At 70.1% G+C, this 56,035-nt stretch carries 57 protein-coding genes and 1 pseudogene (2 of these 58 only partly in view); 30 read left to right on the top strand and 28 right to left on the bottom strand.

Annotated elements, in window-relative coordinates:
- A protein-coding gene (locus tag ACUZ2Y_RS29095; RefSeq protein ID WP_476324863.1) for an alpha/beta hydrolase crosses the window boundary here: on the top strand, positions 1-751 show its 3' end. Its footprint begins 779 nt before the window's first position; only the last 751 of its 1,530 coding nucleotides appear in the window; the start codon falls outside the window, past its left edge; the stop codon is at positions 749-751.
- A gap of 83 nt (positions 752-834) precedes the next feature.
- Here the strand turns inward: ACUZ2Y_RS29095 and ACUZ2Y_RS29090 are convergent, their stop codons facing one another.
- A complete protein-coding gene (locus tag ACUZ2Y_RS29090) occupies positions 835-1,449 on the bottom strand; it encodes a DUF6319 family protein (protein ID WP_476324861.1) in 615 nt (204 codons plus the stop codon).
- Positions 1,450-1,577: 128 nt separating this feature from the next.
- Here ACUZ2Y_RS29090 and ACUZ2Y_RS29085 point away from each other — a divergent pair, with 128 nt between their 5' ends.
- Positions 1,578-1,781: a hypothetical protein gene (locus ACUZ2Y_RS29085; RefSeq protein WP_476324859.1), complete on the top strand. Its 204-nt coding sequence runs from the start codon at positions 1,578-1,580 to the stop codon at positions 1,779-1,781.
- 3 nt (positions 1,782-1,784) lie between these two features.
- Here the strand turns inward: ACUZ2Y_RS29085 and ACUZ2Y_RS29080 are convergent, their stop codons facing one another.
- The 4 genes from ACUZ2Y_RS29080 to ACUZ2Y_RS29065 are packed head-to-tail and all read right to left on the bottom strand — an operon-like array spanning position 1,785 to position 5,525.
- Entirely contained in the window at positions 1,785-1,979 is a 195-nt protein-coding gene (locus ACUZ2Y_RS29080) for a hypothetical protein (protein ID WP_187222294.1), read from the bottom strand.
- A gap of 56 nt (positions 1,980-2,035) precedes the next feature.
- A complete protein-coding gene (locus tag ACUZ2Y_RS29075; RefSeq protein WP_476324857.1) occupies positions 2,036-3,313 on the bottom strand; it encodes a HEAT repeat domain-containing protein in 1,278 nt (425 codons plus the stop codon).
- Positions 3,300-4,349, bottom strand: a complete 1,050-nt coding sequence (locus tag ACUZ2Y_RS29070) for a DNA polymerase domain-containing protein (protein WP_476324855.1) — start codon at positions 4,347-4,349, stop codon at positions 3,300-3,302. Before ACUZ2Y_RS29070 ends, ACUZ2Y_RS29075 begins: the two co-directional genes overlap by 14 nt.
- A gap of 39 nt (positions 4,350-4,388) precedes the next feature.
- Positions 4,389-5,525, bottom strand: a complete 1,137-nt coding sequence (locus ACUZ2Y_RS29065; RefSeq protein ID WP_476332132.1) for an RNA-guided endonuclease TnpB family protein — start codon at positions 5,523-5,525, stop codon at positions 4,389-4,391.
- 131 nt (positions 5,526-5,656) lie between these two features.
- On the opposite strand from ACUZ2Y_RS29065, the gene hisS reads away from it, so the two are divergent.
- The 7 genes from hisS to ACUZ2Y_RS29030 all read left to right on the top strand — a co-directional run bounded on the left by hisS (position 5,657) and on the right by ACUZ2Y_RS29030 (position 13,324).
- A complete protein-coding gene (gene hisS, locus ACUZ2Y_RS29060; RefSeq protein ID WP_476332130.1) occupies positions 5,657-6,919 on the top strand; it encodes a histidine--tRNA ligase in 1,263 nt (420 codons plus the stop codon).
- A 24-nt stretch (positions 6,920-6,943) separates the two neighbouring features.
- Positions 6,944-7,270 carry a hypothetical protein gene (locus ACUZ2Y_RS29055; RefSeq protein WP_476324853.1) on the top strand — a complete coding sequence of 109 codons (327 nt, stop codon included), beginning with the start codon at positions 6,944-6,946 and terminating at the stop codon, positions 7,268-7,270.
- Positions 7,271-7,298: 28 nt separating this feature from the next.
- On the top strand, positions 7,299-7,742 hold the full coding sequence (msrB, locus tag ACUZ2Y_RS29050) for a peptide-methionine (R)-S-oxide reductase MsrB (RefSeq protein ID WP_476324851.1): 444 nt from the start codon (positions 7,299-7,301) through the stop codon (positions 7,740-7,742).
- A 108-nt stretch (positions 7,743-7,850) separates the two neighbouring features.
- On the top strand, positions 7,851-8,777 hold the full coding sequence (locus tag ACUZ2Y_RS29045; protein ID WP_476324849.1) for a TIGR04222 domain-containing membrane protein: 927 nt from the start codon (positions 7,851-7,853) through the stop codon (positions 8,775-8,777).
- A 17-nt stretch (positions 8,778-8,794) separates the two neighbouring features.
- Positions 8,795-9,601 carry an MbnB/TglH/ChrH family RiPP precursor modification enzyme gene (locus ACUZ2Y_RS29040; RefSeq protein WP_476324847.1) on the top strand — a complete coding sequence of 269 codons (807 nt, stop codon included), beginning with the start codon at positions 8,795-8,797 and terminating at the stop codon, positions 9,599-9,601.
- The gene (locus ACUZ2Y_RS29035; protein ID WP_476324845.1) at positions 9,598-9,933 is read left to right on the top strand and encodes an SCO6045 C-terminal-like domain-containing protein; all 336 of its coding nucleotides are present in this window, start codon (positions 9,598-9,600) and stop codon (positions 9,931-9,933) included. The genes ACUZ2Y_RS29040 and ACUZ2Y_RS29035 overlap by 4 nt, the downstream gene beginning before the upstream one ends.
- 256 nt (positions 9,934-10,189) lie before the next feature.
- Positions 10,190-13,324, top strand: a complete 3,135-nt coding sequence (locus ACUZ2Y_RS29030) for a S8 family peptidase (protein ID WP_476324843.1) — start codon at positions 10,190-10,192, stop codon at positions 13,322-13,324.
- Between the two features lie 2 nt (positions 13,325-13,326).
- On the opposite strand, the gene ACUZ2Y_RS29025 is transcribed toward ACUZ2Y_RS29030, so the two are convergent.
- From ACUZ2Y_RS29025 to hemE, 4 genes are all read right to left on the bottom strand, one after another.
- Positions 13,327-14,574, bottom strand: coding sequence for a CoA transferase (locus ACUZ2Y_RS29025; protein ID WP_476324841.1), 1,248 nt, complete (start codon positions 14,572-14,574; stop codon positions 13,327-13,329).
- A gap of 182 nt (positions 14,575-14,756) precedes the next feature.
- Positions 14,757-15,449, bottom strand: coding sequence for a hydrogen peroxide-dependent heme synthase (gene hemQ / locus ACUZ2Y_RS29020; RefSeq protein WP_476324839.1), 693 nt, complete (start codon positions 15,447-15,449; stop codon positions 14,757-14,759).
- A 12-nt stretch (positions 15,450-15,461) separates the two neighbouring features.
- Positions 15,462-16,982: a protoporphyrinogen oxidase gene (hemG, locus tag ACUZ2Y_RS29015; RefSeq protein ID WP_476324837.1), complete on the bottom strand. Its 1,521-nt coding sequence runs from the start codon at positions 16,980-16,982 to the stop codon at positions 15,462-15,464.
- The gene (hemE, locus tag ACUZ2Y_RS29010) at positions 16,979-18,073 is read right to left on the bottom strand and encodes a uroporphyrinogen decarboxylase (protein WP_476324835.1); all 1,095 of its coding nucleotides are present in this window, start codon (positions 18,071-18,073) and stop codon (positions 16,979-16,981) included. Before hemE ends, hemG begins: the two co-directional genes overlap by 4 nt.
- Positions 18,074-18,222: 149 nt before the next feature.
- Between hemE and ACUZ2Y_RS29005 the strand changes: the two genes are divergently transcribed.
- The 3 genes from ACUZ2Y_RS29005 (at position 18,223) to ACUZ2Y_RS28995 (ending at position 19,536) form a co-directional block, all read left to right on the top strand.
- Positions 18,223-18,786: a DUF3000 domain-containing protein gene (locus tag ACUZ2Y_RS29005; RefSeq protein ID WP_476324833.1), complete on the top strand. Its 564-nt coding sequence runs from the start codon at positions 18,223-18,225 to the stop codon at positions 18,784-18,786.
- Between the two features lie 27 nt (positions 18,787-18,813).
- Entirely contained in the window at positions 18,814-19,125 is a 312-nt protein-coding gene (locus tag ACUZ2Y_RS29000; protein WP_476324831.1) for a hypothetical protein, read from the top strand.
- A 72-nt stretch (positions 19,126-19,197) separates the two neighbouring features.
- Positions 19,198-19,536 (top strand): hypothetical protein, encoded by a 339-nt coding sequence (locus tag ACUZ2Y_RS28995; RefSeq protein ID WP_476324830.1) that lies wholly within the window; start codon positions 19,198-19,200, stop codon positions 19,534-19,536.
- Positions 19,537-19,614: 78 nt separating this feature from the next.
- On the opposite strand, the gene ACUZ2Y_RS28990 is transcribed toward ACUZ2Y_RS28995, so the two are convergent.
- A complete protein-coding gene (locus ACUZ2Y_RS28990; RefSeq protein ID WP_476324828.1) occupies positions 19,615-22,101 on the bottom strand; it encodes a M14 family zinc carboxypeptidase in 2,487 nt (828 codons plus the stop codon).
- 196 nt (positions 22,102-22,297) lie between these two features.
- On the bottom strand, positions 22,298-23,449 hold the full coding sequence (locus tag ACUZ2Y_RS28985; RefSeq protein ID WP_476324826.1) for a dipeptidase: 1,152 nt from the start codon (positions 23,447-23,449) through the stop codon (positions 22,298-22,300).
- A 257-nt stretch (positions 23,450-23,706) separates the two neighbouring features.
- Here ACUZ2Y_RS28985 and ACUZ2Y_RS28980 point away from each other — a divergent pair.
- Together ACUZ2Y_RS28980 and ACUZ2Y_RS28975 are read left to right on the top strand one after the other, a co-directional pair.
- Positions 23,707-24,423, top strand: a pseudogene (locus ACUZ2Y_RS28980) (response regulator).
- A gap of 140 nt (positions 24,424-24,563) precedes the next feature.
- Positions 24,564-25,799, top strand: coding sequence for a ribonuclease D (locus ACUZ2Y_RS28975; protein WP_476332128.1), 1,236 nt, complete (start codon positions 24,564-24,566; stop codon positions 25,797-25,799).
- A 36-nt stretch (positions 25,800-25,835) separates the two neighbouring features.
- Here ACUZ2Y_RS28975 and ACUZ2Y_RS28970 read toward each other — a convergent pair whose 3' ends face one another.
- Positions 25,836-26,282, bottom strand: coding sequence for a nitroreductase family deazaflavin-dependent oxidoreductase (locus tag ACUZ2Y_RS28970; RefSeq protein WP_476324824.1), 447 nt, complete (start codon positions 26,280-26,282; stop codon positions 25,836-25,838).
- Positions 26,283-26,435: 153 nt separating this feature from the next.
- Between ACUZ2Y_RS28970 and ACUZ2Y_RS28965 the strand changes: the two genes are divergently transcribed.
- The 3 genes from ACUZ2Y_RS28965 (at position 26,436) to ACUZ2Y_RS28955 (ending at position 30,686) form a co-directional block, all read left to right on the top strand.
- Entirely contained in the window at positions 26,436-27,248 is an 813-nt protein-coding gene (locus ACUZ2Y_RS28965; protein WP_476324822.1) for a TetR/AcrR family transcriptional regulator, read from the top strand.
- A 100-nt stretch (positions 27,249-27,348) separates the two neighbouring features.
- The gene (locus ACUZ2Y_RS28960; protein ID WP_476324820.1) at positions 27,349-28,578 is read left to right on the top strand and encodes a thiolase family protein; all 1,230 of its coding nucleotides are present in this window, start codon (positions 27,349-27,351) and stop codon (positions 28,576-28,578) included.
- Positions 28,578-30,686, top strand: a complete 2,109-nt coding sequence (locus ACUZ2Y_RS28955) for a 3-hydroxyacyl-CoA dehydrogenase NAD-binding domain-containing protein (protein WP_476324818.1) — start codon at positions 28,578-28,580, stop codon at positions 30,684-30,686. Before ACUZ2Y_RS28960 ends, ACUZ2Y_RS28955 begins: the two co-directional genes overlap by 1 nt.
- Before the next feature lie 8 nt (positions 30,687-30,694).
- On the opposite strand, the gene ACUZ2Y_RS28950 is transcribed toward ACUZ2Y_RS28955, so the two are convergent.
- Together ACUZ2Y_RS28950 and ACUZ2Y_RS28945 are read right to left on the bottom strand one after the other, a co-directional pair.
- Positions 30,695-31,177: a methyltransferase family protein gene (locus tag ACUZ2Y_RS28950; protein WP_476324816.1), complete on the bottom strand. Its 483-nt coding sequence runs from the start codon at positions 31,175-31,177 to the stop codon at positions 30,695-30,697.
- 18 nt (positions 31,178-31,195) lie between these two features.
- Positions 31,196-31,864 carry a VldE C-terminal domain-containing protein gene (locus ACUZ2Y_RS28945; protein WP_476324814.1) on the bottom strand — a complete coding sequence of 223 codons (669 nt, stop codon included), beginning with the start codon at positions 31,862-31,864 and terminating at the stop codon, positions 31,196-31,198.
- A gap of 170 nt (positions 31,865-32,034) precedes the next feature.
- Between ACUZ2Y_RS28945 and ACUZ2Y_RS28940 the strand changes: the two genes are divergently transcribed.
- Entirely contained in the window at positions 32,035-32,841 is an 807-nt protein-coding gene (locus ACUZ2Y_RS28940; protein WP_476324812.1) for a DUF72 domain-containing protein, read from the top strand.
- Between the two features lie 213 nt (positions 32,842-33,054).
- Here ACUZ2Y_RS28940 and ACUZ2Y_RS28935 read toward each other — a convergent pair whose 3' ends face one another.
- From ACUZ2Y_RS28935 to dxs, 3 genes are read right to left on the bottom strand one after another with little or no spacing between them, the layout of a single operon-like run.
- Entirely contained in the window at positions 33,055-34,185 is a 1,131-nt protein-coding gene (locus tag ACUZ2Y_RS28935) for a sensor histidine kinase (protein WP_476324810.1), read from the bottom strand.
- Positions 34,182-34,856 (bottom strand): response regulator transcription factor, encoded by a 675-nt coding sequence (locus ACUZ2Y_RS28930; RefSeq protein ID WP_476324808.1) that lies wholly within the window; start codon positions 34,854-34,856, stop codon positions 34,182-34,184. The genes ACUZ2Y_RS28935 and ACUZ2Y_RS28930 overlap by 4 nt, the downstream gene beginning before the upstream one ends.
- Positions 34,857-34,912: 56 nt before the next feature.
- A complete protein-coding gene (gene dxs, locus ACUZ2Y_RS28925; protein WP_476324806.1) occupies positions 34,913-36,832 on the bottom strand; it encodes a 1-deoxy-D-xylulose-5-phosphate synthase in 1,920 nt (639 codons plus the stop codon).
- A 181-nt stretch (positions 36,833-37,013) separates the two neighbouring features.
- On the opposite strand from dxs, the gene ACUZ2Y_RS28920 reads away from it, so the two are divergent.
- Entirely contained in the window at positions 37,014-37,838 is an 825-nt protein-coding gene (locus ACUZ2Y_RS28920) for a hypothetical protein (RefSeq protein WP_476324804.1), read from the top strand.
- Between the two features lie 163 nt (positions 37,839-38,001).
- On the opposite strand, the gene ACUZ2Y_RS28915 is transcribed toward ACUZ2Y_RS28920, so the two are convergent.
- Positions 38,002-38,631 (bottom strand): TetR/AcrR family transcriptional regulator, encoded by a 630-nt coding sequence (locus ACUZ2Y_RS28915; protein ID WP_476324802.1) that lies wholly within the window; start codon positions 38,629-38,631, stop codon positions 38,002-38,004.
- 154 nt (positions 38,632-38,785) lie between these two features.
- Between ACUZ2Y_RS28915 and ACUZ2Y_RS28910 the strand changes: the two genes are divergently transcribed.
- The 3 genes from ACUZ2Y_RS28910 to ACUZ2Y_RS28900 are packed head-to-tail and all read left to right on the top strand — an operon-like array spanning position 38,786 to position 41,155.
- Positions 38,786-39,211, top strand: coding sequence for a type VII secretion target (locus tag ACUZ2Y_RS28910; RefSeq protein WP_476324800.1), 426 nt, complete (start codon positions 38,786-38,788; stop codon positions 39,209-39,211).
- Positions 39,208-40,386: a PPE domain-containing protein gene (locus ACUZ2Y_RS28905; RefSeq protein WP_476324798.1), complete on the top strand. Its 1,179-nt coding sequence runs from the start codon at positions 39,208-39,210 to the stop codon at positions 40,384-40,386. Before ACUZ2Y_RS28910 ends, ACUZ2Y_RS28905 begins: the two co-directional genes overlap by 4 nt.
- Positions 40,379-41,155: an ESX secretion-associated protein EspG gene (locus ACUZ2Y_RS28900; RefSeq protein ID WP_476324796.1), complete on the top strand. Its 777-nt coding sequence runs from the start codon at positions 40,379-40,381 to the stop codon at positions 41,153-41,155. Before ACUZ2Y_RS28905 ends, ACUZ2Y_RS28900 begins: the two co-directional genes overlap by 8 nt.
- 145 nt (positions 41,156-41,300) lie before the next feature.
- Here ACUZ2Y_RS28900 and ACUZ2Y_RS28895 read toward each other — a convergent pair whose 3' ends face one another.
- On the bottom strand, positions 41,301-42,497 hold the full coding sequence (locus ACUZ2Y_RS28895) for a class I SAM-dependent RNA methyltransferase (protein WP_476324794.1): 1,197 nt from the start codon (positions 42,495-42,497) through the stop codon (positions 41,301-41,303).
- Entirely contained in the window at positions 42,494-44,500 is a 2,007-nt protein-coding gene (locus ACUZ2Y_RS28890; protein WP_476324792.1) for an APC family permease, read from the bottom strand. The genes ACUZ2Y_RS28895 and ACUZ2Y_RS28890 overlap by 4 nt, the downstream gene beginning before the upstream one ends.
- Before the next feature lie 123 nt (positions 44,501-44,623).
- On the opposite strand from ACUZ2Y_RS28890, the gene ACUZ2Y_RS28885 reads away from it, so the two are divergent.
- Together ACUZ2Y_RS28885 and ACUZ2Y_RS28880 are read left to right on the top strand one after the other, a co-directional pair.
- Positions 44,624-45,289, top strand: coding sequence for a potassium channel family protein (locus ACUZ2Y_RS28885; protein ID WP_187222225.1), 666 nt, complete (start codon positions 44,624-44,626; stop codon positions 45,287-45,289).
- Positions 45,289-45,945, top strand: coding sequence for a potassium channel family protein (locus tag ACUZ2Y_RS28880; protein ID WP_476324789.1), 657 nt, complete (start codon positions 45,289-45,291; stop codon positions 45,943-45,945). The genes ACUZ2Y_RS28885 and ACUZ2Y_RS28880 overlap by 1 nt, the downstream gene beginning before the upstream one ends.
- A gap of 53 nt (positions 45,946-45,998) precedes the next feature.
- Here the strand turns inward: ACUZ2Y_RS28880 and ACUZ2Y_RS28875 are convergent, their stop codons facing one another.
- The 3 genes from ACUZ2Y_RS28875 to ACUZ2Y_RS28865 all read right to left on the bottom strand — a co-directional run bounded on the left by ACUZ2Y_RS28875 (position 45,999) and on the right by ACUZ2Y_RS28865 (position 48,200).
- Positions 45,999-46,949, bottom strand: a complete 951-nt coding sequence (locus ACUZ2Y_RS28875) for an acyl-CoA desaturase (protein WP_476324787.1) — start codon at positions 46,947-46,949, stop codon at positions 45,999-46,001.
- A gap of 166 nt (positions 46,950-47,115) precedes the next feature.
- Complete coding sequence (locus ACUZ2Y_RS28870) at positions 47,116-47,826, bottom strand: DUF3159 domain-containing protein (protein WP_476324785.1); 711 nt, start codon at positions 47,824-47,826, stop codon at positions 47,116-47,118.
- Positions 47,823-48,200, bottom strand: coding sequence for an OB-fold nucleic acid binding domain-containing protein (locus ACUZ2Y_RS28865; RefSeq protein WP_476324783.1), 378 nt, complete (start codon positions 48,198-48,200; stop codon positions 47,823-47,825). The genes ACUZ2Y_RS28870 and ACUZ2Y_RS28865 overlap by 4 nt, the downstream gene beginning before the upstream one ends.
- A gap of 64 nt (positions 48,201-48,264) precedes the next feature.
- Between ACUZ2Y_RS28865 and ACUZ2Y_RS28860 the strand changes: the two genes are divergently transcribed.
- Both ACUZ2Y_RS28860 and ACUZ2Y_RS28855 read left to right on the top strand, forming a co-directional pair.
- On the top strand, positions 48,265-49,014 hold the full coding sequence (locus ACUZ2Y_RS28860; RefSeq protein WP_476324781.1) for an alpha/beta fold hydrolase: 750 nt from the start codon (positions 48,265-48,267) through the stop codon (positions 49,012-49,014).
- Positions 48,990-49,301 (top strand): hypothetical protein, encoded by a 312-nt coding sequence (locus ACUZ2Y_RS28855; RefSeq protein ID WP_476324779.1) that lies wholly within the window; start codon positions 48,990-48,992, stop codon positions 49,299-49,301. The genes ACUZ2Y_RS28860 and ACUZ2Y_RS28855 overlap by 25 nt, the downstream gene beginning before the upstream one ends.
- 276 nt (positions 49,302-49,577) lie before the next feature.
- Here the strand turns inward: ACUZ2Y_RS28855 and ACUZ2Y_RS28850 are convergent, their stop codons facing one another.
- From ACUZ2Y_RS28850 to dut, 3 genes are all read right to left on the bottom strand, one after another.
- The gene (locus ACUZ2Y_RS28850) at positions 49,578-49,949 is read right to left on the bottom strand and encodes a single-stranded DNA-binding protein (RefSeq protein ID WP_476324777.1); all 372 of its coding nucleotides are present in this window, start codon (positions 49,947-49,949) and stop codon (positions 49,578-49,580) included.
- Between the two features lie 146 nt (positions 49,950-50,095).
- Positions 50,096-50,731 carry a DUF3710 domain-containing protein gene (locus tag ACUZ2Y_RS28845; RefSeq protein WP_476324775.1) on the bottom strand — a complete coding sequence of 212 codons (636 nt, stop codon included), beginning with the start codon at positions 50,729-50,731 and terminating at the stop codon, positions 50,096-50,098.
- Positions 50,732-51,208 (bottom strand): dUTP diphosphatase, encoded by a 477-nt coding sequence (dut, locus tag ACUZ2Y_RS28840; RefSeq protein ID WP_176926727.1) that lies wholly within the window; start codon positions 51,206-51,208, stop codon positions 50,732-50,734.
- 24 nt (positions 51,209-51,232) lie between these two features.
- Here dut and ACUZ2Y_RS28835 point away from each other — a divergent pair, with 24 nt between their 5' ends.
- Entirely contained in the window at positions 51,233-51,727 is a 495-nt protein-coding gene (locus tag ACUZ2Y_RS28835) for a DUF3093 domain-containing protein (RefSeq protein ID WP_476324773.1), read from the top strand.
- Between the two features lie 73 nt (positions 51,728-51,800).
- On the opposite strand, the gene ACUZ2Y_RS28830 is transcribed toward ACUZ2Y_RS28835, so the two are convergent.
- A complete protein-coding gene (locus tag ACUZ2Y_RS28830; protein ID WP_091371191.1) occupies positions 51,801-52,109 on the bottom strand; it encodes a DUF4193 domain-containing protein in 309 nt (102 codons plus the stop codon).
- Positions 52,110-52,607: 498 nt separating this feature from the next.
- On the opposite strand from ACUZ2Y_RS28830, the gene cei reads away from it, so the two are divergent.
- Positions 52,608-53,306 (top strand): envelope integrity protein Cei, encoded by a 699-nt coding sequence (cei, locus tag ACUZ2Y_RS28825; RefSeq protein WP_476324770.1) that lies wholly within the window; start codon positions 52,608-52,610, stop codon positions 53,304-53,306.
- A gap of 18 nt (positions 53,307-53,324) precedes the next feature.
- Here the strand turns inward: cei and ACUZ2Y_RS28820 are convergent, their stop codons facing one another.
- On the bottom strand, positions 53,325-54,125 hold the full coding sequence (locus ACUZ2Y_RS28820) for an inositol monophosphatase family protein (RefSeq protein WP_476324768.1): 801 nt from the start codon (positions 54,123-54,125) through the stop codon (positions 53,325-53,327).
- A gap of 81 nt (positions 54,126-54,206) precedes the next feature.
- On the opposite strand from ACUZ2Y_RS28820, the gene ppgK reads away from it, so the two are divergent.
- Together ppgK and ACUZ2Y_RS28810 are read left to right on the top strand one after the other, a co-directional pair.
- Positions 54,207-54,956: a polyphosphate--glucose phosphotransferase gene (gene ppgK / locus ACUZ2Y_RS28815; protein WP_476324766.1), complete on the top strand. Its 750-nt coding sequence runs from the start codon at positions 54,207-54,209 to the stop codon at positions 54,954-54,956.
- Between the two features lie 175 nt (positions 54,957-55,131).
- Positions 55,132-56,035, top strand: partial view of an RNA polymerase sigma factor gene (locus ACUZ2Y_RS28810; protein WP_476324764.1) — the 5' portion only. It continues 410 nt past the right edge of the window; the window shows 904 of its 1,314 coding nt (coding positions 1-904); it begins with the start codon at positions 55,132-55,134; its stop codon lies off the right edge, out of view.

Below are 56,035 nucleotides of genomic sequence, written 5' to 3'. Positions count from 1 at the left end.
CGTCCCCGACCCGAACGAAGACGCCGCGGTCACCCTCGCCGGCGTCGCCGAGGGCGCCGACGCCCTGTTCAGTGCGTTCGCCGAAGAGTGCGCCCGCCGCGGCTGCGAATTGGGCGCCAACGCCCGGCAAGCGCTGACCGAGGTGCTGTCCGCTGAGCCCCTGGTCACCGACGACTTCGACCTCACCCCCGGGATCGTCCTGCGAGGAGTCCTCGCCGCCCTGCCCGACCGGCAGGCGTGGCCCGCCCTGTCGAAAGCCATCGCCGACGCCCGAAGCGGCGTGCCGGACGGCCTCGCCGCGTTCGCCGCACCGGTGGTCCAGGAAACCGACGAACTCCCCGCGATGTTCGACGGCACCCTCGTGACCAGGTGCAACGACACCCGGGGCCGCCTGTCGACGGCACAGCTGGAGGCGACGGCGAAAGACTGGAACACCCGGTACCCCGTCTTCGGCGGCCTGACCGCGCAGTGGCTGGCCCTGTGCAGCCCGTGGCCGGTGGCGAGCCACCCGGTGACCCAGCCGCACGCCCAGTCAGCACCCCCGATCGTCGTCCTCTCCACGGCCACGGACGGGGTCACCCCACACTCGGGCACCCAACACGCCGCCCAGCAGTTGACATCGGCGGTGCTGGTGTCCTGGCAGGGAACGGGCCATGGCGCTCTCGGCATCTCACCGTGCGCCACCGACACGGTTTACACGTTCTTCAGTGACGGCAAAATCCCTCGCGACGGGACCGTCTGCCCGCCCTGATCATCTGATTGCCTCTGGACCCACCCAAACAGCACCCGCGCGCCAAGTCGGCAAACCACCAACGGGCACCGTCAGACCCAGCTTTACCCCAAGTCTCGGAGCGCTCGCTGAGCCGCGTCCAACTCCGCCTTCAGCTGCTCCACCCGAGCCAACTGCCTGCGCTTCGCCGCCTCGAGAGCCGTCCCGATCGCCTCCCCCACCCCCGCAGGCAGCGACTTGGCCGCCCGAGCGACATCGCCCGCGGGCACCGGTTCCCACCGGACCACCCGTTTCTTCCCCACCAGCACATCCACGGTCCACTCGCCCTCAAGCGTCGAGTGCAGCGTGACCGTCACCTCCGCGGGCTTGTGCGGCGGCGGCTTCCGCACCACCGGCGCGGGCTCGATGCCGACCACCACCTCCGGCACAGCTGCGACCGGCTCGACCACGACCAGCGCCGGTGCCTGCTTCGGCTTCGGCGGCGGCTTGACCAGCGTCAACTCCGCCGGTGAGAAGGTGAGTTCGTCGCGGGAGCCGGTGGGGCGCACCTGGATGAAATCGCCTTCCGCTGGTTCGGTGAACCCGACGACCTTGCCCGACTGGCCTGCCGTCACCCCCACGGCCGCCGCCGTGAACCACACGCCCGCGGGTTTGCCCGCCGTCACGTCACCCCTGAGTCGCTCGACCTCTTCGGTCGACAGCGACGCCACCCTCGCCATTCGTTTCCTCCCGGTGCACTGATCCGCGCGTAGTGTGCCCGGTGGGTCCGACAGTCCGACAGGCCGACAGCCACCCGTTCGGACGGCACCGGATGCCGTCGGCGGGCGGCGGGCTTACATTGCCAAAGATGACGGTGCGGTATCTCTGGTGGCGCAGCTGCTACGACGGCGAGCTGCACGCGTTCCCCATGGCGCCGGGCACCCGTTTGGGCCACCAGCACTACCGGGCGTCATGCACCCACGCCGCGCCGCCCGACCTGGAGCCGGAGGGCAGTGACGGCCCGCGGTGCGGACTCTGCGTGATGATCCTCGAAACCAATCGGTCCACTTAGGACTCAGTGTTCGCGGAGCCGGTACTCGCAACCGTATTCGACCGCGTAGTGCAGGTCGTAGTGGTGCACGATCTTCGGCCCGCCGTGCAGATGGACATGGGTCACCGTCGAGCGGGGACTCTCCGGCGACGCCGCCAGCGTGTCCACCCGGCCGTCCAATGGACCGCCGACGTAGCGCACAAGGTACGAATCCGTCATGGCGGTCTCCTTCCCTTCCTTGCAGTGTAAAGGAAGGGAACGACAAATTCGCGTCTCTACCGGTGCAGACCCATGTGGAACCGCAGTAGCGACACAGTGTGTTCGCCCAGCGTCGTCGACGCGCGGAGCAGTGCGTCCACCCGGGTGACGCGCTCGGCGGTGGGCGCCAAGTAGGAAGTCACGGCGCTGTTTCTGAGCCAGGCGGCGATATCCGCGTGTGCCCGGCCACCCAGAAAGGCATCGTCGAGGAGTGCCAGATTCGTCTCGATCCGGGTCCACGTGTCGCGTGCCACTGACAATCGGTAGGCGGCGAAACGATTGTGGGGTGGCTGGTCGACACCCAAGTGGCGCAACAGGAACGACATGTCGAGTTCACGCCCGCGCAGTGACAGCACCACCTGCCGCGTCACCGAGGGCGACGGGTCGGCGAGCATGGGCGCGAGCAGGTCGACCGGCATGTCACCCAATCGCCGCAACCCGCGGACGGTCTCGACGCGGACCCGGGCGATGGGATGGCTGAGGTAGGGACGCAACAACTCGGTATCACCGCCGGTCTCACCCATGCCTGCGAGGATGGCCTGCGCTGTCGCGCGAACCATCCCATTGCGGTCGGTGAGCGCGGCTTCAGCCGGGTCGGTATCACCCGCCAGCCCCAGCGCGTGCACGGCTTCCGCGCGAACCCCCGCCGTTCCGCTGGACAACAGCAGGCGGGTGACGTCCGCATCGCCGATACGAATCACAGCCTCCGCGCAGCGCACCCGGATGGCGATGTCACCATCGAAACGCACCGCGTGCAGCAGCCGGTCGAGGGGCAGCCGCGCAAAGGCGATCCGAAACGCGGCACGACGGACCACCCGGTGCCGCGAGTCGAGTGCCGACGCCAGGACCTCAGCAGGCCCGTCCCGCAGGTGCCCGTCCATCACACCGGCCAGCCAACCCCCTTCGACCCGCCTGGCCAGGACGAAAGCCGTCGGCGCGAGCGCCTCGAACGCGGCCCTCGGCGACTCCGCCAGACACCGCAGCGCCACCTCCCGGGCGCGGGAGCGGACCTGCGGCACCCAATCGGCGCAGCGCAGGGCGAGCACGGGCCACACCGCGGGGTCGCCGAGTTCGGCGATCTCTGCGACGGCGGTCTCACGCACCCATCCGGACCGATCACAGGCCGCGATGGCGACGGCGAGCGGGTGCGCGGGTGCGCGATCACGGGGGCGCTGCCAGAAATGCCGGATTTCGGCGTCGAAGGCGATCCACAGCCGAGGGTCTTCACCCCCCAGCGTGCGGCGTGCGGCGGCGGTCGCCCAGCTTTCGGCGGGCCCCAAGTCAGGTGTCGTCACGGGCCTTCGATGGCTGGACCCGCTTGGGCTCCCCCGGCATCTTCGGATAATCCGGCGGATAAGGCAGGTCACCCAGCCCTTGATCGCGCTCGTCACGGTCCGCCAGCTCGATCAGCGGCTCCAGCGAGAACGCCTTCTCCGCCACCGGTGCGTGCAGGTCGCCCACCTGCGCGAACCGGGCGGGCATCGTGAGCACCGAGAAGTCCTCCGGGTGCACGTCCCCCAGTTCGTCCCAGGTGACGGGGGCGGAGACAAGCGCGCGCCGCGTCGGGCGGATCGAGTACGCGGAGGCGATCGTGCGGTCGCGGGCCATCTGGTTGTAGTCGATGAAGATGCGCGAGCCGCGCTCTTCCTTCCACCAGTTGATCGTGACCTCGTCGGGCATCCGCTTCTCCACCGAGCGGCCGAACGCGATCAGCGCCCGGCGGACCTCGACGAAGGTCCAGCGTGGCTCGATCGGGACATAGAGGTGCACGCCCCGGCCGCCGGAGGTCTTGGGGAACGCCTCGATGCCGTGTTCGGCGAGCAGCTCACGCACGGTGAACGCGACCTTGGCCGCGTCGGAGAAGTCGGTGCCCGGCTGCGGGTCGAGGTCGATCCGCATCTGGTCGGGCCGGTCGACGTCGGCCCGGCTGACCGGCCACGGGTGGAACGTCAGGGTGCCCAGGTTCACCGCCCACGCCACCACCGCCAGCTCCGTCGGGCAGACCTCGTCGGCGGAACGGCCACTGGGGAAGGCGATGCGCGCGGTCTCGACGTAATCGGGCGCGCCCTTCGGGATGCGCTTCTGATAGAACGCGTCACCCCGGTTGTCGGCCCTGGTGGACAGCTTCGCGCCCTCGAAGACGCCACCAGGCCAGCGTTCCAGCGTCGTCGGGCGCTCGCGCAGCGCGCCGAGGATGCCGTCGCCCACGGACAGGAAGTACTCGACGATCTGACGTTTGGTCAGGCCCAACTCGGGAAAGTACGGCTTGTCCGGATTGGACACTCGCACCGCCCGGTCGCCGACGGCGATCTCCACAGCCTCTGTTGCCACCGCCCCAGCCTACGGCGACGAGGCAATGCACGCGCGGATCTATCCACAGCCGTTCAAGACGGGCAAAGCCGTGTCGTGAGCCGTCATCCTGCGGCGCGGCGTTGACCTCGTGGGTCTTCCCGTGGCGGTACCAGCCGCCCGCGCAATGCGGGTCTGACATGGGTTTCCATCGGGCTCGTTTCGTGTCGCCCCGCAACTCGAAGAGGACATACCACCCGTCACCTCGTCCACCAGTTGGGCGAGGTTGCGGGCGGCGTTGACACCACGATCCAGAACGAATCCGCACTGGTCGCAGCTGAACGTCCACTCGGACAGGCGTAGTTTGGCTTTCACCACGCCACAAGTCGAACAGGTCTTCGATGACGGGAACCAGCGGTCCGCCAGGTAAACACGGCCACCGGCCCACCCGGATTTGTAGATGATCTGCCGCCGCAATTCGCCCATGCCAACCCCGGCGATGTGCCGGGCCAAGCGGCGGTTGAGCAGCATCCCTGCCACGTGGAGATCTTCGAGCACGATCACACCATGGGTACGGACCAGCCGAGTGGACAGCTTGTGCGACCCGTCACGACGGGCGTTGGCCACCGCGATGTGCAGACGCCTGATCCGGGCCTGGGTCTTGCGCCACCGCGCCGACGGCGCCTGCCGGGTGCGCCGGTCCGGGCCGGTACGGCGGGCCGCTTGCCGCTGCAACCTGCGCGGCTCCCGCAACGCGACGTCGAGATGCCTCGGATTGGGGATGACCTCGCCGGTGGAGAGCACGGCCAACGACTTGATCCCCAGATCCACACCGACGACGGAGGCTGGTCGAACCGGGGCGGGGTCATGACGCTCGATCTCGACGGAGAACGAGCAGAACCAGCGCCCACCTTGATGGGTGATCGTGGCCGAGCGGATGCGGGCGGTACCGCGCTCGACATGCCGAGCCAGTTTCCGGGTCGACTCATGCGTCCGCACAGCGCCAATGCGGGCAGCGTCACATGCGGTCGACAGTCGCGAGATTCCCCAGACCAGAGGAGTACGCCTCTTTCGAGTTCTCGGCCCACCATGGCGCAACAGTCGCCTTAGGCATAGCGCTGCCCACCACAATGCGACCGCAACACGGCCTCCTGGGCCAATGTCGGGTCCAGCGCGAATCTTTACGCCTACAACACCATGGTCATCAAGACGGACCATACCGACCAGCACCGACAAGATCGGTCAACTCCACGCCGGGGATGCCCACAGGAATCTCGAACTGTTCACTGCCCCGGTACCGTACTGCTCGTCAAGCTACCGCGATCTGCGAGGAACCCGTACCGGTGAAGATGGACAACAGCCCCGCCAGGGGCACCCGTGACCTGCTGCCCGCGACCGTCGCCGTGCGCGACCATGTCCTGGCCCAGATCACCGAGGTCTACCACCGGTTCGGCTACCAGCGCATCGAGACGCCCGCCCTGGAGAACATCGAACGCCTCACCGGCGGCCAAGGCGGCGAGAACGAGAAGCTGATCTACCGGGTCCTGCGCCGCGGCCTCGACGAGGCCGTCGCCGCCGACACCACGCTGGGCGAGCTGGTGGACCTCGGCCTGCGCTACGACCTCACGGTCCCGCTGACCCGGTTCTACGGCAACAACCAGGCCACCCTGCCGCAGCCGTTCCGCTCGTTCCAGGTGGGCCCGGTGTGGCGTGCCGAACGGCCGCAGAAGGGCCGCTACCGGCAGTTCCACCAGTGCGACATCGACATGCTGGGCGAGGAGTCGGTGCTGGCCGAGGTCGAGCTGATCGAGGCGACCACCGAGGCGCTGGCCGCGGTCGGCCTCGACGGGACCACGGTTCGCGTGTCCGACCGCCGCTTCCTGTCCGCGCTGGCCGAGGGCATCGGCCTGCCGGAGTCGGAGTGGACCGGCCTGTTCATCACCCTCGACAAGCTCGACAAGGTCGGCTGGGACGGCGTGCGCGCCGAGCTGGCGGGCCGTGGCCTGGAGACCGACCGGATCAACCAGCTGCAGGCGAGCATCACCGGTCTGCAGGGCATCGATCCGGCCAAGCTCGCCGACCAGCTCACCGCGTCGGTCCCCGGCCTGTCCGACGAGGTCGTCGCCGACCTGTCCGCCACCGCCGACGCGCTGCGCTCGCTGGCCGAAACCAGGCCACTGACCTGGGAATTCGACCCGACGCTGGTGCGCGGCATGGGCTACTACACCGGTCAGATCTTCGAGATCGTGCACCCGGGCTCCTCGGGCTCCGTGGCGGGCGGCGGGCGCTACGACAAGCTGATCGGCCGCTCCCTGGGTCGCGACGTGCCCGCCTGCGGGTTCTCCATCGGCTTCGAGCGCATCGTCGACCTGCTCGAAGGCCAGGCGCGCGGTGAGTCCGTCGCCGTGCTCTACGAGGCCGACGTCCCGCTCGCGCGGGTCACCGGCACCGCTCGCGAGCTGCGCGCGGACGGCAGGCCGGTCTCCCCCATCCGCAGGCGCGGGAAGTTCGGCGCGCAGCTGGGCAGGCTCGAGGAGTGGGGCTTCACCTCGTTCGTCCACCTCAAGACCGAGCAGGCGGAGATAGAGGAACGCAAGCTGGGCGACAGGTAACCACGTTCGGGTTACCGTTGAAGCATGGTCGCGACAGGTTCCGCCGGGACAGCCGACGATGAGCCGCGCCCGGGACCGCCGGGCCGCTTCGCCGACGACCTGATCGGCCTGGATCCCGACGACCCCGAGGCCCGGGCGTTCGCCGAGCACCTCGACCGGGTCGAGCGGGTGCGTCCGGGCTACACCGTCGAGGGCTACATCGGCGGCGTCGGCGACTTCGCCGACGCGGCCAACCGCCTGGGTGGCCACTACCGCGTCACCGCGGGCATCGTGGTGACATTGATCCTGCTCGGCGTCATCGTCGCCGCGTGGGACACGCTGGCGTTCATCTTCAGCATGCTGCTGGGCTGAACCCGTGCGCGCTTGGAGGAGAGATCTCGTGAAACCCGTTGTCGGCGCCACCCCCAGGGTCGTCAAGTCCGAGCAGGAATGGCGGGCTCAGCTCAACCCTGAGGAGTTCGTGGTGCTGCGCCAGGCCGGAACGGAGCGCCCGTTCACCGGTGAGTACACCGACAGCAAGACGGTCGGGGTCTACCAGTGCCGCGCGTGCGGCGCGGAACTGTTCCGCAGCGACACCAAGTTCGAGTCGCATTGCGGGTGGCCTTCGTTCTTCTCCCCGCTCGCCGGTGAGAGCGTCGTGCTGCGCGAGGACCGCCAGTTCGGCACCATGCGCACCGAGGTCCTCTGCGCGAGCTGCCACAGCCACCTTGGGCACGTGTTCGAGGGCGAGGGCTACCCGACGCCGACCGACCAGCGCTACTGCATCAATTCGATTTCCCTGCGCCTGGTGCCCGACACCTCAAGTCCGGCTCAAGAAGCCTAAATCCGCCCCACGGCTTCCCTAAATCTAAATCAAGGTCCCTTGTGCTCGCGGTCACACCGCGAACAGCATGTGTGACGTCAGGGCAACTTGGCGTGAGGGGGGACCGAAATGAATGAACCGTGGGGAATCGCGGGACCGGATTTCCTGAGAATCTACGTGGTCGCTTTCGCTTTCGCTTTGCTGTTCGCATTGGCGGTGCGGATCATGGTCCGCGCGGGGTCCGCCGACTCGCGGGCGGCAAGCGGGGCGATCGGACCGGGTCAGCTCACACTCGACGAGCTGGCGTACCTGGCGGGCGGGCCTCGGCGAGTCGTCGAGACCGCCGTCACCAGGTTGATCGACCGGGACAAGGTCCGGCCGAGCCGTAAGGGAACCGTGCGGGTGGTCGAGGGGTCCACCGCGACGGACCCGATCGATCAGGCGGTGCTGGCCGACATCCAGCGGCACCGGGAACGCGGTATCGGTCTGCTCGTCGACAAGGTCGGTCGGGGCGACGTCGTGCACAAGCTCGGTGAAGCCTTGGCCCGCAAGGGGTTGCTCGTCGGCGAAGACGCGGCTCGGGCCCGCTGGGGGATCCTGCCGCTGACCGTGCTGTTCGTGGTGGGGGGCGCGCGGTGGACGAACGGGCTCGCCGAGGGGCGGCCGATCGGCTGGCTCACGCTCGCCTTGGTCGCCACCGCGGTGGTGACGGTCCTGCTGTACCGCAAGTCGGTGCCGGACCGGACATACGCGGCGGAACGGCTGCTCGCCGACGCCCGGGGAACCCGGTCGTCGAAGCAGGCGAACGACGCGGCCGTGCTGTACGGGGGTGCGGCGGGGCTGGTCGGGGTGGTCGGCGTGGTCGCGCTCAGCGGCCTCGCCGCCCACCCGGACACCGAGCTCGCCTCGGCGCTGGAATCGCAGAAGCAGGCGATCGCCGCGAGCAACTCCGGCGCGTCGGGGTGTGGTTCGGGGTCCTCATCCGGGGGAGGATCGTCGTGCGGCAGCGGGGGTGGCTGTGGCGGCGGCGGTTGCGGCGGCGGTTGCGGCGGATGAGATAGAGGGTGATCGGCGTGGGTGAGCTCGGGGTGGGCATCGGCTGGCGGTCGGAGATCGACCTGACCGTGGAGCGGATGCCGGGAATCGACTTCGTGGAGGTCGTGGCGGAGAACATCCACCACGACCACCTCCCGGAGTCGCTGCGGGTCCTGCTGGACCGGGGCATCCCCGTGCTCCCCCACGCCGTCTCACTCTCACTCGGCGGGGCCGATCCGGTCGACGGAGCCCGGATCGACCACCTCGCCGCGGTGACCGACGCGCTCGGCGCGCCGATGGCCAGCGACCACGTCTGTTTCGTCCGGGCGGGCGGGCTCGACTCGGGGCACCTCATGCCGGTGCCGCGCACCCGCGACGCCCTCGATGTGTTGACCGCGAACGTGAAGACCGCACAAGCGGCGCTGGGGGTGCCGCTCGCGCTGGAGAACATCGCGGCCCTGCTGCGGTGGCCCGACGAGGAACTGACCGAGGCGCAGTTCCTCACCGAGCTGGTCGAACGGACCGGGTGTCTGCTGCTGGTCGATGTGGCCAACATGTGGGCCAACGGCCGGAATCTGGGGCAGGACCCAGCCGACCTGCTCGACGGGCTGCCGCTCGACCGGATCGCCTACGTGCACGTGGCGGGCGGGATCGAACGCGACGGCGTCTACCACGACACACACGCCCACCCGGTGCCGTCCGGGGTGCTTGATGTGTTGCGGGAGCTGTGTTCCCGGGTCCGGCCGCCGGGTATCCTGTTGGAACGCGACGACCTGTACCCGACGGATTCCGCGCTGCTGGCCGAACTCGACGCCATCCGCGGCGTTCTCGCGGCCACGGCGTGAGCGGGGCGCGCGAGCGACTCGCCGCGGAGCAGGCCGCGCTGCTGCGGGCGCTGCTGGCCGACGGACCGGCCCCCGCGGGGTTCGACGAGCACGCCCTGCGGGTGGAGGCCGATGCCTTGCTGGCCAAGCGCAGGCGGGTTGTCGCCCAACTCGCGCCCGAGGTCGCGGGCGATCTGGAGGAGCGCTACCGTCCCCTTTTCGACGAGTACGCGCGCGCCCACCCGCGCACCGTGGGGTCCCGTGCCCGGGAGGACGCGGCGGCGTTCACCGCGTGGCTCATCGCCGGTGGCCACGTGAGGGAACCCAAACGCCGGTGGTGGCGTCGCACCTGAGTTCCCGGCCGGGGCAACGGCTCTCGCGGGCCTCTCGCGAGCCGGTGGCCGGGCACACCGGGTGGTGTCGACCCTGTCGGCACCACCCGGGCCACCCAATCGGGCGATGCGCGGGCCGCCGAAACTCATTAACTTGGAATTACTGGGGCTTGATTTCTGGGGGAATTGCACGTCACCTGTCGTCGGCCCTTGTGCGTTGTCATTTCCTGACCGGTGGGGGCTGGTGCGACAGATGAAACGGACAATTTCTCTCGTTATGGCGATCGGATTGGTGGCCGCGGGCTCGACCGCGGCCACGGCGGAGCCATCGAAGCCGCCGTCGAACGACGCTCGGGCGGTCACCTTGATCACCGGCGACCGGGTGCTGCTCTCGGCGGGAAAACCCGCCGTGCTGCCCGGAAAGGGCCGCGAACGGGTCGCGTTCCGCACGTACACCGTGGGCGGGCGGCTCAACGTCATCCCGGCCGACGCGTTGCCGTTGGTCGCCTCGGGCAAGCTCGACCCGCGGCTGTTCGACGTGACCGGCCTGCTCGACGCGGGCTACGGCGACGGCCGGGGCGACCTGCCGCTGATCCTCACCGGCCCCACGCCACGCTCGGCGGGCGTGCGGACCGTGCGTGAGCTGCCCTCAGCGGAAGCACGCGCGGTAGCCGCCGAGAAGTCGTCGCTGGGCGAGTCCTGGCGGGCGCTGGCGGCGGGCCCGGGCAAGGTGTGGCTCGACGCCCGGCACAAGGCCAACCTCGACCGCAGCACGGCGCAGATCGGCACGCCGGCGGCGTGGCAGGCGGGCCTGACCGGAGACGGTGTCACCGTCGCGGTCCTCGACACCGGGGTCGACCAGACCCACCCCGACCTCGCCGGCCGCGAAGTCGGGGAACACAACTTCACCGACTCCGCCGACGCGGTGGACCGGGTCGGCCACGGCACGCACGTCGGATCGACGATCGCGGGCGGCGGTGCGAAGTACAAGGGCGTGGCGCACGGCGCGAAGCTGCTCGACGGCAAGGTGCTCTCCGACCAGGGCTGGGGCCAGGAGTCGTGGATCATCGCGGGCATGGAGTGGGCCGCCGAGCAGGGAGCCGACATCGTCAACCTGAGCCTCGGCGGGGAGGACACGGCCGAGGTGGACCCGCTGGAAGCGGCGGTCAACCGGCTCACGGCCGAACGCGGCACCCTGTTCGTCATCGCGGCGGGCAACTCCGGCCCGTCGACGGGTACGGTGGGCTCGCCGGGCAGCGCGGACGCGGCGCTGACGGTCGGCTCGGTCGAGCGCGACGACACGCTCTCGTTCTTCTCCAGCCGCGGCCCGCGGGTGGGCGACGGGGGCATCAAGCCGGACGTGACCGCGCCCGGCTCGCAGATCGTTGCCGCGCAGGCGAAGGAGGGTTCCAGCGGGACTCCCGTGGAGCCGGGCTACGTGTCGATGTCGGGCACCTCGATGGCCACCCCGCACGTCGCGGGCGCGGCCGCGCTGCTGGCCCAGAAGAATCCACAGTGGACGGGCGGGCAGCTCAAGGCGGCGCTGACCGCGTCGGCCAAGCCGACGCCCGGGGAGGCCGCGTACGCGCAGGGCTCCGGCCGGATCGACGTGCCGAAGTCGTTGGCGCAGAACGTGACCAGCGAGCCGACGTCGGTCAGTTTCGGCGTGCCGCAGTGGCCGCATGACGACGACCAGCCGGTGTCGAAGGAGATCACGTACCGCAATGGGGGCACCGCGGCGGTGACCCTGGACCTGAGCGCAGACGTCGTCGGTCCCGATGGGAAGCCCGCTCCCGCCGGGATGATCACGTTGTCGCGCGACCGGGTCGAGGTACCCGCGGGCGGCACGGCGACGGTCGGCGTCACGTCGGACACGCGCCTCGGCTCGGTCGACGGCGCCTACTCCGGCGCGGTGGTCGCGACGTCCGGCGAAACGGCGGCGCGCACGACGGTCGGGGTGGACCGCGAGGTCGAGAGCTACCAGCTCAAGGCGACCTTCCTCGGTCTCGACGGCAAACCGTCGCCGGACGCGTACACGCTGCTCTTCGGGCTTGACTCGGGTCAGCTGTCCTTTACGCACAGTCCGGACGGTGTGATCACCCGGCGGATGCCGAAGGGCCGGTACCTGGTCGACACGTTGTTCAGCTACAAGCAGGCTTCGCACGTGCTCACCGATCCGGGATTCACGCTGACCAAGGACACGGAAATCGTGGTCGACGCCCGGATCACCAAGCAGCTCAAGGTCGTCGCGCCGGACCCGGCGGCGGTCTCGGTCCTCGCCTCCGCGGGTTACGAGCTCACCACGGCGAACGGGTGGATCAGCATGTCCACGCTCGCGGACTCGGCGGAGCAGATCTACACCGCCCATGTCGGGGCGGAACTGCCCGCGGACCAGTTCCTCTGGACGCTGAGCACGTCGTGGCTGGCGGGCAAGGACTTCTACGGCCTGGCCCATTTCCAGCCGAAGTCGGTTCCGACCGGGCTGGAGAAGATATACCGGCCCGCCGACGTGGCGACCGTGCGCACCACGCTCGGTCAGCCGACCGCCAAGGCCGCGAACGGTATTCGGGTGACGTTCCCCCGCAGTTCGGACGGGCGGGGAGGCGGCTGGGCGATCGGGCGCGAGATCACGCTGCCGGGCGGTCTCACCGAGCACTTCTCCACCGAGAACACGGAGTGGGAATCCGAGGTGATGATCGGCGAGCCGCCTGCGATCCAGGGCGCGTTCCGTTCGCCGCCAAAGCAACTGCGCGCTGGTCGGACCTACCAGGAGCGGATGGCCGGGGCGATCTTCGGCCCAGCGCTGCCGCGGTCGACGTACCCCTGGGCGGAGCGGTTCGGCGACGAGATCGGGTTCAACATCGGGCTGTTCGGCGACGGCGCGGGCAACGCCGGATTCACCACCGTGACCTCCGGCAACACGACCCTCTACCGCGACGGCGTCAAGATCGGGGAGAGTCCGGACGCAGGCTACGGACTGTTCCCGGTGCCCGCCGCGGCGGGGGCGTACCGACTCACCACGGAAGGGGTGCGGGGCGAACTGTTCGACGTGAGCACCAAGGTGTCCGCGGCATGGACGTTCACCTCCGCGTCCGGGGACAAGTCCATCCCGCTGTCGGTGCTGCGGTTCCACGGCACGTTGGATGAGAGCAACAGCGCCCGCGCGGGCGGGCCGTTCCTGCTGCCGGTGAGCATGCAGCTCGAAGACGGATCGACTGTCACACCACGCAAACTCGGCGTCGAAGTGTCCTACGACGAGGGGAAGACGTGGCGGCGGGCGACTGTCGCCAACAACGCCGCGCTGCTCTTTCACCCGGCTGAGGCGAAGTCCGTGTCTCTGCGCGCCAAGGCGGAGGACGGGCGGGGCGGGACGGTCGAGCAGACGATCATCCGGGCGTACAAGGTGAAATAGATCTACCACCAGGATGCGGGGTCGCCGCCGGGTGTACGGGGTCCGTGACCGTACCCCGGGGGCGACCCCGGCATCGTGCCGGGAAATCGGACATGCCGGATGATCCCGAAGTCACTGTCCATTTCAGACAGATAGGGTTCGGTGAAACCGGTTTCCTCAACGGAGTCCACCCGACCGAGTTCGTCGAGCCACGACGCGGTGCGGGCCAAGGAAACCCGGACGTGCCAGGTACCGCCTTCGACTGACCGCCTTTTTAGGGCGTCGAGGACGCCGTAGGCCGCGAGCCAGCCGGTCCCGTGGTCAAGCGCTTGCGCGGGCAAGGAAACCAGCTTCCCGTCGGATTCCCTTGCGATGCCCGTGGCGAGCTGGACGAGGCTGTCGAAGCCGCGTCGGGTCCGCCACGGTCCACTGTGGCCATACGCGGACAGGCTGACCAGGACCACGCCCGGCGGCAGGTCTTTCGGACCGAACCCCTTGGCCGCGAAGGCGTCCGGGCGGAACGACTGCACCATGACGTCGGCGTCGGCGAGGAGTTCCCGCAGGGTCGCGCGGTGTTCGTCGGCGCGGAGGTCGAGGTGGCAGGTGCGTTTGCCGAAGCCGGTGTCGATCACCAAAGGGCGCACGGTCGGCAGGTGCGCGGCGCCGACATGCAGGACATCGGCGCCGTGGGCGGCGAGGGTGCGGCCGCAGACGGGGCCCGCGATGACGTGGGTCAGGTCGAGGACGCGGACACCGGCGAGGGGTCGGTCAGCGCGTGACAGCGGCCGGGCGGGCGCGTCGGCGATCCGCTCGACCGAGACCAACGGCTCAGCGGCGACGGCTTTGCCTTGCGGGTGCTCCCGCCACTCGTCGCGCCCACGCAGCATCGCGGCCGCCCCACCCGCGGCGAGCACCGCCTCCACCACGTCGTGGGCCCGCCTGCGCGCCACCTCGGCCGCGACGTCGTCCCCGAGGACCGCGCGGACGGCGGCTTCGTGGTGGGGGTAGTTGCAATGCAGCTTCACCCAGCCGTCGGCGGCCCGGTAATCGCCGGACAGCGGGGCCCAGGTGTCCCCGGGCGAACGACCGTCGACGAACACATGCCGCTCACTACGGAACGCAGCGGCCGCATGTCTGACGTCGACCGACACCGGACCAGGGTCGGTTCCCCGCTCCCGCAACAGTTCGGCCGCCGCTTCCGTCACCCGCTCCACACAGCGGGCGGCGGCATGGGCGACCCGAAACGGCCCGGGCAACACGCGCTCGGTCATGACCCTCCCGCTCCCGCAACCTCTGCCGCCTCGACACGAGTCAGGCACATCCCGGCACCCACTCGTGCGCGACCCGGAAATTGCCGGGCGAGACCTGCCCGGTCAGGGTCGTCCCGCATGCCCTGCCGGACAGGGCACGTTCGTTCATGTCTTGGCCGGCTGCCGCCTGGCAGGGCCGACGGTCAGGGCAGGTTCGCGACGAGTTCGGCTGGGGGCACGCGGGTGCCAGTGTAGAACGGGATTTCCTCACGCACGTGCAGGCGGGCCTCGGTGCCGCGCAGGTGGCGCATGAGGTCGACGATGCGGTGCAGTTCGTCGGCCTCGAAGGCGAGCATCCACTCGTAGTCGCCGAGGGCGAACGACGAGACGGTGTTGGCGCGCACGTCCGGGTAGTCGCGGGCTTCCTTGCCGTGGTCGGCAAGCATCTTGCGGCGGTCTTCCTCGGGCAGCAGATACCACTCGTAGGAGCGGACGAACGGGTACACGCAGATGTACTTGCGTGCTTCCTCGCCCGCGAGGAACGCGGGGATGTGGCTGCGGTTGAACTCCGCGGGGCGGTGCAGGGCGACCTGGCTCCAGACCGGGGTGGAGGCCTTGCCGAGGGCGGTGCGGCGGAAACCGGTGTACGCGGCCTGCACCTGCTCGACCTCTTCGGCGTGCCACCAGATCATGTAGTCGGCGTCGGCCCGCAACCCGGCGACGTCATAGACGCCGCGGACGACGACGCCCTTGCTTTCCAGGCTGTCGAGGTAGTCCGTCACCTCCGAGCCTGCGAGTCCGCGGTCGTCGGGGAGGCGACCGGGTTCGATGCGGAACACCGACCACATGGTGTAGCGGATGGTGTCGTTGAGCTCGGCGTAGTTCAGGCGGGCCATGGGTTCATCGTCTCATTCGCGGGTGAGCGTGTGCAGGTGGGCAGCGACACGTCGGGCCGCGGCCTCCCCGGTCCCGATGCACGCCGGGATCCCGACGCCGTGCAGCGCGGCTCCGGCCACCGCCAGGCCGGGGTGGGCGGCCACGGCCTCCTCGATGCGGGCGACCAGTGCGGTGTGGCCCACGCCGTACTGCGGGAGGCCACCGCCCCAGCGCGTGACCACGGCGTCGATGGGTGGGGCGGTGACGCCGGTGAGGTCGAACAGGTCGGCGCGAACCAGCCGGACCAACTCCTCGTCATCGGCGCGCAGAGCACCCGGGTCACCGAAGCGGCCCACGGAGCCGCGGACGACGACAGCGTCGAGGTGGGACCACTTGGTGGCGGAGTAGGTGAAGGCCTTGACCGCGAACGGAGCCCCGTCGGACCGCCGTTCCCTGGCGCCGACGAGGATGCCGGACGTGCCGGGCAGCTCGGCGCCGGAGGGCAGGGCCAACGCGACCACCCCGACCGACGCCACCTCGATCCGCGAGTACGCCACCGACGCAACGGGCACCACACGGTCCAGCAGCTTGCGCGCGGCGGGCGGGGACACGGCGACCACGACCGCGTCCACATCCAGCACCGACTCACGCGGCTCATGCCCTGGCGCGGCGGCGCCGAGGACCAGCCGCCACCCGTGCGGTCGCTTGGTCAGTTCACGGACCGGCACCCCGAGTCGAACGTCGACATCGCGCGCCAGCCGGTCGACCAGGGTGCCGAGGCCGGTGGCCAAGGTGCCAAAGACTGGAGCACTGCCCCCAGACGAGAGCGCCGCTCCAGAACCGCGTAGGCCGTTCCCCGAACCGGACGCCTGCTCTGAACCGAGAGCACTGCTCTCTGAAGAGAGCACCTGATCCGAAACCGGAGCACTGCTCGCCGGGGTGAGCACTGTTCTGGCGGCCGCCGTCAGTGAGGTCGCGCCCGCGTCGAGGGCGGCGGCGATCTGCGGCATCGTCGCGCGCAGGCCGAGGTTGTCGATGCTTCCCGCGTACACCCCACCCAGCAGCGGGTCGATGAGCCGGTCCGGCAGTTCGTCGCCATACCGGGAGCGCAACAGGGCGCCCAACCCGATGTCCGAACCCTCCAGTCGGATCGGAGCCAGCGTCCGCTCCGCGGCCACCCGGTCGCGGCCCTCATCCGACAGCACCTCCGCCACCGCGGCGGCGTCGGCGGGGATGCCCAGCATCGTCCCGCCCGGGATCATCCGGGTCACCCCGCCCGCCCGCACCGTCGACCGGGCACCGCTGGGATGGGTGACCTCCAACCCCAGCTCAGCGATCAGCGCGGTCGCTTCGGGACGCCGGGCCAGGAAGGCCTCCGCACCCACGTCGTAGCGGATGCCGGCGAAGTCGATGGTGCGCAGCTTGCCGCCGAGGCGGTCGGACTGTTCGATGACCGTGATCACCGCGTCCGGTCCCAGCAGGACCCGCAGCCGGTGCGCGGCGGCCAGGCCGGCGATGCCGCCGCCGATCACCGCCACCCGCACGGCGCTCACCGGGTGGAGCCGTGCACCAGGTCGACAACCTTGGTCAGCACATCCGGGTCGGTCTCCGGCAGCACCCCGTGCCCCAGGTTGAACACATGCCCCTGCGCCGCCCGGCCCTCCGAGATGATCCGGGCGACCTCGCGCCGGACGACCTCGTCGCCGGCGAACAGAGCTGCCGGGTCGAGGTTGCCCTGCACGACCGGGCCGGACTCGAAGCCCGGCACGGCGGCGAGCCGCGAGACCGCCGTGTCCAGCGGCGTGCGCCAGTCGACGCCGACCACGTCGGCGCCCGCCTCGCGCATGGCGCCGAGGAGGTGGCCGGTGCCGACACCGAAATGGATGCGGGGCACGCCCGCGTCGGCGAGGCCCGCCAGCACCTTCGACGAGTGCGGCAGGACGAACTCGCGGTAGTCCTTGAGCGACAGCGCTCCCGCCCACGAGTCGAACAGCTGCACCGCGTCGACGCCTGCGGCGAGTTGCGCGCGCAGGAACGTCAGGGCGATGTCGGCCAGCCGGTCGAGCAGCGCGTGCCACGTCGTCGGGTCGGCGTACATCAGCGCCTTGGTGCGCTCGTGGTTGCGGCTCGGGCCGCCCTCCACCAGGTACGACGCCAGGGTGAACGGCGCCCCGGCGAACCCGATCAGCGCGGTGTCGCCCAGCGCGGACGTCAGCAGCCGCACGGCCTCGGCGACCGGCTCGACCTGCTCGGCGTCGAGCGTCGGCAGCGCCGCGACGGCCTCGGCGGAGCGGATGGGCGAGGCCACGACCGGGCCGGTGCCCGCGACGATGTCCAGGTCGACCCCGGCGGCGACCAGGGGCACCACGATGTCGCTGAACAGGATCGCCGCGTCGACCCCGTGCCTGCGCACGGGCTGCATGGTGATCTCGCAGACCAGGTCCGGGTCGAAGCAGGCGGCCAGCATCTTGGTGCCCGCCCGCAGCGCGCGGTACTCGGGCAGCGAACGGCCCGCCTGGCGCATGAACCAGACCGGGACCCGTGCGGGCCGCCCACCTCGGGCGGCCACCAGGAACGGCGACTCGGGCAGGCTTCGACGGGCGGACTTCGCCGGGGACTGCACGGCGGTGTTGATGTCAGTCATCGCCCCGCCATGGTCCCACGACGCGGACTCGCGTCGGTCGAGCGGGAGGCGAATCGGCCAATGTCACACTCACTGTGGCGCAATCAGGCTTCAAATACTCGGCGCGCCGTTCCAACTCACTGACTCGGGTGGTCTTACAGTTACCAGTCGTGACCGGAACGTCGACAGCGCCTGAACTCTTCCGGCAGGCCGTCGAGGCGCTGAAGTCGCTGCGACCTCGACCGGAGCTGCAGCTCGCCGAGGTCCGCCCGCCGCAACGGCTGGCGCCCTGGGCGTTCGCGATCAGCGCCGAGGCGGTGGGCCCCGCGGAAGTCCAGGCGACCGGCCGACTGATCCTCCTGCACGACCCGGAGGGCCAAGAGGCGTGGGAGGGCGTGCTGCGCGTGGTCGCCTACGTCCGCGCCGAGCTCGATGCCGAACTGGCCGACGACCCGCTGCTGCCGAGCGTCGGCTGGTCCTGGCTGACCGACGCGCTGGCCGCCTCGGGCGCGGAGTTCACCGCGCTGGGCGGCACCGTCACCGACACCTCCTCGGCCCGCTTCGGCGACATCGCGGGTCCGGCCCGGGTCGATGACCTCGAACTTCGCGCGTCCTGGACCCCGCGAACCGGTGCACTGCGCGCGCACGGCGAGGCGTTCTGCGACCTCATGGCCAGCGTCGTGGGACTCCCACCGGTCGGTGTCGCCCTGTTCGGGCAGCGCACCGGAGACTGATCAACCAACCCTCTAGAGTCGCCTGACATGCGAATGACTTGCATCATCTTGGCGATCCTGGCCTACTTCGGCGCCATGGCGGGCGTGATCACCACAGCCGTCCTCGGCGGGGAGAACAGCACCAAGCCGGTGGAGATCGCCGCGGCCATCGCCGTGTCCCTCGCCTGCGCCTTCATGACGATGGGAGCCGCACTCGGCGCGATCGCCTTCCGCACCAGCGGCTCGGAGCCGCGGACCCAGCCGGGCATGCCCCAGCAGTACCCCGGCCAGGCGCCGCAGTCCGGCCCGCTGCCCCAGCAGCACCCCGGTCCGCCGCAGCAGTGGCCCGGCCACGCCTGATCGCGCGACACAGCACTGCGGGGTTCGCTGTTCGACCGAGCGCCGACCCAGGCGGGTCATAAGATCGCCGCCATGCGTATCGCCTGCCTGATCGTCGAGGCACTCAGTGCCGCGGGTACCGCAATCAGCCTCATCCTCGCCGGTGTGATGACCGGCGATCACAGCGCGACGGTCGAGCGGATGGCGACCGCCATCAGCACGGCTGTTGCCTGCTCGCTGCTCGCTATCGCGGCCATGATCGGCGTGCACGCGTTCCAGCGTTCGGCCAACGGGCAACCGGCGACGGCGGCCCATCTGCAGGCCCCAGGTCAGCAGCATGGCCCAAGTCAGCAGCAGTTCCCCGGTTCACCGCAGTTCGGTGGTCCCGCCCAGCAGCAGCCGCAGCAGCCCTGGCAGGGCCAAGCCCACTGACCATTCACGATCAACTGCGGAGACAAGACAAACGACGGCGGCCGATGCGTGAAGCATCGGCCGCCGTCGTTCATCCGACTAGTTCTTGCGTGCCTTCGTCTCGAGCGCCGAGCGGGTGCAGACGTCGCCGACGTCCACGGTCTGGCCGCGGTCGGCGTAGACCTCCGCCAGGCCCACGAGCCTGCCGCGCTGGTCGCTGCACGTCAGCGTGTAGGGCTCCTTCGGGCCGTACGTGGTCGGCAGCGGCGAGAAGAAGTTGACGTTCATGTTCGACCAGTCGTCCGGCGTCGCCGGGTCGCCCTGCTCGTAGTTGACCATCACCGCGGTGTAGTCGCCCGCGGGCGGGTCGAAGAGCACCGCCTTCTCGGACCGCGTGCCACCGCTGGCAGACGAGCTGACGATGTTGCCCGCCGAGTCGAAGATGTAGAGGTCCCAGTCGGTGTCGGCGGTGCCCCACTCGACGGTGACCTCCATCTTCCCGTTGTCCACCGCGGGCGGGCCGTCGATGCGGAACGGGATGCTCTCACCGGTCATGTCGGACGGGAAGTTGGTGTTCTCCGCGGGGATGCCCGCGGGGTTCGCCAACGCGATCGGGGCCTGGGCGGGCCCCTGCGGGTCGCGGCCGTAGCGGCCCGCGACGTAGGGCCGGGTCGACGGGTTGACCGCCCAGGTGAATCGGCCGCCCGTGCTGAGCAGGTCGGACTTGATCACGTCGGCCACCTGGATGGGCTCCTTGACCGAACCGTCCGGCTGCACGACCGGCGAGGTCGGCGTCTGGAACGCCTTGCGCACCTGCAGCTGGTAGCCCGTCGGCGCCGAACCGGTCAGCGTCGCGTGGGTGGTCGAGTCGGCGGCGTTGGCCAGCATGTCGATGAACGCCTGGCGGTTGCCGCCCTTGCCCGCGCCCGCGGCCGGTGAGAGGCCCGCGTACTCGGCGACGACGCCGTCGGCGAACGGCCCGTGGAACTCGTTCGGGCCGACCTCGAAGGTGAAGCCCCAGCCGCCGGTCGCGAAGTACGACCAGTCCTCGGTGGAGCCGGTGGTGTCATAGAGCGCCCACGACGGCTGGCTGGTGTAACCGTTGCGCGAGGCCATCTTGTCGCCGAGCGCCTTGTAGGCGGGCTCGTCGAGCGGCGGCCGCACGTCGGCCACGCCGGGCACCCGCAGCACCAGGTTGGAGTAGGTGTGCAGGGTGATCAGGTTGGTCACCTGGCGGTTGGAGACGATCGAGCGGACGTTGCGGGTCTCCGGCTCCGAGAACGGGCCCGAGCCGCGGAAGGTGTCGCTGCTCCACGCCGTCGACGCGCCCGCGCCGCCCCAGAAGCCCGCGTAGTTGCGGTTGGGGTCGGTGCCGCGCAGGCGGCCCGCCGGGTTCGCCTTGCAGACGCCGGTGCGGAACGCCTCCGGGGAGTCGTTGACGTTGCAGTTCTTGCGCTTCATCTCGTAGTCGAAGCGGCTGAAGTCGCCCTTGGGCTCCGCTTCACGGGAGATGTTGAAGCCGTCGGGGTTGACGATCGGCACCACGATGTTGCGGGTCTTGTCGACCAGCGTGCGCAGCTCACCGCCCGCCTTGTAGCCCTTGGCCAGCTCGATCGCCCACTCCATGGCGTGTTCGCCCGCGGGCCACTCACGCGCGTGGTGGATGCCCATCGTGAAGTTGACAGCCTTGCCGTCGCGGATGTTCTCCACGTTCGAGGCGATCTCGACACCGACGACGTCGCGGCCCTCCCAGGTGGGCTCGGGCAGCGTGAAGGCCTTGACCAGCCCCGGGTTCTTGCGGGCCAGCTCCTTCATATCGAAGTCGTACTCGTAGTGGCGCCGGTAGGACGTCCGCCCCGACGGCAGCACCGAGCCCGCGACCTTGGCCGCGTACTCCTTGTCGGTCTTGGCGTTGGCGATCGAGCGCGCGGTCAGGTCGCCCTGCACGACGGTCGACTTCATGCCGCTGGAGCGCAGGGTCTCCCGGTCGGCGTCGTTGGCGAGGACGACCTCGACGCCGGTGGCGTCGGCCTTCTCGGTGACGTCGAGGCCGAGCGCGAAGAGCCGGTCCTTCTGCTGCTTGTTCGGGGTCTCGACGCGCACGATCTCGGCGCGCTGGACGGCCTGGGTGGCGCCCCCCTGCGCGTTGAGCGCGAGGAAGTCGACGCCGAGGGCGACGTGGCGCGAGGTGCCCGCGTAGCGGCAGGCCTGCACGATCAGCTGCTGCCCCTTGGCCACGAAGCTCTCAGCCAGCTCGGAGCTGCGCAGCGCGGCCGAGGCGGACACGACCGCGCCGGTCGCCTTGTCGAACACGGCGACATCCCAGTCGCCGCTGCCGGTGCCGTGCGGCTTGAGCCGCGCCTGGACGAGGCCGTCGACCGTCGAGGTCACCTCGCGTCGGTCCGCGCCCCTGGTGCCCGAAGGCAGGGGCTTCTCGAAGCAGGACCGCGCGACGGCGAAGTCGCTGCGCAGGACGTTGTCCTCCGCGCTCGCCGTCGTCGAGGTCAGGCCGATGACCACCGCCCCGCTGAGTCCTACCGCGGCGACCACCCGCCACGTCGGTACACGTCTGGCTGAAGAGCTCACGCCCGTCTCCTCCCAAGATCCGCCGTCACCCGCAAACGTGGCGGCAGCGTGACGCTAACCACGTCATCAACAGAATTGACGGTTTACCAGTTGCCAGATCGACTTGAGGGGACGTCTGGTGGAGTCGGTACGTCCAGAGGGCCCACGACGGAGCCGATACCGCCACGAAGACGAAGAAGTTTTTACCTTTTGCCAGTTATTCGCGTCCGGCCGCCACCCGTTCGGCCCAACGCAAGGCGCGCAGGACGTTACGCCCAGCAACCTTCGCGCAGTCGTCCTCACTCCACCCGGCGTCCAGCAATGCGGCGAACAGCTCCGGATACGTACCGACGTTCTCCAGGCCCGCCGGGAATTCCGGGCAGCCGTCGTAGTCGCCACCGACGCCGATGTGGTCGACGCCGGCAACGTCCCTTGCGTGCTCGAAATGGGCCACGACCTCGGCCAATGTGGCTTGCGGCTGGTCGTTGCGGCCATCCCAGGTCTCGCAGAACCGCTCCCGGGCGGCCAGGTCGGCGTGCTTCTCCCCCGCCTGCTCCATGGCCGCCGCCAGCCGGTCGTCCCACTCGGCGATGGCCGGGGAAATGAACCGCGGAACGAAAGTCACCATCAGCACGCCACCGTTGTCGGGGAGACGTTTCAGCACGTCATCCGGCACATTCCGGGGATGGTCGGTGATTGTCCGGCAGGACGAGTGGCTGAAGATGACCGGCGCCGTGCTCACGTCGAGGGCGTCGCGCATCGTCGTCGCGGCGACATGGGAGAGGTCGACGAGCATGCCGAGCCGGTTCATCTCGGCGACGACCTCGCGACCGAAGTCCGACAGGCCCCCGACCTGCGGTTCGTCGGTGGCGGAGTCCGCCCACGGGGTGTTGTCGTTGTGCGTCAGGGTCATATAGCGGACCCCTAGCCGGTGCAACGCGCGCAGGGCACCGAGGGATTCCGCGATGCAATGGCCGCCCTCAGCACCCAGCAGCGAGGCGATCCGACCGTCCGCGAAGGCGGATTCGGCCTGGTCAGCGGTGTAGGCGAGGCGCAGATCGGCGGGGAAGCGGGCGGCCAGGCCGTGCACGATCTCGATCTGTTCGAGCACGGCGGTGACGGCGGAGTGGCCGGTCAGCTGACAGGGCACGTAGACCGACCAGAACTGGGCGCCAACGCCGCCGCGACGCAGTTTGACCAGGTCAGTGTGCAGATCGGGCTGTTCGACGGAGAGGTCGGTTCCCGCTACCGCGGCGCGCGGGTCGGGCCCCCATTTCTCCCGGAGCGCCCACGGGAGATCATTGTGTCCATCGACCATCGGCGTACTGGCGAGAAGCCGCCGTGCGCGGTCGGATCCAGGGCTCATCATTACCCCTGACCTCGTTCAATCGTGTGACCGTGTACATCCGTTACGTCACCATTCGGTGAGTCACCCAATCGTGGGACATTCACGTCCCTCAGTCACAACCCGATCGGATACTTACCCGATTGATCGTCCCGCTAACCCGCTTGGGCGGCTAGGCTGCCTTCGTCGACACCACTTTCGGTCCAACGGCGGCGCGGCCGTTTGGTCGAAAGTCCCAGTGCCGGTCGGGGGGCAACGACCGACTCCAGGGAGGTAGTGACGTGGCTGCCGTCGGCTTAGGTCAGGCCGTTCGAACCACGCCAGCCGGCTCATTGCCGGCCAACATGGTCCCGCACCCGCGGGAAGAGTTGTTCTCAGTGCTGGTGGTTGACGACCACCCGCTGTTGAGGGAGGCGATAGCCGCCCGGCTCACGCAGATGGGCGCGGGAACAGTGCACGAGGCCGCCACGGTGGCCGAGGCAAGAGCGCGAGCACAGGCCACTGGCCCGTGCGATCTCGCGATTCTGGACCTCGGGCTGCCTGACGGTAGCGGGATCGAGCTCGTCACGGAGCTCCGCAGCCACGGTTAGCCGCGGATCGTCGTGCTGGCTTCTTCCGACGACCCGTACGCGGTGCGGTCGGCCTTCCAAGCAGGCGCTCAGGCGTACCTGCTGAAGTCCGCTTCGCCGGTCGTGGTGACCGACGGGGTTCGACGGGTGCTCGAAGGCGGCGTCTACGCCGACCCGAGTGTCGCGCCGGTCCTCGCCACGGGAACCAGGGTCCCGGGCACCGACAACACCCCGCGTGAGCTTTCGGCTCGCGAGGTGGAGGTGCTCCAGCTCGTCGCTGACGGGCAGTCCAACAAGGAGATCGGCGAGGCGCTGAACCTTTCGGCGCTCACGGTGAAGTCTCACCTCTCGCGGATCGGCCGGAAGTTGGGCACGGGCGACCGCGCCCAGATGGTGGCTCTCGCCATGCGGGCGGGCGTCATCCGCTAGACAACAGCGGTCGTGTGGCTGGGCTGGGCATGGCCCAGCCACACGACTGCTGCTGATCTAGCGCGATCTTGCTCCGTCGTGCCGTAGGGTCATTCGCCGTGACTACCCCCGGACCAGGACCCAGCTCAGGCGCGGCAGCCATCGACCCCGCTGCTCCGGCTCCGGTGCTGCTCACCGAACCCCGAGAAGGCACCCCCGACGTCGTCGCCGACCCCGACGCCCTGCGTCGCGCGGCCGAGCGCATAGCCGCCGGATCCGGCCCCATCGCCGTCGACACCGAGCGAGCGTCGGGCTACCGCTACTCCCAACGCGCCTATCTCGTGCAGATCCGCCGAGAGGGTTCCGGCACGTGCCTCGTCGACCCGGTCGCGATCAACGACGAGATCGATCCCCTGATCGACGCGCTCGACGCGGACGAGTGGGTGCTGCACGCCGCCTCCCAGGACCTGCCGTGTCTGGCGGAGCTGGGCCTGCGGCCGCGCAAGCTGTTCGACACCGAGCTCGCGGGCAGGCTCGCCGGGTTCGACCGGGTCGCCCTGGGCACCCTGGTCGAGCTGCTGCTGGGCTACCACCTGGAGAAGGGCCACGGCGCCGCCGACTGGTCACGCAGGCCGCTGCCGCTGGACTGGCTGAACTACGCCGCCCTCGACGTCGAGCTCCTCGTGCCGCTGCGCGACGCGCTCGAGGAGGAGCTGCGCAACCAGGGCAAGCTGGAGTGGGCCCTGGAGGAGTTCGAGGCGCTGCGCACCGCCGGGCCACCGGCGCCCCGCAAAGAGCCCTGGCGGCGCACGTCGGGCATCCACAGCGTCCGGACGGCCCGCGGCCTCGCGGGCATCCGCGCGCTGTGGGAGGCGCGGGACACGATGGCCCGCGACCGCGACATCGCGCCGGGCCGGGTACTCCCGGACAGCGCGATCATCCAGGCGGCGTCGGTCAACCCGGCCGACGAGCAGGCGCTGCTGCAGCTGCCGGTGTTCAAGGGCCGCGCCCAGCGGCGGCTGGTGGGCACCTGGATGCGCGCGCTGCGGGCGGCGGCCGAACTGCCCAAGTCGGAACTGCCGGACCCGTCGCCGCCCAACGATGGGCCGCCGCCTGCGAACCGGTGGGCGGACAAGTTCCCGGAGGCGGCGGCCCGGCTTTCGGCCGCCCGCACGGCGCTGACGGCGATCGCCGAGGCCAACCGGCTGCCGATGGAGAACCTGCTGCAGCCGGACCTGGTGCGGCGCACGTGCTGGCAGCCGCCGGCGGAGACGGACCTGGACACGGTGTCGGAGACGCTGCGCACGGGCGGGGCCCGCGAGTGGCAGATCGGGCTGACCGCTGAGGCGCTCGCGGTCGCCTTGCGGGCGAAGCCCGCCACTGCCAGCACCGACTGAGGTCTGACCGGGGCGTAGATGGATGCCCGGCGCCGGTCAGCCCAGGACGACCTTGAATGCCGGGTGGTCGGGGGCGATGCGGCGGAGGTCGGCTTGCGGGGACTTGTCGTCGACGCCGTCGAAGAACATGCCTACCTCGAACTTCCAGCGCCTGAGGTAGGCGCGCAGCAGATCGGGTTTGGCGTCGTCGGGGACCTCGGTCGCGGTGAACCGCTGGACGCGGCGGCCGAGGCGTAGTTCGCCCTCGCCCGCGGCGCGCAGGTTGCGGACCCACTGGGTGTGGCCGCGGGGCGCGACCAGGTAGTGCGTTCCGTCGACCACGAGCAGGTTGACCGGGGTCGAGCGCATCTCCCCCGACTTTCGGCCGCGCACCGACAGCACGCGCGAGCCCCAGACGTTGACGCCGCGCCGCACCAGGAACGCGACGATGCGGTTGAAGACGCTCTTGGTGAACACGCCCGGGCGCTGGTAGCGAGCCGACATGATCTTCCTCCCCTGACTGCGAGAGCAGTGCTCTCGTTTGTGAGCAGTGCTCTCTGTGGTGAGCAGTGAACACGAGAGCACTGCTCACAGTCAAGAGCAGTGCTCACAATGGAGAGCACTGCTCACAAACGAGAGCAGTGCTACATTTTGGCGATGAGCGCAGGCAGAACCGCACGTGACCGGGCCCGGGCCGAGGTCGCACAGGAGATCAAGGACGAAGCGCGCAAGCAGCTTGTCACCGACGGAGGGCATGGCCTCTCGCTGCGGGCTGTCGCGCGCAGCCTCGGCCTGGCGTCCTCCGCGCTCTACCGCTACTTCCCCAGCCGCGACGACCTGCTCACCGCCCTGATCATCGACGCGTACGACGCGATGGGGGCGGCGGCGGAACACGCCGACAGCGAAATCCGCAAGGGCCGGGGCAAGAACGCAACCGTTCGCGCCGCAGCCCACGAAGCGGGCAACACCGACTCAAGCCGCGGAGCCGGCAGCGCAGGCTCCAGCCCCGAAGCGAACGAGGGCGGCGGCCGCTCCACCGCCGCGGGCGCCGCCGAAGCCGAGCCGCGCGAGCGCTGGCTCGCCGTGTGCCGGGCCGTGCGTGCCTGGGCCATCACCCACCGGCACGAGTACGCGCTGATCTATGGCTCCCCTGTTCCCGGCTACCAGGCCCCCAAAGACACCGTCGCCCCCGCGGCCCGGGTCCCGCTCCTGCTCACCGCGATCGCGACAGCCGGGAAGGTCGACGACAGCGGCGTCGGCCACGGCCTGCGCAGCCAGCTGAGTTCGGTCATCGGCATGAACGCGATCGACTTGCCGCCCGGCGCGCTGGCGCGGGTAATGGTGGCGTGGACACAGCTGTTCGGCGTGATCAGCTTCGAGTTGTTCGGCCAGCTCGTCGGCTCGGCGGACCCGGCGGACGACTTCTTCGACTTCTCGGCGTCGGCCATGGCGGACTTCGTCGGCCTGTGACCCACTCCATAGCCGCGTCAACATGTTACCCACTGGTAACCGGGGCTAGAGTAGCCCTTGTTACCAGTCGGTAGCCCATATTCGACTAAGGAGCACCCCCGTGGCCGCACCCGCTGCATCCGCAGCCGCGCGCGCCGTTCGGAACGTGGTCTTCGTCGACGGTGTACGCACGCCGTTCGGCAAGGCCGGCCCGAAGGGCATCTACGCGGAGACCCGCGCCGACGATCTCGTCGTGAAGGTCATCCGTGAACTGCTGCGCAGGCACCCAGAACTGCCCCCGGAGCGGGTGGACGAGGTCGCGATCGCGGCGACCACGCAGATCGGCGACCAGGGCCTGACCATCGGCCGCACCGCCGCGCTGCTCGCGGGCCTGCCCAAGTCGGTTCCGGGCTACGCCATCGACCGCATGTGCGCGGGCGCGATGACCGCCGTGACCACCAGCGCCAGCGGCATCGCCTTCGGCGCCTACGACGTGGTGATCGCGGGCGGTGTCGAGCACATGGGCCGCCACCCGATGGGTGAGGGCGTCGACCCGAACCCGCGCATCGTCGCCGACAAGATCGTCGACCCGACCGCGCTGGTCATGGGCCAGACCGCGGAGAACGTGCACGACCGCTACCCGGCGATCACCAAGCAGCGCTGCGACGAGTTCGCCGCGCGCAGCCAGGAGAAGTACGCCGACGCGGTCAAGGCGGGCAAGATCGGCCCCGAGTTGGTCCCCGTCGCGACCAAGAGCGCCACCCTGGGCTGGGGCCTGGCCACCGAGGACGAGCCGCCGCGCCCGGGCACCACGCTCGAGCAGCTTGCCGCTCTCAAGACGCCGTTCCGTCCGCACGGCCGCGTCACCGCGGGCAACGCGGCGGGCCTCAACGACGGCGCCACCGGCTGCATCCTCGCCGAGGAGGAGACCGCCAAGGGTCTGGGTCTGCCCGTCGGCATGCGCCTGGTGGGCTACTCGTTCGTCGGCGTCGAGCCCGAGGTCATGGGCGTCGGACCCGTTCCGGCCACGGAGCGGGCGCTCCAGCGCGCCGGTCTGTCCATTGAGGACATCGGCCTGTTCGAGCTGAACGAGGCGTTCGCGGTGCAGGTGCTCGCGTTCCTCGACCACTTCGGCATCGACCAAGACGACCCGCGGGTCAACAAGTGGGGCGGCGCCATCGCGTGCGGCCACCCGCTCGCGTCCTCCGGCGTGCGGCTGATGACCCAGCTCTCGCGCCAGTTCGCCGAGCACCCCGAGGTGCGCTACGGCATCAACTCGATGTGCATCGGTATCGGCATGGGCGGCACCGTCATCTGGGAGAACCCGCACTGGAACGGTGGTGGCAACTGATGCTGACTCAGGAACAGGCCGTCGAGGCCTTCCCCGACGAGGTCGTCACCCACGCGGTGACCCGCCTGATCAAGGTTCCCGGCGTCGACAAGCCGGTCGCCTTCATCACCATCGACAACGGCCACGACCACACCCGGCCCTCGACGTTCGGCCCGCAGAGCCTGGTGTCGCTGAACGCCGCGTTCGACGTCGCCGTCGCCGCGGAGCCCGCCGCGATCGCGGTCACCGGCAAGCCGTTCATCTTCGCCGTGGGCGCGGACCTGTCCGGTGTGGAGCAGATCGCCGAGCGTCAGCGTGCGCTCGACATCGCGCAGACCGGGCACGACGTGTTCCGCCGGTTCACCGAGTCCGAGATCCCGACCTTCGCCTTCGTCAACGGCGCGGTCATGGGCGGCGGCCTGGAGTTGGCGCTGTCGTGCCACTACCGGACCCTGTCCTCGGGTGCGGCGGCCATCGCGCTGCCCGAGGTTTTCCTCGGTCTGTTCCCGGGCTGGGGCGGCACGCAGCTGCTGCCGAACCTGATCGGCCCGGACGCGGCCGTGACGGTGATCTTCGAGAACGCGCTGTCGCAGAACCGCATGCTCAAGCCGAAGCAGGCACTCGAGCTGGGCATCACCGACGCCCTGCTCGACTCGGCTGACTTCCTCGAGCAGTCGCTGCTGTGGCTGTCGAAGGTCCTCAACGGCGAGATCACCCCGACCCGCCGCGAGATCGACCGCGGCGCCGAGTGGGACGCGGCCGTGGAGCGCGCGAAGACGATCGTCCACGGCAAGACCAAGGGTGCGTCCCCGGGCGCGAACAAGGCGATCGAGCTGCTGGAGCTGGCCCGCGAGAACGACCTCGACCGCGGCTACGCGGCCGAGACCGAGGCGCTGGCCGACGTGCTCATGACGGACACGCTCCGCACGGGTCTGTACTCGTTCAACCTGGTCCAGAAGCGGGCCAAGAAGCCCGCGGGCGCTCCGGACAAGTCGCTCGCGCGTCCGGTCACCAAGGTAGGCATCGTCGGCGCGGGCCTCATGGCCAGCCAGATGGCGCTGCTGTTCGCCCGCCAGCTCAAGGTGCCGGTCGTGCTGACCGACATCGACCAGGCGCGGGTCGACAAGGGCGTGGGCTACGTCCACACCGAGATCGACAAGCTGGCCGCGAAGGGCCGGGTCTCCCCGGACGGCGCGAACCGGCTCAAGGCGCTGGTGTCCGGTTCGCTGGACAAGGCCGCGTTCTCCGACGCCGACTTCGTCATCGAGGCCGTCTTCGAGGAACTGGGCGTCAAGCAGACGGTGTTCGCCGAGGTCGAGGAGCACGTCAGCGCGGAGTGCGTGCTGGCGACGAACACCTCGTCGCTGTCGATCACCGACATGGCGTCGAAGCTGAAGCACCCGGAGCGGGTCGTCGGCTTCCACTTCTTCAACCCGGTCGCGGTCATGCCGCTGCTGGAGATCGTCCGCGCCGACCGCACCGACGACGCCACGCTGGCGACGGCGTTCGCGGTGGGCAAGGCGCTGCGGAAGTCCTCGGTGCTGGTCAAGGACGCCCCGGCGTTCGTGGTCAACCGGCTGCTGACCCGCTTCATGGGCGAGGTGGTCCAGTCGATCGACGAGGGCACCCCGTTCGAGGTCGCGGACAACGCGCTGGAGCCGCTGGGCCTGCCGATGAGCCCGCTGGTGCTGCTGCAGCTCGTCGGCGCCCCGGTGGCGCTGCACGTGGCCGAGACGATGAACCGCGCGTTCCCGGACCGCTTCGGCGTCTCGGACAACATGAAGAAGTTCGTCGCGGCGGGCAAGAACGCGGTGTGGACCTGGGACGCCTCCGGCAAGCCCAGTGTCGACCCCGAGGTCCAGGCCCTGTGGGAGTTCGGCGACGCGCCGCTGACCACCGACCAGGTCCGCGCGCGGGCGCTGGAGGGCTTGGCCGAGGAGATCCGCATCATGCTCGACGAGGGTGTGGTCGCGGAGGCGCAGGACATCGACCTGTGCATGATCCTCGGCGGCGGCTGGCCGTTCTGGCTGGGCGGCATCACGCCGTTCCTGGACCGTGAGGGCATCTCGGAAAAGGTGAACGGCAAGCCGTTCCTGGCTCCGGGCGTGGCTTCGGTCCCGACGGCCTGACCCACTGCTCACGGCGCCCCTGGCGTCCCTTCGGGGACTCCGGGGGCGCTGTGCCGTCTGGGGAGGTAGCGCGGAACTCGACGGACGTAGTCGGCCTGCTCCCGGCTGAACCGGGCGGCCAGCTCCCATTCCTCGCGCAGCGCGGCGCGGTGCACCAGGGCGAACGCGACCGGCCAGCCCGCGAGCACCCAGGGCGAGCGGGCCGCGAGCGCGCCGCCGAGGTGGAGCAGACTCCAGCCCGTGTACATGGGGTGTCGGATGAGCGCGTACGGGCCGGTCGTCACGAGCCGGTCCACCTGGTCGAGGCCGCCCGCGAACTGGGCCCGGATCGCCCACGCGTTGAGCCCCACTCCGGCGGAGAGAAGCGTCCACCCTGCCGGGGCGAAACCCCTCGGCAGCCGTGCCCGTGTGCGCTTGTGCAGCAGCAGACCCGCGGCCATCGGGACCGCGTGCTCAGCCGGGAAGGGTGTCCGGTCCCAGAGGGCCGACATGTCCCCACTGTAGGCCGCTCAGCACGTGACGGTGACTTTGGCGCCGGCGCGGAAGGACACGTGGACGTGGTCGTAGTGGTTGGCCGTGGCACCGCCGCGGTCTTCCATGGTGGACCAGCCGCTGCCGTCGTTGTAGCGCTGGCGCCAGATTACGTAGGTGACGGCGAAGGCCCGGCGGTTGGCCAGGAGGTAGTCGGCGATGGCGTTGCCCTTGGCGGTGTCGACCATGAAGTCCAGGGCGAGGCCCTCGGGGTGGTCACTGGCTCCGCCGCTGCGACCGGCGGCTCCGCCGATGTCGTCGACGCCGAACTTCGCGGCGATGTGGTTGCCGACCTGCGCCACGTGTGGCTGTGCGCCGTCCAGTTTGGTCGAGCACGACGTGGCCGGGGGTGGCGGCGGGGTCGTCTTCACCGTGGTGGTGGTGACCGGGGGCGGGGTGGTCATGACCGGGGGCACGGTGGTGGTCGTCGTCGTCGTGGGGGCGACGGTGGTGGTGGTGGTCGTCGTGGTGGTCGTGGTCGACGTGGTCGTCACCGGCGCCGCCATGGCCATTGCGGCGCCGGCGTTCTGCACATCGGGATCGCTGCCCGCGAGCCAGGTCGTGGCCGCGAGCACCGCGCCGGTGGTGACGGCGAGCGCGACTGGCATGTGCCAGTTCGCGGCCTTGTTGCTATGTCGACCTGCCATATCGTGGATCACCGCTATGCCTCGGGGACGGGGTCGGCTCTTTCGAGCCCGAGGCAACGTAACGAAACGGCCACGGCAATGTCTCGCCAGGGTGTCGGCCACCACATTTCCGCAGGTAGGCTTGACGCTGTGGCCAGCAGGTATCGCGGTTCGTGGTTGGCTGATCACCCATGAGCGACGTGCGAATCGGGACGTCAGGCTGGCTTTACCCGCCCTGGCGCGGCACGTTCTACCCCAAGGGCCTGACCCAGAAACGCGAGTTGGAGTACCTGTCGCGGCAGGTGTCGTCGATCGAGATCAACGGGTCGTTCTATTCGTTGCAGCGTCCGGAGAGCTACCAGCGGTGGCATGACGAGACGCCTTCGGGGTTCGTGTTCTCGGTCAAGGGCCCCAGATTCATCACGCACATGAAACGCCTCAAGGACTCGGACACGACATTGGCGAACTTCTTCGCCTCAGGAGTGTTGGCGCTGCGGGACAAGCTCGGCCCGATCCTGTGGCAGTTGCCGGAGAACTTCCGCTACGACCGCGACTTGTTCGCGGGCTTCTTCGATAAACAGCCACGGACAACCAAGGCCGCCGCGAAACTCGCCGAGTCCCATGACTCCCGTTTGGACGGTCGCGCATGGACCGAGACCGACGCGGACCGGCCCCTGCGCTACGCCTTGGAGGTCCGCAACCCGGACTATCCGCGTGAGGAGTTCGTAGAACTGTTGCGGGACAATGCGATCGCCCTCGTGGTCGCGGACACGGCCGGGCGGTGGCCGCTGTTCGACGAGGTGACGACGGAGTTCATGTACGTGCGGCTGCATGGGGATGAGGAGCTGTACACGAGCGGCTACACGGACAAGGCGCTGGACGAGTGGGCGAAGAAGGTCGAGCGGTGGCGAAAGAACGGGGACGTGTTCGTGTATTTCGACAACGACGTGAAAGTCCGCGCCCCCTACGACGCCAAGGGACTCATCGAGCGACTGTGACCAGCTCTCTGATCCGCCCATCAGACCAGGCGTTCCGCGCAGCCCATCACTCGATCGGACGGCTCGTATCCCCTTTGAGGCAACCACTGAAGTGCGTCAGATCGAGATCACGTCGAGACGGCAATCCGTTCGCCGCCGCGATCGCGCCGATATGGAGGCGATCCGGCACGCATCCCGGCGCACATCCAGGATGCCCCTGGGTCAGCCCCTGACTCAGGGCAGGGACGGCAGGTGCACGGTGACCGTCAAACCGCCGCCCCGCACGGGTTCCGCGGTGACATGGCCGCCGTGCGCGCGGGCGACCGCACGCACGATCGACAGCCCCAGGCCCGTTCCCGTGTGTGCCGTCCGGTCGACCCCGCCGCGACGGAAGGGCTCGAACAGCTCGGCCACCCGATCCGGTTCCACGACCTGGCCGGACGACGACACGGTCAGCATTGTCCACTGTGGAGTATGGGCGGTGCGGACGTCGATCCAGCCGCCGTCGACGTTGTGCCGCACGGCGTTCTCCAACAGGTTCCCCGCGACCCGTTCCAGCAGGGCGGCGTCGCCCGCGACCCGGGCACCGGACTCGTGGAAGGTGGCCCGCACACCACGGCGTTCGGCTTCCACTCTGGCGGACCGCCAAGCGCCCGCGATGACGGCCGACAGGTCGACCGGGCCGGTCACGTTGACGCCGAGACCGTCGGTGCGGGCCAGCACGAGCAGGGCCTCGACCAGCTCGCCCGCGCGCAAAGTCGCGGAGCGGACCACCTCGGCCATGCGGCGCAGCTCGGCTTCGTCGGCGTCCGGGTCGGCCAGGGTGACGTCGAGTTCGGTGCGGATCACCGCGAGCGGGGTCCGCAGCTCGTGGCTGGCGTTGGCGACGAACTGGCGTTGCGACGAGAAGGCGGCCTGCAGCCGGTCGAGCATCGCGTCGAAGGTGTCGGCGAGTTCGGCGACCTCGTCGCGGGCGCCGCGGTGGCCGATGCGCGCGCCGAGGGACTCCACCGAGAGGCGGTGCGCGGTCGTGGTGACCTCGCGCAGGGGGCGCAGGACGCGGCCGGTGATCACCCAGGCGAGCAGCGCGGTCGCGGCGACAACACAGACGAACGCGACGGAACCCGCGAGCAGGACCCGTTCCCGGGCGTTCTCGGCCAAGGCGTCCGCGAGCTGGTCGGCGCGGACCCGGACGCCGCCGACGACAACCGTCGACCCCTCGGGCAGCGAGGGCACCGACGCCACCACACCCCCGGCGAGCAGCCAGCCCAGCCACAGCAGCAACGCGCTGACCGCCGCCACGAGCCCCGTGGTGAGCAGCGTGATCCTCGCGCGCAGCCCCAGGCCGCGGCGGCGTCCGCTCATTGACTGCCCGCGGAGGAGGGCACTCGGTAACCCGACCCGACGACGGTGTCGATCACACCGGGATCGCCGAGCTTCTTGCGCAGCGTCATGACCGTGACGCGAACGGTCGTGGTGAACGGGTCGGCGTTCTCGTCCCAGACCCGCTCCAGCAGTTCCTCGCTGCTGACCACGGAACCGCGGGCGGCGAGCAGGACCTCCAGGACGCCGAACTCCTTGCGGGTCAACTCGATGGGCTGCCCGGCCCGTGACACCATCCGCCGCGCCGGGTCCAGCTCGACGTCACCGGCGACGAGCACCGGGGGTGTCACCGGGGTCGCCCGCCGGGCCAGGGCGCGCACCCGGGCGACCAACTCGGGGAAGGCGAAAGGCTTGGCGAGGTAGTCGTCGGCACCCAACGAGAGACCCTCGACCCGGTCCTCGACGGCGTCGCTGGCGGTCAGCATGAGCACCCGCGTGAGGGCGCCGGACGCCACGATCTCCCGGCACAGCTCGTCGCCGTGCATGCCGGGCAGGTCGCGGTCGAGCACCACCACGTCGTAACGGGTGAAGCTGGATTTCTCGTGGCCGTCGTCCCCGTTCAGGGCGACATCGACCGCCATGCCTTCACGTCGCAGGCCACGGGCGATCGCCTCGGCCAGCGCTGGTTCGTCTTCAACGATCAGGATCCGCACGGGTACAACGTTGCCACACCAGTGTGGACAAGGTCGGGCAGGCCGTCCGCCGAGTCCTACGGCAGGACTCGACCGACCCGCTCGGCGTCTTCCGGCTCGGTGCCGCCGATCAGGTCCGATGCCCATCCGGTGACCCGTCGGGCCACGTCCTGAGCTGTCAAACCCAACCTGACCAGCACCTCATCGCGCGAACCGTGGGCGTGGAATTCGTTCGGGATGCCCAGGTCGCGCAGCGGCACATCCACGTCACTGTCGCGCAGCAATGCCGCGAGGGACCAGCCGAAGCCGCCGTGCCTGCCGCTGTCCTCGACCGTCACCACCAGGCGGTGCCTGGCGGCCAGGTCGACCAGTTCGCGGGGCACGGGGGCGACCCAGCGTGGGTCCACCACCGTCACGCCGATGCCCTGGTCAGCCAAGCGGTCAGCGGCGGCCAAGCCCAGCTCCGCAAAGGAGCCGACCGTCACCAACAGCACGTCCGACGTCTCGCCTCGACGCAGGATGTCCACCGGGCCGATGCGTTCGACGGCCAGGATGTCGTCGCCGACGGTGGCCTTCGGGAAGCGCAGAACCGACGGGCCGTCGTCGATCGCCACTGCCTCGCGCAGTTCCTCGCGCAGGGTGAGGGCGTCGCGGGGGGCGGCGATGTGGATTCCCGGGATCACTCCGAGGATCGACAGGTCCCACATGCCGTGGTGGCTGGCGCCGTCCGGGCCGGTGATGCCCGCGCGGTCCAACACGACGGTGACCGGCTGCTTGTGCAGCGCGACGTCCATCAGGAGCTGGTCGAACGCCCGGTTGAGGAACGTCGAGTAGATGGCGACGACCGGGTGCAGGCCCGCCATGGCCATGCCCGCCGCCGAGGTGATCGCGTGCTGCTCGGCGATGCCCACGTCGAAGCAGCGCTCCGGGAACCGCTCGGCGAACGGGGCCAGGCCGGTCGAGCGCAGCATGGCCGCGGTGATCGCCACGACGTCCTCGCGCTCGGCGCCGATCTTCGCCAGTTCGTCGGCGAACACCGACGTCCACACGGTGCCCTTGGACTTGCGGGGCTTGCCGGTGACCGGGTCGATCGGGTCGGTCTGGTGCATCTGGTCGAGCTCGTCGTTCTCGGCCAGCGGGTAGCCGTTGCCCTTGCGGGTCACGGCGTGCACGATGACCGGCCCGCCGAAGTCCTTAGCGCGGCGCAGGGACGACTCCAGCGACTCGAAGTCGTGGCCGTCGACCGGGCCGATGTACTTCATGCCGAGGTCTTCGAACATGGCCTGCGGGCTCAGCGCGTCCTTGATGCCGCGCTTGGCCGCGTGCAGCGCGGCGTAGAGCGGCTTGCCGACGACCGGCGTGCCCTGCAGGACCCGCTTGCCCTCCTCCAGCGCCCGCTCGTAGCCGGGGCGCAGCCGCAGCGCGGCGAGGTGGTCGGCGACGCCGCCGATGGTGGGCGAGTAGGAGCGGCCGTTGTCGTTGACCACGATGACGACCGAGCGGTCGGTGCCCGCGGCGATGTTGTTGAGCGCCTCCCAGCACATGCCGCCGGTCAGCGCGCCGTCGCCGACGACGACCACGGCGCTGCGGCGTTCGCCGCGCAGCTCGTAGGCCTTGGCCAGACCGTCGGCATAGGACAGCGCGGCCGAGGCGTGGCTGTTCTCGACGTGGTCGTGCTCGCTCTCGTCGCGGCACGGGTAGCCGGAGATGCCGCCCTGCTGGCGCAGGTCGTCGAAGCCGTCGCGGCGGCCGGTGAGGATCTTGTGGACGTACGCCTGGTGGCCGACGTCGAAGATCAGTGTGTCCCGCGGGGAGTCGAACACCCGGTGCAGGGCGATCGTCAGCTCGACGACGCCGAGGTTGGGGCCCAGGTGGCCGCCGGTCTTGGTGACCTTGTCGACAAGGAAGGCGCGGATCTCGATGGAGAGGCGATCCAGCTCCTCCGGCGTCAATCGGGTCAGATCAGCCGGTTCGTGCACGGACTCCAGCAGCGTCACCGCGTGGTCACCTCGTCGTCCTAGTCGGCTGTACCTGCGGCATCCAGTCTACGAGGGGCGTCCGTGTGCTCGCCGGAGGCGTCGCACACATCCACGCGATCATCACCGAACGTGCACACCGAACCCACACGCCCGGTATGGTTCCGCACGCACGTATGGGGGGATCTGTGGTGGGGGAACGATGACGGAACCGCAGCCGGTGATGGACCCGGTCGAACAGAATCGGCTGACCAAGGACGTCGGCCGGGCGATGGTGCGCGTCGCCGGTCAGCACTGGCAGAAGATCCGCGCCGAGTACCGCTCCGCGGGCCGCCACGTCGAGGTCGACCTGACGATCACCGCCCATGACGGGCAGGAACACGCGATCCGCCCGCCGACCGAGGTGGTCTCCGGCTTCGCCCGGCTGCGCGGCGGGATGTACCGGCCTGGTCGGGGGACCTGGCTGGTCGCGGTCTACGAGATCGAGCCGCCGGGAGGGTTCGCGGTGGAGTTCGAGCCGGATGTGGAACCGGCGTGGCGCCGGGTGCCGCCGCCGATCGGGTTCATGGACGAGCTCCGATTCTTCCCCCGATCGGAGGAACACATCCCCGACTGGCTGCGGGCCCGGGCAGGCATGCCGCCCGCGGTGTCCCCGGAGACCCAGGCCGCGCACACGCCCGCAGGCGGTATTCCGGCGCCGGGTGGGCCTGTTCCCGCTGGTCAGACCCCTGGAGTGGGCGGCAAGGGACCTGCCGGGCCTGGCGGTCCCGCGCCTGGTGGACCTGGCGGTCCCGCGCCTGCTGGACCTGGCGGTCCCGCGACTCCCACGCCCGCTGGACCCGGCGGACCCGCACGTCCCGGACCTGTGCCGCCCGGAGCCGGACGCGGCCCGGCCGGTCCCGGTGGCCCGTTCCCCAGTGGCGGCATGCCGGGCCCCAGCCACCCGCCCATGGGAAACCGCCCACCCCAACCGGGCTTCCCGCCGCCCAACGGCCCCGGCCGCCCGCCAGGACCGCCACGCCCCTGACCAACCCGCTCACCCAGCGACGGTTGATCCGAGACCGCGAGTCGCCCCTCCCGGCAAGTGAGTCGCCCCTCCAGGCAAGTCAGTTCGACATTCGCCCTGCCCGAATGTCGAACTCATTCGCCTGGAGGGGCGACTCAGTTGCCGGGCGGGGCGACTCGCGGGACTAACTTGCGTCGGGCTTCGGGATTGTGATCGCGGACATGATGTAGCCGACGAGTTCGCCGTAGAACTCGGGGCGGACCGCGCCGGGCACGATCCAGTGGTCGATTCCCAGGCCGATGCTCAGGGCGTGCAGGCCGATCGCCAGTTCCATCGGGTCGACGTCGGCCCGGATCCGGCCCGCTCGCTGTTCGGCCGCGATGATCTCGGCGACCGCCCGGGGAATGGACTCGATCCGGTCGGCGAATGTGGCGCGCAGCGCGGGGTCGCGGGCGGCGACGATCGAGAATTCCAGGTTCAGCAGGAACCGGTCGGGGTCCAGGTGGACCTGGCGGGTGCTCTCGTCGGCGAGCAGCTTGACGCGTTCGGCGAACGTGCCGCCCGCCGCGGCGAAGAAGGCTTTGATCACCGCGACCCGGTCTTCGGTGCTCTCCGTGAACAGGGCGAAGAACAGGTCCTGCTTGCTCTCGAAGTTCGAGTACACCGCGCCGTGGCTATAGCCGGCTTCCTCGGCGATGTCGGCGATCGAGGCGCCCGCGTACCCGCGGCGGGCGAACACCCGCTTGGCGGCGGCCAGCAGTTCCTCCCGGGTCAGCGCGGCCCGCTCGGCCCGAGGCAGTCGGCGCGATGTCACTGCTGTGTCCCTACTGGGTCGATGTCCCTACTGAGTCGATCTATGGGTGCCGAGAGGGTACCCGGCGCAATCGAGACATTTTCCGCTTCCGAACGACCACGCCCGGTAGCATTGGGATCGTAATCTGAATGATGAGCATAATCTGGGGGTAGCAGTGCGCGGACCGAACGACCCGGCCTTCGCCGATTCCGCGGGGGCGTTGGCCGAGCTGATCGGGCGCCAGAGCCAGATCGAGACGCTGCTGAACACCGACCGGTTCAGCGTCGACCCCGGCGGCGCCCGCCGCGCCGCCAAGGCCTGCCGAGACCAGGTGCACCGCATCGACAGCGCCTTGGAGACGGCCCGGGGACTGGTGCGCACCGACAACTTCGGCCAGTGCGCGGTCGGCGAGTCGCTGTCGAACAAGTTCACCGCGAAGGCGGGTGACGGCCCCGACTCGCTGATCAACCTGCTCACCCAGGCCCGAGACCTGCTCGCCCGGCTCGGCGCGAGCTACGACAACGCGGCCGCGGGCTACGACCACACCGATGAGTCGGCCGCTGCCCAGTTCCGGAACCTGGCGGAGAGGACCGGCGCGTGAACCCCGTCGAACAGCTGCTGGCCCCCATCCTGGAAGTGCAGTCGGCCCTGGTCGGCACCGACGGCCCCAGCGCGCGCGACGCCCAGGAGCGCGGCCAGGCCGCGGCCACGGCGGACGGCGGCGCCCGGCACGACGCGCTCGCGGCCCAGGGCGACAAGCAGGCCGACGCGGCGGGCGCGGGCTACGACGCCCCGACGATCGCCGAACTCGACAACTGGCAGGCGTGGCAGCTCGAGGAGATGCGCGCGCTGCTCGACGCCATCAGCCCGGACGCCATGGCCGAGACCGGGTCGACCTGGCAGGCGCTCGGCAGCCAGATCGCCGACAGCTTCGAGACGTTCCGCCGCGAGGTGACCGAGGCCGTCGCCGAGACCTGGACCGGTCCCGCCGCCACGGCCGCCGACGGGTACTGCACCGCCTTCGCCCAGTGGGGTTCGGCGTTCGGCGCGGCGATCGACGGCACCGGGATCCGGATCCACCAGGCGGCGGCCGCGGTGGACCTCGCGAAGATCAACCTGCCGGAGCCGCAGGACTTCAACTGGCAGCGACTGCTCGTCGTGGCGGCCGAGGGGGCCATCATCGGCGGTGTGGTCGGCGCGATCGCCGGTGCCGCCGCGGGCCCCGCCGGGATCGCCGCGGGCGCGGCACTGGGCGCCGCGGCGGGCGCGACGGTCGGCGGCGGTGGCGACGTGTTCAAACAGTTCGCCGAGCAGCAGCAGGCCCAGCAGCGCGGTGCCGAGGTGATGGAACGCTTCTACTCCAAGGGTTACGTCGACGTCGACTCGACCACGCCCGCGTTCGCGACGGCGGTGTCGTCGACCAGTCCGGGTACCGCGGGCACGTCGGCCAGTTCGTTCGGCCAGGTCCCCGGCGGGGGCGGGTCGGCGGCGGGGATCACCTCCGGGCTCTCGGGAGGCGGGCCCGGCAGCGGGGCGGACAGTCGGCTGGGCGGCGGGTTCGGTGCGGGGGCGGGCATGCGGCCTGCCGGTCGCGGTGGCATCGGCGCGGGCCGTGGCGCGGCTGGGCGCGCCGGCGGGCTCGGCGGCCCGTTCGGCGGCGGCGGCGCGCGCGGGCAAGGCGACGAGGACGAGGAACGCTTGACCAAGTTCGTGCAGAAGGACGACGGGCTGTTCGCCTCGGATGAGCCGTGCGCAAGGCCGATCATCGGTGTCTGATCAGCCGTGGTCGCTGACCACCACCGAGTTCGACTACGTCTGGCAGACGCTGAACCTGGGCGACTACCCGTTCCCGCTGCAGGTCCCCAGCTTCGGCCGGACCGACCGCGACCGCGTGTCCATCGCGCTGCGCGTGCGCGACAGCCTGCGTGACCGCGGGCTGTTCCACGTCAGCGCCCCCGATCCGGGGCTGGAACGGGCGCTGCGGGTGGTGGCCTCCGCCGAGCAGTGGCTCGACTCGGTGTGGCTCGCCGGCGAGAACCTGTCGTCGCCGGTGCGGGTGATCACCGCCCGCACCGACGGGCGAACGGTCCTGTTGCGACAGGAACCCGGCGCCGACTCACACGCGGGCGGCACGTTGACGCTGAGGGAGATCCCACCGCAGCGGCTCGTCGACGCCGCCCTCGACGAACTGCCCGAGGGCAAACCGGGTGCGTGGCGACCGGAGCCGATGGCGGCGGACGCTTTGGCGGGCGCGGTTCCCGAGGAGACGAGCCCGTGGGAACCCAAGGACCGGGCTCCGCACCTGCGGGACCTGATGAGCGGCACGCATCCGGCGGGCGGGCAGATCGGGATCAACCTGCGGGAATCCGGGCGACGCAGGCGCGCACTCGCGGCCAGGTGGTTCGACCGAGCCGACGACGGGCGGTACCTGGCGATCAGCACGGCCGGGGCCGACGGGCGGCCGTGGATCACGGTGGCGCCCGCGGACCGGACGGCCATGCGCAGCCGGATCACCGAGACCATGGGCGAACTGACCGCACTCTGACAGGTATGGCCGGGCGCCGCCGGGCCCACGGGCGACCATGGATCACCGTCGCACCCGCCGACCGGACGGCCATGCGAAGCCGGATCATCGAACTGACCGCCCTCTGACAGTTATGGCCCGCCCCCAAGCCGGGGCGGGCCATTCGTCAGCGCTCCAACAGAGCCACGCACTCCACGTGGTGCGTCATCGGGAACGTGTCGAACGCGCGGAGCCGCGTCAGCCGGTATCCGTGCCCGGCGAACGAAGCCACGTCCCGAGCCAGCGAAGCCGGGTCGCACGCCACATAGATCACGCGCTCGGGCGAGCGTGCCGCGATCGCGTCCACGACTTCCCGGCCCGCGCCCTTGCGGGGCGGGTCGAGGACAACCACGTCCGGGTCGGGCAGGTCGCCGTCGACCAGGACCTGTTCGACCATGCCTGCGAATACCCGGACCTGGGGCAGGTCGCTCAGGTTGTCGGCGCCGTCCTCGGCCGCGCGCCGGGCGGACTCGATCGCGATGACCGACCCTTCCGGGCCGACCTGCTCGGCCAGCACGGCCGCGAACAGCCCCACGCCCGCGTACAGGTCCCACGCGCAGGCCGAGGGCTTGGCGCCCGACCACTCGGAGACGACCTCGGCCAGCATGTCCGCGGCGTCCGGGTGGACCTGCCAGAAGCCGTGGGCGTCGAGCCGCCAGTCGCGGCGGGCGGCGCGTTCGACGGCGACCGCGGAGCCGGAGACCCGGCGGGACACCGTCTCGCGCCGCACCTCGCTGATCTCGCTGATGTGGGTGCGGCCGTTCGCGTCGACCGAGACGTCGACCTCGGCGCGCGGCTTCCACTTCTTGCCGACGACCTGGTCGACGGTGCCCGGCGCGGCGATGTGGCAGTGCTCGACCGGGATGACCTTGTGGCTGCGGTGCGCGCGGAAGCCGGGGCGGCCTTGGCGGTCGACGGCGAGCCGGTTGCGGGTGCGCCAGTGCAGCAGACCGCCCGCCAGTTCCTCGACTTCGACGTCCCAGTCGAGGCCCGCGAGTCGCTTCAGCTGCTCGGCGACGACAGCCGCCTTCAGGTTCCGCTGCTCCGCGCCGGTGGCGTGCTGCCAGTCGCAGCCACCGCAGCCGCCCGGCCGGGCCAGCGGACACGGCGGCTCGACGCGCGCGGGTGAGGCGGTCAGGACCTCCACCGCGTCGCCGCGGCAGAACGAGCCGCCCTTGTCGTCGGTGATCTCGACGATGACGCGTTCCCCCGGCAGCGCGTGCCGGACGAACACGACCCGCCCCTCGGCCCGCGCGACGCAGTGGCCGCCGTGCGCGACCGCGCCGACCTCCACTTCGACCCGTCGTCCCGTCCAGTCGGTCACCGGCGTTCTTCCTCCTCATCGACGGCCAGGCCGCGGCGCACCAGGCCGGGTGCGACCACGTCGTCGACGTGCACACCCGCCGAGGACGCCAACTGCCACGGCACACTGGTCACCATCACGCCAGGCTGGAACAGCAGCCTGCCCTTGAGCCGCAGGGCGCTCTGGTTGTGCAAGAACTGTTCCCACCAGTGCCCGACCACGTACTCGGGGATGAACACGGTGACCACATCGCGTGGGTTGTCGGTGCGGACCCGCTTGACGTAGTCCAGCACCGGTTTGGTGATTTCGCGGTAGGGCGACTCGATCACCTTGAGCGGCACCGTGAAGTCCTGCTTGTCCCACTCTACGACCAGCCGCTTGGTGTCGATGTCGTCGACGTTGACGGTGATGGCCTCGAGCACGTCCGGCCGGGTCGCCCTGGCGTAGGCCAGCGCGCGCCTCGTCGGCAGGTGCAGCTTGGAGACCAGCACGATCGAGTGGATGCGCGACGGGAGCAGGATCGGCCCAGCGCTCTCGGCCTTGACCAGTTCCGCCGTGACTCGGTCGTAGTGCCTGCGGATGGCGGTCATCATCGCGTAGAGCGCGGCCATCGCGGCGATGGCGATCCAGGCGCCCGACAGGAACTTGGTGATCAGCACGACGATCAGCACGGCGCCGGTCATCGCGAGGCCGAACGCGTTGATCGCCTGCGAGCGGCGCATCCGGCGGCGTTCGACCGGGTCGGACTCCGAGGCCAGCTTGCGGTTCCAGTGCCGGATCATGCCCGTTTGGCTCATCGTGAACGAGACGAACACACCGACGATGTAGAGCTGGATGAGCCTGGTGACCTCGGCGTCGAACGCCACGACCAGGATGACCGCGAACGCCGCGAGCCCGATGATGCCGTTGGAGAACGCGAGGCGGTCGCCGCGGGTGTGCAGCTGGCGGGGCAGGTAGCGGTCCTGGGCGAGGATCGAGCCGAGCACCGGGAACCCGTTGAACGCGGTGTTCGCGGCGAGCACGAGGATCAGGGCGGTGACGATGGTGACGAACCAGAAGCCCGTCGGGAACCCCGCGAACACCGCGCTCGCGATCTGGGCGACCATCGTCTTCTGCTCGTAGCCCTCAGGGGCGTTGACCAGCTGCGCCGGGTCCTCGGCGACCTTCACCCCCGTCAGCTGCGCGAGCACGATCAGGCCCATCAGCATCACCACGGCGATGAGGCCCATCAGCAGCAGCGTCGTCGCGGCGTTCTTCGACTTGGGCTTGCGGAAGGCGGGTACGCCGTTGCTGATCGCCTCGACACCGGTCAGCGCGGCGCAGCCCGAGGAGAACGCACGCAGGATCAGGAAGACCAGGGCCAGGCCCATGAGTTCGCCGTGCTCAGCGTGGAGCTCGAAGTTCGCGCTCTCGGCAGGCATCTCCTGGTCGAGCACGAGACCACGGAACAGGCCATAGCCGATCATCCCCATGATGCCGATCATGAAGGCGTAGGTCGGGACCGCGAACGTGGTTCCGGACTCACGGATGCCGCGCAGGTTGATCGCGGTCAGCACCACGATGGCCAGGACGGCGAATTCCGCCTTGTGGGTCGCCACGAAGGGCACCGCCGAGCCGATGTTGGACATGGCCGCGGCGATGGAGACGGCGACGGTGAGCACATAGTCGACGAGCAGCGCGCTGGCCACCGTCAACCCCGCCTTGCGGCCCAGGTTCACCGTGGCGACCTCGTAGTCACCGCCGCCGGACGGGTAGGCGCGCACGTTCTGCCGATAGCTGGCCACCACGGTGAGCATGACGACCACGACGACCACACCGACCCACGGGGCGAAGGTGTAGGCCGACAATCCGGCCACCGACAGCATCAAGAAGATCTCTTCCGGCGCGTAGGCCACCGAAGACATCGCGTCGGAGGCGAACACCGGCAGCGCGATGCGCTTCGGGAGCAGGGTGTGCGCCAGGCGGTCACTGCGAAATGGCCGTCCGACGAGCAGTCGCTTGACCGCCGTTGAGAACTTGGACACGGGTGCACAGCGTAGGCGGTCGCGTCACACTTTCGGACCAGGCACCGGTAGGTTCAACCGTGGCGTCCGCCGACTGATCGTCGGACGTCCGATTTGGGTGATTTACCTGCGAGGAGGCTGGTCGTGCACGTGGTGATCATGGGCTGCGGCCGTGTGGGGGCCTCGATGGCCCACGCGCTGGAGCGCCTGGACCACACCGTCGCCGTGATCGACAAGGACGCGCAGGCCTTCCGCAGGCTCGGCGCCGACTTCCACGGCCAGCAGGTGGTGGGTCCCGGCTTCGACCGCCAGGTGATGATCGAGGCGGGCATCGAGCGCGCGGGCGCCTTCGCGGCGGTCTCCAGCGGCGACAACTCCAACATCATCTCCGCCCGGGTGGCCCGGGAGACGTTCGGCGTCGACCACGTCGTCGCCCGCATCTACGACCCCAAGCGCGCCGAGGTCTACGAGCGCCTGGGCATCCCGACCGTGGCCACCGTGCCGTGGACGACCGACCGGCTGCTGCGCACGCTGCTGCCCGATGGCGTCGCCTCGGCCTGGCGGGACCCGTCGGGCAAGGTCGCGCTGCTGCAGGTGCCGGTGCACGAGGACTGGGTCGGGCGGACCGTGCGCGACTTCCAGAGCGCCACGGGCTGCCGGGTCGCGTTCATCATGCGGTTCGGCACCGGCGTGCTGGCCGAGTCGAAGACGGTCATCCAGGCCGACGACCAGGTCTATGTCGCCGCGCTCTCCGGCACGGTCACCGACGTCACGACGGCCGCCGCCCAGGCGCCGGAGGAGGGTCACTGATGCGCGTCGCGATCGCCGGAGCAGGCGCTGTCGGCCGCTCCATCGCCGCCGAACTGGTCGGCGGCGACCACCAGGTGATGCTCATCGAACGTGAGGCCAAGCAGTTCGAGCCGCACACGGTCGAACAGGCCGAGTGGGTCCTCGCGGATGCCTGCGAGCTCGCGTCGCTGGAGGACGCGGGCATCCAGCTGTGCGACTGCGTCATCGCCGCCACCGGCGACGACAAGGTCAACCTGGTGGTCTCGCTGCTGGCCAAGACGGTCTTCGCGGTCAAGCGCGTGGTCGCCCGGGTCAACGACCCGGCCAACGAGTGGCTGTTCACCTCGGCCTGGGGTGTGGACGTCGCCGTGTCGACCCCGCGGGTGCTCGCGGCCATGGTCGAGGAGGCGGTGAGCGTCGGCGGGCTGGTGCAGCTGCTGACCCTGCGCCAGGGCCAGGCCAACCTGGTCGAGATGACGCTGCCGCACGACACCCCGTGGGCCGGGCGGGCGGTGCGCGAGATCAAACTCCCGCGCGACGCGGCCCTGGTGACGATCCTGCGCGGCGGCCGGGTGATCGTCCCGCAGCCGGACGACTCACTCGAAGGCGGCGACGAACTCCTCTTCGTGGCCTCCGCCGACGTCGAAGACGAGATCCGAAAGGCCCTCGGCCACTAGAGCAACGAAAGGCCCGCACCCAATCGGGGTGCGGGCCTTTCGCTTGTTCAGGCTTACTTCGCGACTCGCAGCTTCTCGATGCGCTGCGGGGTGGGCCAGCGGACGTTGGACGCCCAGCCCAGCTTCTCGAAGATCCAGATCGTGCGCGCGGAGATGTCGATCTGGCCGCGCAGCACGCCGTGGCGGGCGCTGGTCGGGTCGGCGTGGTGCAGGTTGTGCCAGGACTCGCCGAAGCTCAGGATCGCCAGCGGCCAGAAGTTGGACGCCTTGTCGCGGGACTTGAACGGCCGCTCGCCGATCATGTGGCAGATCGAGTTCACCGACCACGTGACGTGGTGCAGCATCGAGATGCGGACCAGGCCCGCCCAGAAGAACGCGGTCAGCGCGCCCCACCAGGACCAGGTGATCAGGCCGCCGAGGACCGCCGGGAGGACCAGCGAAAGCGTGGTGAGCAGGATGAACAGCCGGTCGACGGCCTTGAGGTCCTCGTCGGCGACCAGGTCGGGGGCGAAGCGGTCGACGGTCGTGCAGTCGCGGTCGAAGAGCCAGCCGACGTGCGAGTGCCAGAAGCCGCGGGCGATGGCGACCGGTCCGGTGCCGAAGAGCCACGGGGAGTGCGGGTCGCCCTCCTTGTCGGAGAACGCGTGGTGGCGGCGGTGGTCGGCGACCCACTCGATGACCGAGCCCTGCGCGGAGAGCTGACCCGCGACGGCGAGCGCGATCTTGAGGCCGCGCTTCGCGCGGAACGAGCCGTGGGTGAACAGGCGGTGGTAGCCGATGGTCACGCCGAGGCCGCTGATCACGTAGAACGCGGCCGCGAGGCCGATGTCCACCCAGCCCAGGCCCCAGCCCCAGGCGAACGGCACGGCGGCGGCGAGCGCGAGGAAGGGGATCACGACGAAGGCGTAGACCGCGGCCTGCTCGGCGAAGCCTCTGCGGCGGTCGGTGAGGGGTTTCGATCCGGGTGCGGCGGGTGGCGGTGTGGCATCGAGAGTGGTCGTCACTGCTGGCTACCTCGGATTTCCCGGCGTCTCCCCCAAGACGTCCCTACGGTTACGTAACCGTAAGTCTACGCGACGGCGGGCTTCCGCAAAATGGCCGGAAGAGAAACTTCTCCGGGTACGGAACAGGCCACCACCCCGGGGGGTGATGGCCTGCTCTACGTCGGTGTCAGGAGGTCTCGCCGTATTTGGCACGCAGCCGGGCCTCGACCTGCTCGTCGGTCTCCTCGGTCGCCTCACGCAGCTCCTGGCGGTGCTTGGCGCGGCGAACGGCCCACACCGTCACGGCCAGCGCGACGGCGAAGAGCGGGTAGCCCATGGCGAGCCGGGCGACGGCCAGCCAGCCGGTGAGGTCCTCGTCGTAGAGCCACTTCTGCACGATGTAGCGCGCGGCGAACACGGCGACAAAGGTGAGCGTCGCGATGTCGTAGGCCCGCCGCGACGGCTTGTCCTTGCGCCAGCTCTGGCCCAGACCGTTCAGCAGGGACCAGATCACGCCGACCAGGGGCCTGCGGACCAGCACCGACAGCAGGAAGATCCCGCCGTAGACGAGGCTGGTCCAGATGCCGAGCAGGAAGAAGCCCTTGGCGGAACCGGTCTGGTTCGCGATGAACGCGGCGATCGCGACCCCGAAGAAGCCGGAGATCGCGGGCTGCAGCGCCTCTTTGCGCACGACGCGCAGGACGGTGATCAGCACGGCGACGCCGATGGCGCTCCAGATGCCGACCGTGAGGCCGAACAGGGCGTTCGCGAGCACGAACACCAGCACCGGGACGGACGAATAGATCAGCCCGCTGACTCCGCCCATCTGCTCCAGCAGGGTGGGCATGGGCTGATCGTCGTCGGCGGGCTTGTTGACCTCAGGGGCCGGTTGCGTCATGTGGTGGTCTGCAGCTCGTAGTAGGGGTTGTACAGAACCTTGCGGCCGTCGCGGACCGCGATCCGGCCCTTCGCCTTGACGGTGCGGCCCGGCTCGATCCCCGGGATCCGGCGACGACCGAGCCAGACTAGTGTCACGCCCTCGGTCCCGTCGAACAGCTCGGCCTCCAACGTGGCCACCGCGTCCCGCGGACACAGCTCGACGCTGCGTAAACGACCGAGAACGGTCACCTCGTCACCGGAGTGACACTCACTCGCCCGCCGCGCGCCGTGCGCCTGGGCCTGTTCGGACAGGTCGTCAGCGTCGAGCACGTCCACGTCGGTGGTCAGTCGTTTGACCAGACGGTGCCAATAACCGTCCCCCTTGGTGCCCATGTGAATCCGCTTCTGTGGTGGGGTCGGCCCCGACGAACGACCCATGCACAATCAGGTTAACCGCGTGGGGTACCAACAGGACAAGGAACGAGGCACCAGTGTGACCCAGCCGCCGACTGGCGCCCGCACCGCCGTGCTGCTGCCCGGAACCGGCTCCGACGACGTGTTCGTGCGCTCGGTGTTCGACGTGCCGCTGGCCGCCGTCGGCCTCAAGGCGGTCCTGCCCGCGCCGATTCCCGGAGCGGACCTGGTCAGCGCCCATCTGGCCGTCCTGGACGAGGCCGCCCAGGACGGGCCGATCATCGCCGGAGGCATCTCCCTGGGTGCCCACCTGGCGGCCGAGTGGGCCGTGCGCAACCCCGACCGCTGCGCCGGGCTGCTGCTGGCCCTGCCCGGCTGGCACGGCAAGCCCGAAGCGGCACCGGCGGCCGTCGCCGCCCGCCACAGCGCCACCACCGTCCGGTCGCTTGGCCCCACGGCCGCCATCGCCGCCGCGGTCGCCGACGTGCCCGGGTGGCTGGCCACCGAACTCACCCGAGCCTGGACCGGCTACGGCGACGCCCTCGCCGACTCCCTGGACACCGCAGCCGACCGACCCGCCCCCACCCTCGACGAACTGGCCGGGCTGACCATGCCCTGCGGAGTGGCAGGCTGCACCGACGACGCCATTCACCCGATGGAAGTCGCCACCGCGTGGACCCGCGCCCTCCCCCAAGCCGCCCTGTGCACGACCCGACTGGAGATCATCGGCGTCGACCCGGAGGCCCTGGGTCGGGCCACGGTGCTGGCGTGGCTGAAGGCGAGCCAGGGGTGATCGAGTACGTGGCTATCGCCCGCATCCCCGAAGGCGGCCTCGAAGCGTTCCTCGCCTATGAGTCGACCGTGCTTCCCCTCCTCTCCGATCACGGCGGTCGCCTCGACCGCAGACTCCGATCACTCGATGAGCGCACCGAGGTACACCTGTTGTCGTTCGCCGACGAGTCCGGCCTGACCACCTACCGCACCGACCCCCGCCGCGCCGCGGCGGCACACCTGCTGGCCGCCTCGGGCGCCACGGTGGAACTGCTGCCGGTCGCCGAGGTGACGACCGACGAGCCGTAGGCCGCGAACCGCTGTCGCAGTCGCAGGGCGTGTCGCGGACCGCGAGCCGGTATGCCGGGACCGCAGCCTCGCGCGGTGGCGACCCGGTAGACGAGCCATGTCGCCGCATGCCCAAGCCCGGGCCCCGGAGGCATCGCCGCAGGCCATTGCTCGCTGTCGGGGCTGGCGACAACCACGCTTCGTAGGTGCCGCCCGCGGGGGTCTGATCCGTGGTCCCACAGCCCGGCATGGCTGTGGGCTCAGCACCGGATCTCGGCAACTACGGCAGGCTTGTCCTCATGCCGCCGCCTTCTCCTCCCGGCTCACCGTCACAGCGCACCGGGACAGGTCCGGTCCCACCGATCTCGCGTCAAGTTCGACGCTGAGGCGCTGCTTTCCCTCCGCCAGGTGTTCCCGGTGGTACAGCCTGCCGGTGACAATGATCGGATCGCCTCTCGTCAGGGAGGCGGCCACGTTCTGACCCAGCGTGCGCCAGCAGTGGACGGACAGGAACATCCGCTCACCATCGGACCACTCGCCGGTGTCGGGGTCATAGCGCCGCTCCTGGGCTCTCATCCGGAAGCTGACCACCTGGACATCGTCCCCGGTGCGCCTGCGCGTGAGTTCGCCGCAGATCCAGCCCACGATCGTCACCACCGTCTCGTACACGTTCCCGCTCCTTCCGCCGCTGCTGTCCCGACCACGTTCTCGTGGAAACGGGCGGCACGGCAGAGGGCGGTCGAGAGCTGTGGACCGAGCCTCGGTCGCTGTGGACTACCGAGGCTCGGTGCGACGGAAGTGTCAGACCTGTGTGCTCACTCCCCCGCTTGGGCGATGTGCTCGGCGATGGCCTGCGGCAGATCGATCTGCAGCGGCGTGCGGACCGGCATCGGCTGAGTGCCGCGCACGACGACCGTGCTGCGCACCATGGCCCGCAGAGCCTCGGCGCTGGTGTCGGCCAGTTCCGGGGGGCCCGCGACGACTCCGCGCAGCATCCAGCGGGGACCGTCGACGCCGACGAAGCGCAGGGCGACCTCGCCGAGGGACGCGCTCAGTTCCTGGCCCCAGTCGCCGACCTGGCTGCGGACGGTGGCACCGTCGGAGCGCAGCTGCTCGGCGAGTTCGCCGCAGACCTCGCGCCAGAGGCCACCGGACTTGGGCGCGGCGTAGGCGTTCAGCGTGAGCTGGCCGACCGGAGTGAGCACGTGCACCGCCCGGACCGGGCCGCTCGGGTCCATCTCGACCTGCAGTTGGGCGCCGTCGGGCACCGGGATGCGGACCGACCCCAGGTCGAGCCGGGGGAAATCGTCGTCGGGAGCTTCGGTCTCGTCGAACGGCCCGTCATCGCGGGCAACGAGCTCGTCGTCAGAGTCATGGTCTGAGTCGTCGAAGTCCTCTTCGACGACGGCCGGTTCCTCGGCAGTGCGCTTGCGGCGCCCGAACAGTCCCACCTAGTCCTCCGTCCCCGCCGAGCCGGTGAGCACCTGGTGCCCGCCGGTCGACCCGTATCCCCCGGTGCCGCGCCGGGACTCCCCCAGCTCGTCCACCTCGCGGAACACCGCGTGCTCCACCCGCTGCACCACCAGCTGCGCGACCCGGTCTCCGCGTCGCAGGCTGATCGGTGTGGTCAGGTCGTGGTTGATCAAACAGACTTTGATCTCCCCGCGGTACCCCGAGTCGATCGTGCCAGGCGTGTTCACCACGCTCAGCCCCGCCTTGGCGGCCAACCCGGATCGCGGATGGACGAAGCCGGCGAACCCCTCGGGCAGGGCGATGGCGATGCCCGTTCCGACGGTCACCCGCTGTCCCGGGGCGATGATGACATCCACGGTCGTCACCAGGTCGGCCCCCGCGTCGCCCGGACGGGCGTATGACGGCAGGGGGACGTCCGGATCGATCCGGGTGAGCAGGACCTCCACGCTGGGCACGAGCGGCGAGACTACCCTGGCTTCGTGACAGATACCTCAGGCACGGGTGCGCGCGCACCCGAAACCACCGGCGAGCGCTACCGCGAGCGCCTGTATGTGACCTGGTACTGGTGGCCGCTGCCGCTCATCGCCGCGGGCCTGCTGGCCGCCGAGATCCACATGGGCTACCCGGGTGTCCGGGCGTGGCTGCCGTACGTGGTGATCGTGCCGCTGGCGCTGTCGCTCATCGTGAGGTCGGGCCGCACGAAGGTGGCCGTCGAGGACGGCGAGTTGCGGGTGGCCGACGCGCACCTGCCGCTGGAGTTCGTCGGCGAGGTCGAGGTCTTCGGTGCCAAGGACAAGCGCCGCGTGCTGGGTCCGCACCTCGACCCGGCCGCGTTCATGCTGCACCGGGGCTGGGTCGGGCCGCTGCTGCGGGTCCAGGTGACCGATCCCGCCGACCCCACGCCGTACTGGGTGTTCAGCACACGCAGGCCCGAGGAACTGGCCGCGATCCTCCGAGGCATGAGGGCGGCATGAGGACAGCCGGGCTCCCCAGGGGGAGGCCCGGCTGTTCCAGGTCGTGCTAGTCCGACGCGCTGCGTGGTGGGCTTTACGCGCAGTCGCGGCAGACGTACGTGCCGCCGTTGTCCTCGGCCAATCGGCTGCGGTGGTGCACAAGAAAGCACTTCGAGCAGGTGAACTCGTCGGCTTGCTTGGGCACCACGCGAACGGTGAGGTCTTCACCCGAGAGCGCGGACAGATCGGCACCAGGCAGCTCGAAGCTCTCCGCCGTGTCCGTCTCGTCCACATCGACGACACCGGATTGGTTCTCGTTCCGCCGCGCCTTGAGCTCTTCAAGAGAGTCCTCAGCGAGATCGTCCGCCTCGCTGCGGCGCGGTGCGTCGTAGTCGGTAGCCATCTTCTTTCACCCCTGCGGTCCATCAGGATGTGGGTCGTGCCGCTGGTCAACGTTCCAGCACCCCGGTTTGTGCCCGCCACTAGAGTGACGGTGGTCTCGCCGGTCGCGTCGGGCTTGGCACAGCCGTCCGAATCGATTCGGCAGGCTTCTTCGGCGACCGGAGCGGGCAGAGGGTAGCCCATAAGCGGCCGCTCATGCACAGCATCACCCTCCTGGGGGTGTTTCGGGCGCGTCGGCGGCCTGGATGAGATCATCTACAGCGTGTTGCGGTCCGGACACGTTCCTTGCCCACCAGCGGGCGGCGTGGTGCGATTCCCTCAATGGATCACGTTTACGGCAGCTCCTGGAGGCCAATCCTGGAGCTGCGGTCCACGACACGGCCCGGGCTGCGGAATCCGCGGAATCCAATAGGCTGATCAGCAGCGACAATCGAGTCGGCGCAACCGGCTCCCAATGCCTACGGGGGTAGGGCATGGTGTTCGTAGGGAGGGCGCGATCGTGGCGGCCGACAACGTGATGCGAAACGCCCCTGGAGGCCGTTACCGCAAGCGTCGTCCGCTCCCGGCGCTGATCCTCATCGTGATCCTCGGCGTCGCCGCTGGCCTCGTCTGGCTCCAGGTGATCAAAGCCGACCGGTCGAGCGCGCGCGAGACGTCCTGTTCCCCGCCGCCCGCGGTCACCGCCGACGGCACCACACCCCCACCGCTGGGCGAGACCCTCGACCGCGCGGGCCTCGACCGGGCCAACCCCGCTCCCGCGGGCACCGCGCTGGTGCGCGTGATCAACGCCAGCGGGCAGAACCGCCAGGCGGGCGCCGTCACCGAGACCTTGCGCGAACTCGGCTTCACCCAGATCGCCGAACCGGCGAACGACCTGGTCTACCCGCGGGGGTCGCTCGACTGCCGCGCGCAGATCCGGTTCGGGCAGCAGGGCATGTCGGTCGCGCGGACGCTGAACCTCCTGGAGCCGTGCGCGGAACTGGTCCGCGACGAGCGTCAGGACGGCACCGTCGACTTCGCGATCGGCCAGAAGTTCGACCACCTCAAGCCGAGCCCGGAGGCCCGCAAGGTCGTCGAGACGCTCGCCGAGTGGGCCGCGTCGAACCCGGACGCCCAAGGCGGCCTGCTCGCCGACGGCAGCCCCGCCGCCCCCATCCCCCAGGACCTGATCGACGGCGCCCTAAACCAGCGTTGTTAGAAGAACACCGAGCGCCGCTTAATAGTCGCCGCCTGCGCCGATGTCGATAAGGGTGGTGCGGAGCGGGTCGGCGATGGTCGGCGCGGCGGCGTAGACGGCGTCGTGGCCGAGTTCCGGGTCCTCTCCGGGCCGGGACACCAACGCACCCGCCTCGGCGGCGATGAGGGCGCCCGCGGCCCAGTCCCACGGCGAGAGCCCCCGCTCGTAGTAGGCGTCCACCCAGCCCGCCGCCACGGCGCACAGGTCCATGGCCGACGATCCGCCGCGCCGGATGTCGCGCACCCGGCCCAGCAGCCGGGCCGCGACGGCGGCCTGAGCCGTGCGCCGCTCCCGCGAGTACGCGAAGCCGGTCGCGACGAGCGACAGCTCGACCGACTCCGGCGTGGACACCCGCAGCGGCCTGCCGTCGAGCCAGGCGCCCTCGCCTTTGGCCGCCGTCCACACGCGCCCGCTGACCGGCTCGACGATGGCACCCGCGACCGAGTGCCCACCGACCCGCGCGGCGACCGACACGCAGTACCAGGGGTAGCCGTAGAGGTAGTTGACCGTGCCGTCGATCGGGTCGACGACCCAGGTGACCCCCTCGCCGACGGCGCCGCCGTCCTCCTCGCCCAGCACGGCGTCCTCGGGGCGCAGTTCGGCGATGCGCTCACGGATCAGGCGTTCGGCCGCGCGGTCCGCGGCGGTGACCACGTCGGTCGCGGTGGACTTGGTGTCGACGTCCTGGATGGCGCTCTCGCGGGCGGTCCGGGCGAGGTCGGCCGCCTGGGTGGCGACATCGACCGCGATCTTGAGGAACTCGTGTGGGGTGAGCGTCACGCGGCCTATCCGACCACACGCCACCGACGACGGCTAATGTCTGCGGACAATTGGTTCTGAATCGAACAGGAAGGTCGAGCGATGGGTGCGGCAGCAGGCCAGGGCTTCGGCGTCGACATCGGCGGATCCGGCATCAAGGGCGGCGTCGTGGACCTCGCGACCGGCAGGCTGATCGGCGAGCGCGTGCGCATCGCGACGCCGAACCCGTCCACGCCGGACGCGGTCGCCGACGTGGTCGCCGAGATCGTGTCCAAGTTCGAGTGGGACGGCCCGGTGGGCGTGACCCTCCCCGCGGTGATCAAGAAGGGCGTCGCGCACACGGCGGCCAACATCGACAAGGCGTGGCTCGACGCCGACGCCGCCACCGTGTTCGGAAAGCGGCTCGAACGTGACGTAGTCGTGCTCAACGACGCCGACGCCGCCGGGATGGCCGAGATCCGCTACGGCTGGCCGGGCGACCAGGAGGGCGTGGTGGTCCTGCTGACTTTCGGCACCGGCATCGGCAGCGCGCTGTTCCTCGACGGCAAGCTCGTCCCGAACACCGAGTTCGGCCACCTCGAGATCGACGGCCACGACGCGGAGACGCGCGCGGCGGCGTCGGTGAAGGACGAGGAGGACCTGTCGTGGACGGAGTGGGCGCAGCGGGTCACCCGCTACATCTCGTCCCTGGAGAACCTGATCTGGCCGGACCTGATCATCGTGGGCGGCGGAGTCAGCAAAAAGGCCGATAAATGGCTTCCGCTGCTCAAAGTGCGGACCAAGATCGTCGCCGCGGAATTGCGCAATGACGCGGGCATTGTCGGTGCGGCGGTGGCCGCGGCCGGGGCCTGAAAACACGACTTGGGCGACTTTCGGTCTTGGCGTGTCCCGGCGACACGCCGCGCGTCGCTACAATGGAACACGCCCATGGCTCAGGCAGCCGCAGGGCACTCCCCCGAACTCCGGCAGCGACCAGGTGTTTTTCCAGTTTGGCGCCGCTGTGATGGACAGTTGTGAAAGGGCGTACGTGGCAGCCGCACGAACCGCAACCCGACGCTCCACCGCGTCGGCGAGCGCCGCCAAGACGACCAAGAGCGAGCAGTCGGAAGAAGACCTGACCGCCGCGACCAAGACGCCGGCCAAGAAGGCCGCGGGCGCCAAGACGGCGCGCGCGCCGAAGAAGGCCGCCGCGGGCAAGGCCGCGCCGAAGAAGGGCGACGGTCCCGAGGGCGCAGAGCCGGAGGACGCCGACAGCCCCGACTTGGCCGACCTGGAAGAGGTCGAGGTCGAGCCGGTGGAGGAGGTCGCCGAGGAGCCCGAGGAGAAGGACCCCAAGGAACCCGGCAAGGACGGCGACTTCGTCTGGGACGAAGAGGAGTCCGAGGCGCTCCGGCAGGCCCGCAAGGACGCCGAGCTGACGGCTTCGGCCGACTCGGTGCGCGCCTACCTCAAGCAGATCGGCAAGGTCGCGCTGCTCAACGCCGAGGAGGAGGTCGAACTCGCCAAGCGGATCGAGGCGGGCCTCTACGCGGCGGAGCGGGTGCGCAAGTCCGAGGACGAGAGCGAGAAGCTGCAGCCGCAGATGCGGCGCGACCTGCGCTGGATCGTGCGGGACGGCGAGCGGGCCAAGAACCACCTGCTCGAGGCGAACCTGCGGCTCGTGGTGTCGCTGGCCAAGCGCTACACCGGCCGCGGCATGGCGTTCCTGGACCTGATCCAGGAAGGCAACCTGGGCCTGATCCGCGCGGTCGAGAAGTTCGACTACACCAAGGGCTACAAGTTCTCGACATACGCGACGTGGTGGATCCGCCAGGCCATCACCCGCGCGATGGCCGACCAGGCGCGCACCATCCGTATCCCGGTGCACATGGTCGAGGTCATCAACAAGCTCGGCCGCATACAGCGTGAGCTGCTCCAGGACCTGGGCCGCG

Source organism: Actinokineospora sp. UV203, from assembly GCF_056323665.1.
This window is presented reverse-complemented; position numbering and strand designations above follow the sequence as displayed.

Coding starts and splice junctions, on each gene's coding strand:
- ppgK (WP_476324766.1), top strand. CDS start 54,207: ATGGGTGCGGCAGCAGGCCAGGGCTTCGGCGTCGACATCGGCGGATCC.
- ACUZ2Y_RS29080 (WP_187222294.1), bottom strand. CDS start 1,979: ATGACGGATTCGTACCTTGTGCGCTACGTCGGCGGTCCATTGGACGGC.
- ACUZ2Y_RS29025 (WP_476324841.1), bottom strand. CDS start 14,574: ATGACCGAGCGCGTGTTGCCCGGGCCGTTTCGGGTCGCCCATGCCGCC.
- ACUZ2Y_RS28965 (WP_476324822.1), top strand. CDS start 26,436: ATGAGCGCAGGCAGAACCGCACGTGACCGGGCCCGGGCCGAGGTCGCA.
- ACUZ2Y_RS28870 (WP_476324785.1), bottom strand. CDS start 47,826: ATGACGCAACCGGCCCCTGAGGTCAACAAGCCCGCCGACGACGATCAG.
- ACUZ2Y_RS29045 (WP_476324849.1), top strand. CDS start 7,851: ATGAATGAACCGTGGGGAATCGCGGGACCGGATTTCCTGAGAATCTAC.
- ACUZ2Y_RS28830 (WP_091371191.1), bottom strand. CDS start 52,109: ATGGCTACCGACTACGACGCACCGCGCCGCAGCGAGGCGGACGATCTC.
- hemQ (WP_476324839.1), bottom strand. CDS start 15,449: ATGGCCCGCCTGAACTACGCCGAGCTCAACGACACCATCCGCTACACC.
- hisS (WP_476332130.1), top strand. CDS start 5,657: ATGGACAACAGCCCCGCCAGGGGCACCCGTGACCTGCTGCCCGCGACC.
- ACUZ2Y_RS29030 (WP_476324843.1), top strand. CDS start 10,190: ATGGCGATCGGATTGGTGGCCGCGGGCTCGACCGCGGCCACGGCGGAG.
- ACUZ2Y_RS28935 (WP_476324810.1), bottom strand. CDS start 34,185: ATGAGCGGACGCCGCCGCGGCCTGGGGCTGCGCGCGAGGATCACGCTG.
- ACUZ2Y_RS28995 (WP_476324830.1), top strand. CDS start 19,198: ATGCGTATCGCCTGCCTGATCGTCGAGGCACTCAGTGCCGCGGGTACC.
- ACUZ2Y_RS29055 (WP_476324853.1), top strand. CDS start 6,944: ATGGTCGCGACAGGTTCCGCCGGGACAGCCGACGATGAGCCGCGCCCG.
- ACUZ2Y_RS29085 (WP_476324859.1), top strand. CDS start 1,578: ATGACGGTGCGGTATCTCTGGTGGCGCAGCTGCTACGACGGCGAGCTG.
- ACUZ2Y_RS28985 (WP_476324826.1), bottom strand. CDS start 23,449: ATGATGAGCCCTGGATCCGACCGCGCACGGCGGCTTCTCGCCAGTACG.
- ACUZ2Y_RS28940 (WP_476324812.1), top strand. CDS start 32,035: ATGAGCGACGTGCGAATCGGGACGTCAGGCTGGCTTTACCCGCCCTGG.
- ACUZ2Y_RS29065 (WP_476332132.1), bottom strand. CDS start 5,525: ATGGTCCGTCTTGATGACCATGGTGTTGTAGGCGTAAAGATTCGCGCT.
- ACUZ2Y_RS28950 (WP_476324816.1), bottom strand. CDS start 31,177: ATGTCGGCCCTCTGGGACCGGACACCCTTCCCGGCTGAGCACGCGGTC.
- ACUZ2Y_RS28945 (WP_476324814.1), bottom strand. CDS start 31,864: ATGGCAGGTCGACATAGCAACAAGGCCGCGAACTGGCACATGCCAGTC.
- ACUZ2Y_RS28920 (WP_476324804.1), top strand. CDS start 37,014: ATGACGGAACCGCAGCCGGTGATGGACCCGGTCGAACAGAATCGGCTG.
- ACUZ2Y_RS28970 (WP_476324824.1), bottom strand. CDS start 26,282: ATGTCGGCTCGCTACCAGCGCCCGGGCGTGTTCACCAAGAGCGTCTTC.
- ACUZ2Y_RS28880 (WP_476324789.1), top strand. CDS start 45,289: ATGCGCGTCGCGATCGCCGGAGCAGGCGCTGTCGGCCGCTCCATCGCC.
- ACUZ2Y_RS29000 (WP_476324831.1), top strand. CDS start 18,814: ATGCGAATGACTTGCATCATCTTGGCGATCCTGGCCTACTTCGGCGCC.
- ACUZ2Y_RS29090 (WP_476324861.1), bottom strand. CDS start 1,449: ATGGCGAGGGTGGCGTCGCTGTCGACCGAAGAGGTCGAGCGACTCAGG.
- hemE (WP_476324835.1), bottom strand. CDS start 18,073: ATGACTGACATCAACACCGCCGTGCAGTCCCCGGCGAAGTCCGCCCGT.
- ACUZ2Y_RS28955 (WP_476324818.1), top strand. CDS start 28,578: ATGCTGACTCAGGAACAGGCCGTCGAGGCCTTCCCCGACGAGGTCGTC.
- ACUZ2Y_RS28865 (WP_476324783.1), bottom strand. CDS start 48,200: ATGGGCACCAAGGGGGACGGTTATTGGCACCGTCTGGTCAAACGACTG.